This is a genomic window from Microcoleus sp. FACHB-SPT15 (assembly GCF_014849525.1).
In the GTDB taxonomy this organism is placed as follows: Bacteria; Cyanobacteriota; Cyanobacteriia; order Cyanobacteriales; family Coleofasciculaceae; genus Symplocastrum; species Symplocastrum torsivum.
Map to the genome: position 1 here is coordinate 114,918 of NZ_JACJNU010000065.1, position 57,671 is coordinate 172,588.

Sequence of the window (57,671 nt, forward strand, 5' to 3'; positions counted from 1 at the left end):
GTTGAAGCCGTGGCTCGTGGAATTGGCGCGAATCTTAACGGTGGTTATAAGGTAATTGTTAATAAATCAACGGTACCGATTGGCTCTGGTGACTGGGTACGGATGATTGTTTTAGATGGTGTTGCTGAGCGTCAGATGGCTCTGGTTGGCGCGGGTGGCGTTGTTACAGAAGCACCACCAGAAACGACGAGTGAGTTTGAAGTCGTCAGTAATCCAGAGTTTTTGCGTGAAGGCTCAGCGGTTTACGACACGTTTAACCCAGATCGAATTGTGCTGGGAAGCAATAGTGAACGTGCGATCGCAATGATGAAGGAACTCTATGCTCCCATTGTTGAGCGCAAGGTTGCTGAAGATAAGTCATTGCCTCCTGTTCCTGTTGTGGTTACTGATGTCAGCTCAGCCGAGATGGTGAAGTACGCCGCGAATGCCTTCTTAGCAACCAAAATTAGCTTTATCAATGAAGTTGCTAACATTTGCGATCGCGTTGGTGCTGATGTTACCCAAGTTGCGAAAGGAATCGGCTTAGACTCCCGAATTGGCAACAAATTTTTGCAAGCTGGTATTGGCTGGGGTGGTTCCTGCTTCCCCAAAGATGTCTCTGCGTTAATTCATACCGCTGATGACTATGGCTACGACGCTCAACTGATGAAAGCGGCTGTTAATGTCAACCAACGCCAGCGCTTAATTGCGATCGAAAAACTCCAGCAAGCACTCAAAATCCTCAAAGGTAAAACCGTTGGCTTGTTAGGCTTAACCTTTAAGCCAGACACCGACGACCTCCGGGATGCTCCAGCACTCATTCTAATTGAACAGCTAAACCGTCTTGGAACAAAAGTTAAAGCCTACGACCCGATTATTTCTCAAACTGGTATGCGTCATGGTTTAACAGGTGTTTTTGTGGAAACCGATCCAGAGCGGCTAGCCGATGGCTGTGATGCCTTGGTAGTAGTGACAGACTGGGAACAATTCCGGAAGCTGGACTATGTCAAGATGGCGAAGTTAATGAACAACCCTGTCATCATTGATGGTCGCAACTTCTTAGATCGAGAAGAAGTAGAGAAGGCTGGTTTCCGCTTTTTAGGTATTGGGCGATAGCATCCTTGTCCTTCAGAGAAGAGTTACAGAAAGCGGCGGACGAAATTACTCTTCCTCAAGCAGGAAGGGGTTTCCCGCCGCTTTGTTGTCTGTTAAAGAATATAGATAACCAACAACCAACAACTAATAACCAATAACCAATAACCAACAACCTTACGTTGGATGAGTTAAGGTAACTGTAGTTGAGCTTGTGTATTGAAAAATTGGCGGCAAAGTCCTTGAGTCACCAAGACAGTTGTCACGAGGTTGGCAAAGGCAAGCATAAACATAATCAAGATTTGGTAAGAGGCTGCATTTAAGGGGTCAATACCACTCAACAGTTGACCTGTGATAATCCCCGGTAGCGTGACAACACCGACAACCATCATTTGGTTGAGGGTAGGAATGAGTCCGGCGCGGATTGCGTCTTTGCGGTAGGTTGCTACTGCCTGTTGTGGAGTTGCGCCTAGGCTTAAATGAGTTTCGATTTCCAGGCGACTGCTGCTAATTGTGCTGACGAGGCGTTCACCTGCGATCGCAGCCCCATTCATCGCGTTTCCCAGAACAATCCCAGCTAAGGGAATTAAGTACTGTGGCTCATACCAGCTTTCTGGTTGAATAATCAACAGATTTGTATAACTCAACGTGAGGGCTGTACTGAAGAAAATTGCCCCAAACACTACATACAACAGTTGGGGAATCTTTTTGCTGATGCGATTGCGAGCCGTAATTGTAGCAATCGTCAGCATCACCAGTAAGACGGCTAGAACAGCAAAAGGGTCGTTTAGGGCAAAAACCACAAAGAGTATATACCCGACACCTATTAGCTGTATAACGGTGCGTACTGTCGCGATCGCAAGTGACATTTCCAGCCCCAACCCTTGCCAACTGGATAACCCAATTGCGATCGCCATCATGCCCAATGCCCAAACTAAGTCAGTTAAGTCAAGTTCAATTAAAGAATCCACGTTCGGTTACACGTAAGAGGTAAAAGGTGAGAAATCTGCGTTCTTCAGAGTGCCTCCAAGACTAAATGAAGGATAGAGGAAGATGCTTCACTGGAAGCCAAGCAACCCTCCAGAATCTCCAGCCTCTTTTAATTATCTCCGTCACTAGCTAACACATAATGCCATGAGTACTTGAAACAATTTGAGAACTTTATCATTCTGAAGAAACATGAACAGGGAACACCTGGATTCCCTTTTTCGGCAAAATTTGATTTATTTAAGTAAAAATTCTAGGTGTAAGCGAGTGAATAACGTTCCCACTTTTGACCTGACACGGCAATACCAACTGATTGGAGAAGAAGTAAATGCTGCGGTTCAGGACGTTTTGACCTCTGGGTGCTACATCGGTGGTTCAATTGTTAAGGGTTTTGAGCAACAGTTTGCGGATTACACAGGGGTTAAAGACTGCGTAGCTTGTAATTCTGGTACTGATGCTCTCTATCTTGCACTACGCGCTTTGCAAATCGGTTCTGGTGATGAGGTGATTACAACACCCTTCACGTTTATTGCTACGGCTGAAGTAATTACGGTTGTTGGTGCAACGCCTGTTTTTGTTGATATTGACCCGAAAACTTTTAATCTTGATGTCACGCAATTAAAAGCGGCAATCACAAAACGGACAAAAGCCATCCTGCCCGTTCACTTATTTGGACAGTCGGTGGATATGACGGCACTGATGGCGATCGCAAACGAGGCAGGAATAGCTGTAATTGAAGATTGTGCCCAAGCAGTAGGCGCCCAGTGGAAGGGGCAAAAGGTAGGGAGTATTGGGCATATTGGCTGTTTTAGTTTCTATCCCACAAAAAATCTGGGTGCCTGTGGCGATGGCGGCGCGGTAACGACAAATGATCCTGCGATCGCGGATTCCATCCGTAAGCTGCGAGAGCATGGAATGAGTAGTGTTCGCTATCGTCATGACGAAACGGGCATCAACAGTCGCTTGGATGCCATGCAAGCGGCAATCCTCCAAATAAAACTACGCTATCTTGACCGTTGGAATAATGCACGTCGTGAGCTGGCTACCAATTATCACCAGTTGTTGCAGCCAGTACCAGGAGTCGTGATTCCCGAAGAAACTGCCGAAGGGCGTTCTGTCTGGAATCAATACACCATCCGTTTGATTAAAGAAAGTAATACTAACCACTACCGGGACGAGGTACGGAACAAGCTACAGCAAGTTGGTGTCAATACAGCGGTTTATTACCCGTTACCTTTGCACTTGCAGCCAGTCTACAAGGATTTAGGTTGCAAACCCGGTCAGTTGCCGATCGCTGAGCAAGCTTGCCATGAGGTATTGTCGCTGCCAATGTTCCCAGAACTGTCGTTTGAGGAACAGCAGCAAGTAGTCTACAGCTTGAAGGATTGTATTATTTATTAGCCCACTGGCTGCCCATAAGCCTTTGCAGGGGCGCTGCGTCTTGCGCCCCTACAGCAATTGTTTAGGCAATTGATGCTTTTGGAAGTCCTCTATACGCGATCGCGCACAGGGGTAGCAGTTGCCAATGCTTCAACCAGGCTACGGACAGCGGCAACCATGGCGACTTCGTTATCTAATTGATTGATGGCAGAACCGACACCAACACCCGCCGCACCAGCAGCGATCGCCATTGGTACAGTTACATTAGATAAACCAGACGCACACAGTACTGGTACTGATACCGCACGGGAAATCTCATAGGCTGCCGCTAAGGTTGGGGAAGCTTTTTCCACTAACCCTAATGTCCCGGCTGAACGAGGGGTGCTGCTGGTTCCGCCTTCAGTTTGAATGATGTTGGCACCCGCTTGTACCAATTCCTCTGCCAGTTGTACTTGCTGATCGAGAGTCAGGATGTGGGGGACAGTGACAGACAAGGTGATGCCAGGGAGAAGCGATCGCGTTTCTTGGGTTAGTGCTAACACTTCTTCTGCCTCAAACCGCCGTCCCTGAGCATAAAAGCTATCGAAGTTACCAATCTCGATTAGATCGGCACCTGCTTCGGTTGCTTTCACAAACAGGTTGGGTTCTACAGCAGATACACAAACTGGGAGATTAGTCAATCCCTTCACCAGTTTTACTAAATCAGCGTCGGCGGCGATATCGACGAAAGTGGCACCACCCCGATCAGCGGCCTTGACGATTGCTGCCACACGGTTGGCATCAAAATTATTCAAGCCGCTAATTACTTTGAGAACTCGGCTCTGCTCAAACGCTTTTTGTAATCTAGGATGCATAGTCATAGTTGCTCTTCATCGTTACTTTACAACTATCTCATCCTAAATTGTTATATCTTAGTGGCTTGGACGGAAAGGGGGCTTTTTGCCTAGACTAAAAGCATACTAGAGATCCAACATCATCCTGCCATTGAAAATCCATGAATTTTCCGCCTGGAAACCTCTCTACGTTTCATACAGACGTTTTGCAGCAAACACAGTTGGGTCAGCTGTGTGGTCAAGATAAACTATTTCGCGATCGCTATGAAGTGCTGCGGATGATTGGTCGAGGTGGTTTTGGCGTTACCTTTCTGGCAAGAGATGTGTTGTTACCCGGTGAACCCTGGTGTGTTATCAAGCAATTGTGTCCCAAAGTTATTGAGCCTAGTGCCTTGGAAACGGCGCGTAAGCGTTTTGAACGTGAGGCGAAAACTTTAGGGAAGCTGGGTAGCCACTCTCAAATTCCTCTCCTACTTGATTATTTCGTTGCAGATGGGGAGTTTTACTTAGTTCAGGAATACGTGCGTGGAATGACGTTGGCAAGGCTGGTGAGGCGGGTAGGTTGTCTAACGGAAGCTTCAGTCAAGCGCTTTTTACGAGAAATTCTCCCAGCAGTGCAGTATGTCCACAGCCAGCAAGTTATTCATCGCGATATAAAGCCGCAGAATATCATTCGTTGTGAAGACGATGGAAGGCTAGTACTGATTGATTTCGGGGCAGTGAAGGAGCTTATTGCTCAGGCTGGCGATAATACGATGAAAACGCCAACAACCCATTTTATTGGAACAGTAGGATTTGCACCACCGGAACAATTTTCTCTACGACCTGTATTTGGTAGTGATATTTATGCTCTAGGCATTACTTGTCTATATTTATTAACTGGGAAAGCTCCCCTAGATTTTGATACTCATCGCCAAACGGGTGAACTTCTGTGGCAAGATTCCGTGCAAATCAGTGACTCCTTTGCCAAGATTCTCGGCAAAATGCTCAAGATTTCTCTACAAGAACGCTATAAATCAGTTAAAGCGATTCTACGAGCGCTCGATCAAGAATCACCGCATGATAGTTTATCCAAGTGTCTAGTCATGCGCCACCAACCAGACTACACTGTTGCAGCAAGTAAGAATGACAGCACTGGTGATAATCCTCACTCTCCTGCTGCCAAAGCTGCGATCGCAATTCGAGACTGGAAATACCGAATGCAAGTCAGACAGCAGCAGCGCGATAAGGAAAAAATTGATAGTTTACCCAATGAATCTGATTAGTTTTTGGTTGTTTGTTATTGGTTATTTGTATCTTTACCGTTTTAATCCCTGATAGGGATTCATGTTAATTGAAAGGCAATGATGGACAGATTGGCTCAGCCTTTAGCCGTTTCAATCCCTGATAGGGATTCATGTTAATTGAAAGTCGGTTCGCGTTGGTCGCTCATTAACGTCCACCTCGTTTCAATCCCTGATAGGGATTCATGTTAATTGAAAGGTAATTTGGATATTATTTAATGCCTTCTCAAAATACGTTTCAATCCCTGATAGGGATTCATGTTAATTGAAAGAGCGAGTGCCTGAAAGGCTTACAGTATGAAGTTTTCAAGGTTCTTTTGCGCGGTTCAATTGGATTATAGCATTCAAGCTGATAGATCAGGCAAGACCCAGAGTGTCTAACTCGTCGCAAAGCTAGCCATCCCAGTACTTTTGGGAGTTGCGTGAATCTAAAAATGAGGCGAGAGATTTCAAACCCTTGTCTAATCAGGAATACTGTTCTAAATTGCCGTACTCGCTGAAAACACCTACGCACTCGCGCACCCAACTGTGAAGTCGCCAGCAAAAATTGCGATCGCTCATCCCTTGCCATCCGTTAAATTAAAGTTGGCTAACCTCCAACCAAAGAATTATGGCAACTGGAATTCAGAAACTCAAAAATGGTCTACTGGCTCTTTTTCTGAAGTCCAATTGTCCCCTATGCGATCGCCCCGCAGACATCGAAGTGTGTGAATACTGTCAGCGACAATTGCTACGCTGTCAGCTTAAAACACCAAGCGACTTGTGGCAAGGTGAATTACCAGTCTTTGTCTGGGGAAGTTATAGCGGTACCTTGAAACAAGCGATCGCTTCCCTAAAATACGATAACCAACCTCAACTAGCGCGTCCATTAGGTCACTGGCTAGGGCAAGCATGGCTCAAATCACCCGCCGCTACCCAGGTAAAAAAGTTGACAGTAGTTCCAATTCCCCTCCATCCAACCAAGCTACAACAACGCGGCTACAACCAAGCAGAACTGGTTGCCCAAAGCTTTTGCCAATTCACTGGTTACAAAGAGCAACCACAGGGTTTAGAACGAGTTCGTTCCACCGAGGCGCAGTTTGGTTTATCTGTCAAAGAGCGAGAGCAAAACCTTGCGGATGCCTTTGTAATTGATAAACGCTTAGCCCAACATCCACCAAGCGCACCTGTACTATTAGTCGATGATATCTACACGACAGGAGCAACCGTCTGCTCAGCCGCTCAAGCCTTCCGAAAAGCAGAAATACCTGTATATGGAGTAGTTGCGATCGCAACCTCCAAAAAATAATACGTCCTGACCAAGTTAAGCAAAATGGCACTGAGTTAAGGGAGATGAAGGATATAGGGGAGTACTTTCTTCCCCACTCTCCTGAAGTTTCAACAGGCAATTTAGATGTGTGACAGCTTACTCCCCCCTCCCCTCAAACTCTTCCAGCAACGTCTGCAACGCTGTTTTCATCTCATCAATACTTGTTGTTGCTGTACCAAATTGACGTACAACAATACTTGCCGCTAAATTGCCCAAAACTGCTGCTTCCCAAAACGATGCTCCCATACACAAACTCAACGTCAGTGCTGCCACCACAGTATCTCCAGCACCCGTAACATCAAAAACATCAGTACGATTGAACGCTGGGATATGATGCTCAGCACCACTACGGTCAAATAAGCTCATTCCCTCATCGCCACGAGTAATTAAAATTTGTTGAGCCTGCGTCAGTGCTAATAAATCTTGACCCGCTTTTGTAAGAGTTTGAGGATTTTTAATCGCATATCCTACGGCTTGCTCCGCCTCCGGTAGATTTGGCGTAAATACCCCAGCAGTGCGATAACGTCCCAAATTCTTTTGAGCATCGACCACTGTCAGAGGGTGTGACAACGCCGCTTCTATAACTGGTGCGGTGAGGACACCATCCCCATAATCAGAACAAACCACCGCATCGACTGTATCCAACTGCTGTCGAATCTCATCCGCTAGCTGTAACTGCACATCTGAGTCTGGCAAATCATCTGATTTTCGATCTACCCGCACAATCTGCTGAGTTACTGACTGACGTGCATGACCAGCAATTCGAGTTTTAGTTACCGTTGGTCGGTCTGGGTCAATTAAGATTGCCCTAGTATCAATGCCAGCCACTTCAAAAATTTGCCGCAGAACTTCACCTTGGCTATCCTTTCCAACCAATCCGGCAACTTTCACCTTCGCGCCTAGCTTCGCAAGGTTATAGACAGCATTTGCTCCACCCCCAGGCGTTTGTCTAGTGGTTTCATGGCGGATAATTAACACAGGAGCCTCTCTGGAAATGCGCTCGACTTGACCTGTTAGAAATTCATCGAGAGTCAAGTCACCAACGACCAACACCCGTGCTTGGGAAAAGCGATCGAGTAACCCAAATAAACGCTCCGCTGAGGCAACTAGCTGATTTGTGAAAGAAGATTCAGGCATAGACTAAGGATAGACAAGAGCAGCAAAACACCAAGGCTCCATTATCCAATCTTGTGAGCTAGGTGTCTCGCCTACCAATGAGCCAGAGCAGGCTTCTCGACTGACTTCTCTCATTGGTAATTAGAGGTTTTTCAGTTGGAAGTTCCTAATCTCACTCGTCAGGTGTGTTTTCGGGTCTAGGTGAGTTTTGAGGCTCAGGGGAATTCTGTCGCTCATTTGAGTTTTCGGGTCTAGGTGAGTTTTGAGGCTCAGGGGAATTTTGCCGCTCATTTGAGTTTTCGGGCTTAGGTGAGTTTTGAGGCTCAGGGGAATTCTGCCGCTCATTTGAGTTTTCGGGCTTAGGTGAGTTTTGAGGCTCAGGGGAATTCTGCCGCTCATTTGAACGTTCAGTAGACCTCAAAGCTGGGCAAATTTCTTTGCTGTATTCAAAGCTGGTATACACCTGGTAAAGCTTTGGGGCACCCGTTGTATTTCTGAAACTGCGAGAACTAATTTCCTGGCTAGCTTGCTGATTGAAAATCTGGTAACCTGCACTCCGAATTAAGTCTATCTGTGCTGTTTTCCCACTAGCATCTACCAAAACATTATGGACAGCCGTGCCTTCTAGCTGCTTCAAGCAGGCGGCTTTGGGATAAGTCCCCTCGCGACGTTGGATTTCCGGCTCTGCCTGCTGCACTTTTGCCCGTGAAGCAACATCATTTCTCATGGCTTCAGCCGACGTGGTATTACTACTGTCCGGTCTGAGGCTCTGCTGGATCTGCCGAATGTCTTGCACCCGCTGGGCGATTAGTGTTTGCGTCCGTGATGTTCCAGGTGTTTGTGTTGCTGGAGTGTTGGAAGGTGCTGGTGGTGTAGAGCCATTAGCCGCCACAGTTGTTTGCGTTGGCCTAGTGGGTGTTGAAGACGGTTGGGGTATAGGTTGTTGAGATGTGGGCGGTTGAGGTGGTGGTGGCGTGGGTGTAGTCGGCAGGAACACTGGTGGTGTAGCCGTTGTTGTATCAGGAAAACTTGGGAACGGTGGTAGGGGAGCAGCAGGAAGACCACCGGGCAATGAGCGTGGTTGGATAGGAGTTACTGGCAGTGACGTGGCTCGGTTAGTCCTAGTCCATATAGGACTATTACGAACAGGAAACTTTATGCGGCTTGGCTGTCGGCTGAATGACGGTAGCGGTGAAAAAGAAAACCTATTGCTTGTTGATGAGCGGGAGGTTGACCGTGGGGAGGTTGAGGGTAAAGAGCTTAGCGGGAAGTTGTAGAGAGACGAATCTTTAGGAAGAGGTGGTAAGGAAGATAGAGTTGGCGGTAAGGATTCTAGCGGTTGGATTTGAGTAGAAACCGCTGGTGGTAGCGGAGGTGGCGAAAGCTGGGGTAAACGGCTCTGTTCTTGTGGGCTTAATTGCGTCAGTTGAACAGTTCGTCGTGACGGTGACTTTTCACGGGAGAAACTCGGTAAATAAGGAAGTGATAATCCCACTACTACATGAATACCGATAGATGCCATCACAGCAATACTCGTCGGTTGACTCAGTTTTTCAGGGACGCTTTTTATTAGGTTAGGGAAGCTTTTAGTAAAGGAAGCGTAAGACATAGCAAGTACAGTTCACTCCGCTGCATCAAGAGCAGACTATTAGGTTCAGACAGTTTAAAGATGTATCAGCTTGGATCGCCAGTTGATTTTTAATGATAGACGAGAGTTCTTTTAAAACAGGAGAGTTAAGTTGACAGTTTTTGAGTTGGTCGCATAAAGCTTGCAGACTCAGACTGAAGTCTCAGAAGTTCCGTCAAATCACTTGGCTTGATTTAATTTAACGATCGCCTTGGGCAATTTTTACAATAAGCAGGGAAAAATAAGGCAGTTTTAGGGTAGGGCGATCGCGTAAATCTTGATAAATCACTTGCTCTGGTCGTGTAGCTCGCTCCACAACAAACGCAGTTTCCAGCAACCCATGCCGATGTAGCACCTTCCAAACCTCTTCATAGACCGAACTCACCTTCATGAGCACCACAACATCTGCCCAAGCCAAAATTGTTTCCAGTTCCCCCACATTATAGAGAGCCGGAAGCACCACGAGACGTTGGTCACGCACCGTCAAGGGCATTTTTAACGCTGATGCGGCTGCCATCGGAGAACAGACTCCTGGTACTGTCTGGACATTACACTCAGGATATAACTGTTGTAGTGTCTCGGCTAAGTAAGTAAATGTGCTGTAAAAACTGACATCCCCTTCACAGACAAACGCAACATCTTGACCGCGCTGAAGATGTTGCCAAACTTGCTCGGCTGCGACTTGCCATGCTTGAGTCAGTAGGGCAATATCCTGCACATAAGGAAAGCTCAATGCCAACTGCACCTGCTCTTTCCCCAACCATTCCTCCACAATCTGCTGCGCTATACCTGGTTTACCATGAACTCCAGCCGGAAAAGCTACTACAGGTGATTGCTTCAGGAGACGCAGCCCTTTGAGGGTAATCAATTCAGAGTCACCTGGCCCAACACTAATACCGTAGAGGGTGCCAACTTGCGCGATCGTCACTTTATAAATTTGGTTTAATAATTAGCAGCTTCGGACTGTCAATCCAGAATCTAAATCCAAAATGCCATTGCCGACTGTCATTCTACCAGGCTATTTTGCAGGGGCGATTGAGTATCGTCTCTTAGAACAATCTCTACAAAAATTAGGGTTCCCCACTGTTACCGTACCCTTACGGCAGCAGGATTGGTTTCCAACGGTCGGGGGTCGCTCAATGGTACCAATTTTGCGGAAAATTGACCAAACCGTCAAGCAACTGCGTGAGCAATACAACGCTCCTAAGGTCAACCTAATTGGTCACTCGGCAGGTGGCTGGATTGCGCGGATTTACCTAGGAGAAAAGCCCTACGACATCCACAACGATGTTACAGAGTCAGCAGGTTTATGGCACGCTTACCCTTACGTGACAACGCTGGTAACCTTAGGAACACCCCATATTAGCCAAGAGCGTTGGACAAAACGCAATCTAGATTTTGTGAAAATCAATTATCCAGGTGCTTTTTACCCAGATGTTCGCTACGTTTGTGTCGCAGGTAAGGCAATCTATGGTGAACGACGCTTAGGACGTTGGTTAGCTTACAGCAGTTATAAGCTCACTTGCGGAAACGGTAACTGTTGGGGAGATGGGATAACGCCGATTGAAGCCGCTCATTTGGTTGGGGCAAGGAATCTCACCCTGGACGGAGTGATGCATTCACCTAGGAGAACAGGCATTTGGTATGGTTCTCCTGAAGCAATGGAGGCTTGGGTGCCTTATTTAGCATGACGCAGGGGGAGTAGAGGAAGCAGGGATTGCCTGTATTCAGGGTAGACTTCGGCTCAAATACATGAGCCAGAGCTACATCTAGATGGGTTAACTCGGAGCAGGTGGCTGCAACACTTCCTCAATAGCCGTTGCTGAGACAGGCGCAGAAATAGGCACCTCCTCCACTTCCGGTAGCCTCTCTAATGCCAATCGAGATGAAGGACTCGCACCGGATAAGCGCTTTAGGAGTTTTGGTCTAGGATCGTGCAGCAGGTAGATAATTTGGTCTCCCGGTTGCCAATCCTCAGAGGCGGATACAATCTGAAAATTAGCCTCTCGTTCCACCAGTAAGGGCAGAAGTTCTCCAGAGCGAATTAAGGCTTTTAAATGCGCCCGTTGAAAGGCAAATTCTGGTTCTTTGAGTGCCGTTTTGCCTAGCTTCACTTGCCCTTCATTGAGGTACTGGTTCCAGGATTTGATCGGGAGTTGGGGAACAAAAGCCTGATTAACTTTAGTTTTGTTGTTCGTTGGATTTGCTTGGGGGTCACGAGAAAACACGGCTAAAACTCGTGGTGGCTGAAACTCTTCAACTGCTCGTTGAGCTAAAACCAGGTTCACTTCACCATTACTGGTCATTGCCAAGAACGTTCCCATAGAGTCAAGCCCTGCCTCTTCGAGAACGTCAATATCTAAACCACTACTTTGGAACACGCGCAAATTTTCTTGCTCCGCTTTTTCGCACGCTTCCGGGTCAGTGTCGATGAGTACAACAGATTCTCCTCGCTCCTGAAACAGACGACCAATCAGACGACTTAAGGGATTACAACCGATAATAACGGCACCCGTGGCTCCAGAGTTCCGATTAATTTGTAACCAGTTGGCAACCCAGCGAGCGGTTAGTCCTTGCAAAAAAACGGTCAGCATAATGGTCAGGAAAACCAGCGCCTTAATCGAGTCTCCCCCATTAATCCCCCGTTCAGTGAGGAGAATGGCAAACAAGGAAGCAACAGAAGCGCTGACAATTCCTTTAGGGGCAACCCAAGACAAAAACAACTTCTGTCGCCAATTCAGTCCACTGTTCCAGGTACATAAGGCAATACTGATGGGACGCACCACAAACATCAGCACTAAAACTGTGAAAAGGCTACCCCAGCCCAAGGCAAAGATACTGGCAATTGACAAGTCTGCTGAGAGCAGAATGAACAACACTGAGACACCAAGGACTGTTAATTGCCCTTTGAAGCGCCGCAGCAAGCGTTCTTCAGGTAGGGCAGAGGAGCCAACAACAAGCCCCGCAATAACTGTTGCCATCAGTCCAGATTCGCTACGAATCATTTGCGCCAAGCCAAACAAACCCCATAGTCCTGCCAGCACGACCAGGTTTTTGAGTTCTTCTGAAATAAAGTCGGCACGTTTGAGAATCAAGCCCAGTAACCAACCACCAACGGCACCAATTGCCCCACCAATACCAAGGCGGAGAGTTAGACCAATAATGGAATCTGAAAGACTAACATGGCTGTTCACAATCGTATCAAGCACGACAACAGCAAGAATCGCCCCTACTGGGTCAACTAAAACGCCTTCTCCTTCCAAAATCGTTGCCACTTGCCGATCGACTTGTACCTGTTTTAGCAGAGGACCAATGACAGTTGGACCGGTGACAACGACTAACGCTGCATAAAGAAAGGCAATTGGCCAAGGAAATTCACCCAACCAGTGGGCTGCCATCCCACCCCCTAGCAGCGTAATCAGCGTGCCTAGGGTAACCAAGTTCCTGAGACTACCAGAAACTTTCCCTAATTCTCGCAGTTCTAGGTTTAGCCCTCCTTCAAACAAAATAACGGCAACAGAGAGGGCAACAATCACTTCCAGTCCGACTCCCAGTGCCTGGGGGTGCAATAAACCAAAGCCATCGGGTCCCAAGAGTATCCCAAATATTAGCAGGAAGACGATACTGGGAACTTTGAAGTATTCAGCGATTACCTGGGCACTAATCCCGGCGAGGACGGTGATGACCATCTGTAGGGTTAATTCAAATGATCCTTCCATATGCGTAAGTGTCGCAGGTGATCCACTCAGGTCTAGAGGCTTGATGTTCTGTGTTTAGGAACCTGAGGGGGTTGTTAAGCAAGTTGAACGAAGGCAAATAATCTGCTAACTCGAAACGTGTGAGATGCTTCATAGATAGCGTAAATCTTTCAAGACTTCCAGGTATTGATACCACCAGGTGGAGAAACTAGCGTTAGTACATTACTAGTCATGTCTGGTAGGAGTTCAAGCTTAATAAGCCTGAAAGTAACCCTGCATCTGTTAATAAACTAGCTTGGTTCATTGTGATGATCTACAAAAAAAATTTCAAAATTTTATTTTGAATACGAAATTAAATCATGAATCATGCTGGGTATTTTAGCATCTGGGTTTCAACCAGCCCCTCAAAAGAGGTGTTAGCTGGTAGAACTCGCTAAGAACAGGAAAATTGGCTTGTGTGTAATTGATGTAATTGGTAGTTCACAATTTCCAGGAAACACTAAGAAGAATGCGAAAGCTGCATAATTACCCCGTAATCGGGACTCGACCGCACCTTAGTCAATGAATTTCTCATACATAATTGGAAAGTCACCTTTGAAAAGCGTACCGCTGCTGCGAACAACTTTAAAGATGAGTAGCAGATCGGATTAGCGCGCTGTTGTGAACTGGCAACGAGCAACAATCGGAATTGTTGGTAAAGATGGAACGTCAAACTTTTACCTGGGGACTCTCAGGGAGTAAAATTCGCAGAACGGAACGTTGGATTGAGGGGCTGTGGCTGTTGGGATTACTTCTGGCAGCGTTGCTCTTGTTTAGTGTTAATTTAGCTACTGTACCATTGCAAGATTGGCGCGAAGGAACAATTGCGCTGGTTGCTCGTGAAATTGCTACGGTATCGATGGAGTCTTGGCAATGGCTTTATCCAAAGCTTGATGGTAAATCTTATCTAGAAGAGGCACCCTTGCTCCCTTCTTTGATTGCTGGGGCATACAAGCTTGGTGGTTTTAATGAGTGGACGACACGCTTACCTGGGGCGATTCTGAGCGCTTTTTCAGTACCACTCCTGTATAGTATTGGTCGAGAACTCTTCCCCTCGCGTCAGAGCGCAATTTTTTCTGGTTTAATTTATCTCACCTTCTTACCACTGGCTTGTACTGGGCGCTTTGCGATCGCAGATGGAACAGCTTTGTGTCTTGTACTGTTGATGATGTGGTGCATTTTGCGATCGCGTCGTGACTTTCGCACTTCACTCGGCGTGGGTATTGGCTTAAGCTTAATTTGCTTTACCAAAGGAATCTTACTTGGGCTTTTAATCCTTGCGATCGCACTCTTGTTTCTTTGTTGGGATACTCCTAGACTGCTTAAGTCGGGTTATTGGTGGTTGGGCTTGCTCCTTGGCAGTGTACCTGTAGCAGCTTGGTATGCAGGGGGACTGCTGCAATACGGAGAGAGTTTTCTGACGATAGGCATTGACAGCCAATCTCTACAGCGCCATTTGTCACCTATAGAGGGGCAAAGTAGCGCTCCCTGGTACGACTTAGGGGAAACTTTACTATTCTCCGCCCCCTGGTTACTATTCTGGCCTTATGGGTTACGGCTGGCTTGGGAACATCGCAATTGGGGCTGGGCAAAACTGGTGCTGATTTGGACTAGTGTTTATGTTTTTGCGATCGCACTAACGCTGATTAAACTGCCCTGGTATAGTTTACCGATTTACCCGGTCTTAGCCCTAGCTGGTGGCGCTCAACTGGCTGAAGTCTGGAATTGGCCAAGTCGCAAATCATATCCCCGGATATGGAGTATGGGCTTGATGCTCTTGGCTCTTGGTGCGGTCGGAATTAGTATTTACTTTGGGATTCGAGGAAGTAGCGATCGCTCTTTAGCCGTCATTTTTGCCTCACTAGCTTTGACAATGGCAATGGCGGCAGTCTTAGTAGCACGACGTGACCTGCAATTTATATTAATTTTGTTCTGGGGCACGTATATCTCGCTGCTGCTTTTTATGACTTCTCCCTATTGGGTGTGGCAATTAGAAGCTGCCTATCCGGTTAGAGATATTGGGGCAATACTCAGGCTTCGCACACCTGAGAGCCAGCTCATTTATGCATCCTTCCCTTCAGAACGTCCTGCACTCAAATTTTATAGCGAGCGGCAAGTTATTCCTGCCTCCAATTCTGAACTCAAACAGCATTGGGAGCAAGATAAAGACCCCTATTTATTACTGGACAACAATACTTTCAAAGAGTTGGACTTAGAGCCAGGTCAAAAAATTGCCAGTGCGATTGGTTGGCTCTTAATTGCTAGAGATAGCAATTAACAAGAGCCGACGAGAAATCCCTATTAGTCATGAAGGCGGGTTTATCGAAGCGTCGCGAGTTTAGCAACAACGGCACGCTTTGGGGATGATAGTTGGAGAAACCTCCGTCTCCCCAGCTTCCCCCTTGAAGCCAGAAACCGCCTACGCCGTAAGGCACTGGCGGTAGTTCATCCTTCAATCCCCACTAACCATAGTCTCCTGCCCTTACAGCTAGATTGCTAAATCACAGCCGCAGGCGGCAAAATTAACTTCGGGGCTGGGGCAGTCTTCGGCTTGCTACCATTTTTTGCAGCATCTTGAGCGGCATCCTTGAGTAAAGCCTCGCGAATCATCCGCGCAATCACTCGTTGCGCTAAACCACCCGCAATTTTTTGCCCCATCCGCTGAGTTTCTGGCTTCATTAGCAGTTGAGGAATTACGGGTACTAGCTGCATCGGGTCAAAGCCAGGAGTTTCTTTCAAAATCTCCCAAATCCGCTTGATATGCTCCGCACTCTGCGCTTCCTCTACAGTTGTCACGGTTGTACGCTTCTGTGCCAATCCCAAACGTTCACGTAGGGAGTAGGAGACATTATCCAATGTCCGACGTCCGTAGGTATCGATCGCCTTCACAACTTCCTCCACCAACTGCTCTCGGATAAAGGCACCGCGTTCTGAGAAGAGAAACTCTAGCGTCTGATTCAGCACTTGATTGAGGTCGTAATCGGAACTGCTGCCAGCATTCCGTAACAAATTCTCTAGACGGTTCCAGCGGAAACTACCATCTTTAAAGAGCAAGTCCTTCAATGAAGCGCGTAATTGCGGTGAAGGGTCAGTCAACAGGCGTTTAGCCACGTAAGGATAAGCTTTCGAGAGTACCTTGAATTCCGGATCGACATTAATTGCAATCCCTTCTAAGGTGACCAACGAGCGGATAATTAGTGCATAGTAGGCAGGGACTCGGAACGGGTACTCGTACATCAACGCCGACAACTGGTCAGTAATGCTCTTAAAGTTGAGTTCCGCAACACTTGCTCCCAAAGCATCACTAAAGACATTTGCCAGGGCGGGAATGATTGGTGTCAAATCGGTATCTGGTGTTAGAAATTCCAGATTCACGTAGTCGCGTGCCAAGCCTGCAAAGTCACGATTGACCAAATGGACAACTGCTTCAATCAAACCGTAGCGTTGATACGGCTTTACTTCGCTCATCATGCCAAAGTCAAGGTAAGCTAGCTTCCCATCAGGTGTTGCCAGTAAATTGCCAGGATGAGGATCAGCATGGAAGAATCCATGTTCTAGCAACTGTCGCAGAGAACACTGCACCCCCATATTGATTAGATGCCTTGCATCAATCCCTTGCTCCTTAATGGCTACCATATTGGTCAGCTTTACGCCCGTTATCCACTCCATTGTCAGGACACGCCGCCCTGTATATTCCCAGTAGATTCGCGGCACGTATATATCTTCGAGGTGACCGTAAAGCTTGGAAAAACGCTCAGCATTACGTCCTTCTAGGGTGTAGTCCATTTCCTCAAAGATGCGGGTGGCAAATTCATCCATAATTGCCACCAAGTCGCTACGCACCTGCTTGAAGTTCTTTTGTACCCAAATAGCTAGGCTACGCAGGATGTAGACATCTAGGGCGATACGACGAGCAAGTCCTGGTCGTTGCACCTTTACGGCTACTGTTTCACCTGTCTTGAGCTTGCCTTTATAGACTTGTCCAAGCGAAGCGGCAGCTACAGGTTGAGGGGTAAGTTCAGCATAAATCTGATCAGGGTGAGCGCCTAATTCTTCTTCTATAAATTGGTACGCCAGTTCATTGGGAAACGGTGGCAACTGATCTTGTAGCAGTGTCAACTCTTCCAAGAAGACAGTTGGGACTAAGTCCGGTCGTGTTGAGAGTGCCTGACCGACTTTAATGTAAGCGGGCCCCAATTTGGTTAAGATTTTCCGTAGTTGAATCGCGCGCTGTCGCTGATTACGCTTAGTGCGACCTAAAACGCCATCCAGCCATAGATTCAGGGCAAAGCCAATTGATGGTAAGACAATGTTGAGAAAGCGCCCTAAGACTTGGAACGGTGCCTTACGGTACTTCGCCATAATTGCGACAGGGTCATAACGCAGTACTTCTGTCTGCAAGACAGGTACTGTCTCCAGTGACGCTTCGGCTGGCACCGATGTCTGGCTTAACTCATACTCAACGGCGATCGCATCTGGCACAACGCTCCCGTTAACTGGGAGCTTTGCTTCATACGTCATCGATTCTGCTTGCCTTTGCACCTGGCTCGACTCTTCCACCACGGCTCTTGAGTCTATTTCAGGGGAGGCAGGGGAAACTGTTTTAACATTCATATTGGTTAGGGACCGACAGGAGCGACTCTGTAAAGTATTGTAACAATAACTGTTATGGGCACTATAAAACCCGATTTACCTGCGTTGGGACGACTTCCAGTTCCTTGCTTTTACCATTGAGCAGAACGAGTCACTCTGGCGTTCAACATCTTGACACTAAATCTACACTGGTTTTTGGTAGCAACTACAACTCTCATTGGCTCAACTGCCACTAGCATCTGCCACTATTTCCTATAAATATTTACTTAAGTTGATGTCGATCGCCTCTTCCCTCTAGGTGAATTTTGTATCCCGCTCACTCTATTTACTGATTACAAAGATTGGCAAGAGTTGGCTCAAACGGCTATTTGTCAAATTCTAGATTCGTTAGTTCTGACCCGTCCGCCTCACATAAATGTCTAAATTGCCATGCTGCTTTCTTTACGAATTCATAACTTTGCCTTAATCGACAAACTGGAACTAGAATTTGGGGTTGGTCTGAATGTCCTAACTGGCGAAACGGGTGCTGGAAAGTCGATTATTTTGGACGCGATTGATGTCGCTTTGGGTGGCAAAGTCAGCAATCGGCTGATTCGGAGTGGAACAGAACGCGCCTCGGTAGAGGCAACGTTTCGGGCTGATTCGGCGTTGATTGCCTGGTTGAGTGAGCAGGAGATTGACTTGCTGGATGAAGCGGATTTAGTTTGTAGCCGGGAGATTGCCGTTAATCAAGGAAGCCTCCGATCGCGATCGCGAGTCAATGGTGTATTGGTCAACCGCCAGTTGATGGAAAGGCTACGTGAGCGTTTGGTAGAAATCACCGCTCAAGGTCAAACCGTGCAACTCATGGCACCCGCACTCCAACGAGGACTACTTGACCTTTACGGTGGTTCTTCCCTCATCCAACAACGCGATCGCGTTGCCTCAGCCTATATGGCTAGCCAAGAAGCCTCGAAAGCCTTGGAGAAGCGGCGGCAATCTGAGCAACAACGCTTGCAACGACTCGATTGGTTAGAATACCAAACTCAAGAACTGAGTACTGTTCACCTGAATGATCCCGATGAACTGGAACATCTTGAACAAGAACGCCAGCGTTTGAGCCATGTTGTCGAACTTCAGCAGCAGAGTTACTTGGTGTATCAAGCACTCTATCAAAATGACGGGGGAGCGTCGGCGTGTGCTGATTTATTGGCAGAAGCGGAAGCCAATTTGAGTGATATGGTGCGCTACGACAGCCAATTGCAATCAGTGCTAGACATGGTTAGTGCCGCACTAGCGCAGGTAGTAGAAGCCAGTCATGAAATTAATGCTTATGGGGATGGACTGGAAACTGATCCCCAACGTTTACAAGAAGTAGAAGATCGAATTCAGGCACTCAAACAAATTTGCCGTAAATATGGCCCAACCCTTGCCGATGCGATCGCACACTATGAGAAACTCCAGGCGGAACTGGCAGAACTCGGTGGTGAAGGTCAATCGCTAGAAGATCTCGAAGCTACCTATTCTCTATGTCAGGAAAGCTTAACTCATGAATGTACGCAGCTAACGCAGTTACGGCGCACAGCGGCTGAGAAATTGGAAAAACGCTTGGTCGAGGAACTGAGACCACTGGCAATGGAAAAGGTGAAGTTTCAAGTTGCGATCGCACCAATGCCACCTTCAGGTGCGGGTGGTGACCAAGTCACCTTTTACTTCTCTCCTAACCCCGGAGAACCTTTACAACCCCTTTCTGCAACCGCTTCGGGTGGAGAAATGAGCCGCTTTTTGCTAGCGTTAAAGGCTTGTTTTTCAAACACTACGGGAGCATGGGGAACCCTAATTTTTGATGAAATTGATGTGGGAGTTTCCGGTCGCGTCGCACAAGCGATCGCCCAAAAGCTCAACCAACTCAGTCATCAACATCAAGTCCTCTGTGTCACTCACCAACCCTTAATTGCCGCGATGGCAGATCGGCACTTCCGAGTCGATAAACAGGTCATTGACCAACCGCTTGTACTCACCTCAAAAAAACGCGCCTCCAGTAAAGGTAATGGTAACGGCAAAGCCAGTCCTGACCTGGAAGAGCAACTCCCATTAGAACTTCCTGACATTCGTACCGTTGTCCGAGTCAGCCTTCTCGACAATCTCTCCCATCGTCGCGATGAAATTGCTCAACTTGCGGGTGGACAGTCGGCTCAAGAAGCGATGACATTTGCCGAATCTCTCCTGGAAAAAGCACAACATATCAAGTCGGTTTGAGTGCTTCGTAGATAATTTTGCCGCTTTTTGTTCAGTGGCAAAAGATAACGGACAGAGAATAGACCTGTCTTGAAAGTCGGGAACAGGGAATGGGGAACTCCCGTTAATGTCCTAACATTTGTGGCTACTGCTATAGCTTTCAAATAACCAACAACCAACAACGGTCTGCTATGCTACACTCTTCATTTACCCCAATTCACAAAACAGACTACTAGTTGTCAACGCCCAATCCTTAGACTCTCATGAGTTTTCGTTCTCTTATACTACCCAAGAGGATATAGTCTAGAATTGGCTCACAAGGCACAGTAAGTCTTAGTAATAAATCTATAAAATATTATTCTGCGTGTGCCAGAAAAGTTCTCTGAACCCCAAATAGAGATATGAAAGCTGCATCTTCCCGTCCGTCTGGTTTGGATTATCGTGAGACTATTGATATTTCCGTCGAGTCCGAAGACCAGAGTGGGCACGAACAACAGCAATCCTCTGCCAGTGCCTTAACCACAACCAAGGGAACGTTTTCTGCCTTTCTTGCTCCCTTAACTCAGGATACGTTCAGACAAGTCGTCACGGAAGTAGAAGGCAAGCTTGGAGTTGTCAATCAAACTCTGTCCATGCTGGATAGCTTGCTGGATGCACAGGGTTTTGATGCCATCCTTGATGAAATGCTGCGTTCTATCGCCGCAAAAACAGGGGAACTCTTGGGTGCCGATCGCACAACTATTTTTGTAAAGGATGAAGACAGGAATGAGCTTTGGTCGATTGTTGCCAAAGACAAGGGGGGCGGTTCTTTAGAAATTCGTATTCCAGCCGATCACGGTAGTATTGCCGCTGATGTGGCGACCACTAAGCAAGTTATTAATATTCCCTACGATCTTTTTGATGATCCGCGCTCGGCTGGAGCTAAAGAGCAATACGAGAGAACTGGATATCGTACCTATACAATGTTGGCTCTACCTCTGTTAAACGAGCACGGAGATTTAGTTGCCGTTGTCCAACTACTCAATAAATTAAAGCCGACTCTCAACCCGAACGCTCCCCTGGAAGAAAAAATTGAGCGAAATGGTTTCACAACTGAAGATGAAAGGGTTTTTGAGGACTTTGCCCCTTCGATTCAACTGATTATGGAGTCGTCGCGATCGCTGCGACGAGCAACCCAAAGACAACAAGCCGCTCAAGCTCTTATATCGGCAACGAACTCACTCAGCAAAAGTAGCCTGGATCTGCAAGAAACCCTTAACAAGGTTATGGATGAGGCGAAGCAACTGATGAATGCTCATCGCAGTACGCTGTGGCTAATTGACCATGATCGCAATGATCTATGGACAAAAATTCCGATTGAAGGCACTTTAAAAGAACTCCGCCTCCCACTTGATATGAACTCCTTTGCAGGTCAAGTGGCGCTTACAAGAGAGCCAATCAATATTGGCTTTGATTTGTATAATCACCCCAATTCAGAAACCTCCAAGCAAACTGATCCAAAAACGCACTATCGTACTTGCAGTATGTTGTGTATGCCAGTGTTTAATGCTGATACAGAGTTGATTGGTGTGACACAACTAATCAACAAAAAGAAGCAGGGTGAATTTCCAGAATATGACCCTGCTAGCTGGCCGGAAGCCCCAGAGTGCTGGAGAGCAAGCTTCAATCGGACTGATCAAGAGTTCATGGAGGCGTTTAATATTCAAGCAGGTGTCGCCCTGCAAAATGCGAAGTTGTTCGATACGGTGAAACAACAGGAGCAAATGCAGCGTGATATCTTACGCAGTCTCTCTGATGGGGTAATCTCTACAGATAAAGAAGGGAAGATTATTGCGGTAAATGAGAGCGCGAAGGAATTACTAGGCTTAGATGAACGAGTCCGGCTAGAAGGAGAACTGATTAGTGAAATTCTCCGAATTGAGGACAAAGACAAAAAAGATGACAATAAGTTTGTTCAATGGTTCAATAACGCTTTACTTGGAAAAGACCCTAGAACACGTCAGCAATACTATCCTGATCAAACGTTGTTATCGAGAGGAAATGAGCAACAACGGAGTGTTAACTTATCGCTAAACACGATCGCCGATGCCGCTGACAATACTAAAGTCCGAGGGGCTTTGGTAGTCATGGAAGACATCAGTGATGAGAAGCGGCTCAAGAGTACAATGTATCGCTACATGACCCAAGAGCTAGCAGAAGAATTGCTGAGGCTAGATGATGCCAAACTAGGAGGCGATCGCAAAGAAGTTTCAATTTTATTCTCTGATATTCGCAGCTACACCGCTTTAACGGAAAGCCTAGAAGCCGAAGAAGTGGTGGGAATGCTCAACGAGTATTTTGAGTCAATGGTTGAGGCAATTTTTAAATACAAAGGCACCCTTGACAAGTACATTGGTGATGCAATTATGGCGGTTTTTGGCTCACCCCTACCGCTCAAAGACCATGCGTGGAGAGCCGTGCAAACGTCCTTAGAAATGCGCTATCGCCTCCTGGACTTTAATAACCGTCGCCTCGCTGACAACAAGATACCAATCCGAATTGGCATTGGCATTAACTCAGACAGTGTGATTAGCGGCAATATTGGTTCTAGTAAACGGATGGAGTTTACAGCGATTGGTGACGGGGTGAATTTGGGTTCTCGTCTCGAAAGTGCCAGCAAGCAATACGGCTGTGACATCATTATTAGCGAATCTACCTATAAACCCTGTGCTAACCAGATATTGGTGCGCGAACTTGACAAAATTGTGGTGAAGGGCAAAACCCAACCTGTATCGATTTATGAACTAATTGGGCTAAGCTCTGACCCGATCTCTGATCAGAAGCAAATGGTGATTGAACACTATCACAAAGGGCGTGAGCTTTATCTCAATCGCGACTTTGCCTTTGCGATTGGTGAGTTTGCTCAAGTGCTGAAATTTGACCCCAATGATAAACCTGCTGATATGCACCTAGCACGTTGTCAGCACTGGCTCAAAACACCCCCACCGGATAGTTGGGATGGTGCTTGGACTTTGACAGAGAAGTAAGTAAGCTGAGCGGCATTTAAATTTAATATTGAATAAGCGTAACTTTTTGTTAACTGTAGACGCTAACGCCGACGGGGAGCAAGGCAGAATTGAGTGGCTAGCTTCGTTGATATATTGTTTTGCTCTCATTCCCTAGTCGCTTCGCGTCAGGGTGACTTCCCTCTCGTGTCTGTTAAAGCCCGCTTCGGTGGGCTTTTGGGCTAGTAAATTAAACGCGATCGCGATTGCCAGAAACTCAGGCATAAACATGAAGCATGAGATCAATTAATTATCAAAAAGCGCCCCAGATTCGATTGCAGCTTCTATATTGGTATAGATTACTCATTAAAATGCCAGTTTTAGGATTAGCGAGCTTTTGCTAACCAGAGAGAAAAGCTAAGGTATATCTTTTTGAACGTTTGTATTGTCCAGCCACTGTCATCTACTCATGCGAACGTTGGTTAGGAGGCATCTAACCGAAGAGGTGGGTTGGGTTGCAAATCTGAGAAGTCTGGCCATCTACCGAGATTTATCTGTTAACAGCAACGTTTAGTCTGTCCAAGGCGGACGTACCCTAGGGTGAAACCCAAAAATAACTAACGTAGTCTACAGCAGTAAGGAAAAGTCAGGGAGCTATGTGAGCCAGATCATTGCCTGGGGAAGCCGTAACGTATCTAATTGCTGTAGTAACGTGGTACTGAGGACAGTTCTTGCCAATTTTTGTTATTTAGTTGTGAGTGGTCAGATACGTGAAAGTAACGAGTGGGGACTTAACTCAAACCTCAGAACTCAAAGCTCCAGTGAAGCATCAAGGCAACGTTCGGACAAAGCTTTCTACAGCATGGTCGCAGGTAAAGCGCCTTAGTAGTTCTTGGTTGGGTCATCCAGCATTGCTAGCAAGTCTGACCGTTACGGGCTTATTGCTTTTTGCTCGGTACCAAAGCTGGCTAGAGCCTTGGGAACTCAGCGCATATGATCGGCTGCTACAGTTACGACCAGCCTTACCACCAGACCCACGCCTCCTAGTCGTGACGATTACTGAAGCGGATATTCAGTCTCAGGAGAAGTGGCCGTTGACTGATGCCGTAGTGAATCAGCTTCTGACCAAGTTGGAGCAATATGAACCAGCGGTCATTGGCTTGGATATCTATCGAGATTTCCCGCAGCAACCTGGAAATGCCGAGTTATCTGCCAAACTACAAAAGAGCGATCGCATCATCCCTGTCTGTAAAATCAGTGATGCTGAAACTCCAGGTACTCCTCCTCCTCCCTCAGTTCCTGTAGAGCGTGTTGGCTTTGCCGATATTGCGATCGATCCGAATGGCATTGTCCGACGGGGGCTATTATTTCTCGAACCCCCCGATTCCTCTCGCTGTAGTAGTCCATCTTCCTTCAGCTTTCAGCTAGCTCAAAAATACCTAGAGACAAAGGGAATTCAACCCGAACTGACCAAGGACAAGGAGCCGCAGCTAAAGTTTGGCAACATCGTCTTCAAAAAGCTATCACCTACCGATGGTGGCTACCAAAATGCGGATTCTGGTGGCTACCAAATTTTATTAAATTATCGTTCTTCTAATACTAACTCCCTAGCTCAGAGCGTTACTTTAACTGACGTTCTGAACAATCGAATTGATGCTAGCTGGGTGAAAAACCGTATTGTCCTTATCGGAGTGACTGCACCCAGTATTGATGATGCCTTTTTCACGCCATACAGTTCCCAAGAGCGACTCCTACGGAAAATGCCAGGAGTTGTCGTGCATGGACAAATCGTCAGTCAACTTCTGAGTGCCGTACTCGATGGGCGACCTCTATTCTGGTTTTGGTCTGATTGGGTAGAAGGCTTGTGGATTTTTGGCTGGTCACTAGTTGGCGGTGTTCTAGTACTCGTCATCCGTCACCCTGGACGGTTAGTGTTGGTAGAGCTGGGGGCGCTTGGTCTTTTACTGGGAACATCGATACTACTATTTTTTGAATCGGGATGGATACCCGTCGTTGCTCCTATCCTAGGGTTAATTGCATCTGGTACGAGCGTTCTCGCTTACAGTGCTTACCAGCGTCACCAAGAACTCGAAGAGAGTGCAAAGAAAGCTCAGGAACAGAAAGAGAATATCGCACTTTTGGAAGCGCTCTTGAAGGAGAGAGCGCCTACTCTTCCCACAACTGAACCAGATGAGTCGCTGACCGAAACAACAGCACTACCGCCAGATGAAGATACAGGTGACACGGCGGTTTGGACTCAAGGGAATGGAGCGACCGTTGATAAGCCAATAGCACCACGTCCAAGAACTACTCATCTGCTACAAGGACGCTACGAAAAAAGCCGAGTTTTGGCTTCTGGTGGATTTGGTTTGACCTATATTGCTAACGATACCCAGCGACCCGGTAGCCCTCAATGTGTAGTTAAGCAGTTGAGACCAGCTCGTCAAGATGCGCGGTTTCTCGAAGTTGCCAGACGCCTATTTGCAACTGAGGCAGAAATTTTAGAAAAGTTGGGTACTCATCCTCAAATTCCGCAACTGTTGGCTTATTTTGTAGAGAACAACGAGTTCTACTTAGTCCAAGAATATATTGAAGGCGAACCGATTACTGAGGAAATGCCAGTGGACAAGAGACTCCCGGAGCCACATGTTGTGGAATTAGTCAAGGGAGTCTTAAAAATTCTTACTTTTGTCCACGAGCATAGTGTGATTCACCGGGATATCAAACCCGGTAACATTATGCGTCGCAAAACTGACGGTCAACTTGTTTTAATTGACTTTGGGGCGGTGAAGCATATTCAACCGCAACAAGAGGGAGAAACAGTTGCCATTGGTACACGCGGTTACGCGCCACCAGAGCAATATGCTGGGCACCCAAATTTTAGTAGTGATATTTATGCACTAGGCATGATTGGAATTCAAGCTCTTACAGGTATTGCAACTTACCAATTGCCAATTTCCCAGGAAACAGGCGATGTAAGTTGGCGGCATTTAGCAAATGTTAGTGATGAATTTGCCCAGATTTTAGAGAAGATGGTGCGCTACAACTTTGTTGCAAGATACAACTCTGCTACAGCGGTAATAGAGGATTTAAAGACGCTTCGCTATTAGGGTGCTAAATCTTTAAATTAGAAAGTTTGTTATAGCAGTTCTCAGTTAAATGAGGTACAGCCAAAAGCTTTGAAACAGCGCTGGAGTCAGGAAAACAAAAAAGCTGATGGCTGATAGCTAACAGCTTTCTGCTATAACTCGTTTCTGTTGACTGTTGACCTGAAAGCGATCAACAGTCAACAAAGCGTTAGCGACCTATGCCCAGAGTACTAAACCTGGCTCATAGGGGCTGGAGAGATTTTCATGTTTAGGCAACACCCGTAAAGATAGACCTTGTAAACCACTGCTACTGTAGATGACATCGGCTGTATAAATACTCCGTTGATGTTCATCAGTACCTTGATAATTCATCACAGTTGGCAACCCGTTAACAATCTGTCCATCGGCATTGACAGAACCTTGGTAGAGTTCCACTTGGATATCATCAGGGGTTAGTCCGGCTAAATTAATCAAGGTTTTGACAGCGACTGCTTGATTAACCATCAATTCAGGTGGTGCAGTGATGTCAACATCTTCAATCTTGATGTCGTACCAGCGTTCAAATAGCCGTCGCTTCCAACTCGCTAATTCCTTCGCAGGTGTATAGGCATTAGTCGTCATTGTAAAGTAGCGATCGCTTGCTGGGAAATACCCACGCACTGAGTAATCCCTGAGCATCCTTGCTGTGTTGAAGTACGGCGTGTTTAGCTTGATGGCATCTTTCATCTTCGCCACCCAGCCTCTGGGAATCTCTTCACTATCGCGATTATAGAACAAGGGGACAACTTCCTTCTCTAGCAAGTCGTAGAGAGCGTTCGCTTCCACCTCATCCTCATAATCAGGGTCATCATAGGTTTCCCCATGACCGATCGGCCAACCTGTACGGACATAATCCGCCTCATCCCACCAGCCATCTAGAATACTGACATTCGGCAGACCATTCATTGATGCCTTCATGCCAGAGGTTCCCGATGCCTCTCTGGGACGGCGAGGTGTGTTCAACCAGATATCACAACCCGCAACCATGAACCGCGCCAGATAGATATCGTAGTCCGGTACAAAAACCACCTGGTCACCAATTCCTGCTTCTCGGATTTGGTGAATGATTTGACGGATTAAATCTTTCCCCGGCATATCCTTGGGATGGGCTTTGCCAGCAATCACAAACTGTAATTGCCGATCTTTATTGGCCCGCATGATTTTCTTAATCCGTTCTATGTCCCGCATGAACAAGTTCGCCCGCTTGTAAGTGGCAAAGCGACGGGCAAAGCCAATTGTCAAGACACCAGGGTCAAGGACTTCTTGAGCGTGAGCAACTTCGGCTGGACTTGCACCGCGATCGCGTAGGTGCTTCTGTAAGTGTTCCCGCACATACACAACCATCTCTGAGCGACAACGCTCGTGATTGCGCCACAACTCCTCATCAGGAATTGAGGCAACCCGATCCCACAACGGGTCTTCAGCACCTTTCTCTGACCAGCTAGGACCTAAATAGCGGTCATAAAGCTCTTGGTTGGGCTTCGCTACCACGCTACGAGCATGGACTCCATTCGTAATCGCGGTAATCGGCACTTCTACCAAGGGTAGGTTCTCCCACAGCCCTTGGAACATCACCCGCGACACTTCCCCATGTAACTGGCTAACCCCGTTGATAAAGCTAGCGGTCTTGATCGCTAGTGCTGCCATGCTGAAGGGCGATGCCAAGTTACTAATATCTTCTCGCCCCAGTGCTAAGAATTCCTCTCTCGATAAGCCAAAGATGTTGGCGTAGTGTCCAACGTAGTACATCGCCTTATCTGGAGGGAACAGGTCAAACCCTGCCGAGACAGGCGTATGAGTGGTGAAAAGCTGCGTAGCTTGTGCTACCTGTTTAGCTTCTGCAAAGCTCAAACCCTCGTCCTGAATTAGCTTGCGGATGCGCTCTAGAATCAAGAATGCCGAGTGACCTTCATTGAGGTGATAGACCGTCGGTTTGATTCCTAAAGCTTGCAGGGCGCGAACACCCCCAATCCCCAGCATCATTTCCTGATGAATCCGCATATCCAAGTCACCGCCATACAAGTGGTCAGTGATGTCGTGATCATAGGGATTGTTAGGTTCAATATTTGTGTCAAGTAGATACAAGGGAACCGTTCCCACTTGTACACGCCAGATGCGGGCATAAACCGTCCGACCTGGATAATCTACCTCAATCCGTAGCTCTGAACCATCAGGATTGCGCTCCAGATGCAGCGGCATATTGTAGAAGTCATTAATCGGGTAGCGTTCCTGCTGCCAGCCATCAGCATTGAGGTACTGGGCAAAATAGCCTTCTTGGTAGAGCAAGCCAACTGCTACTAGGGGCAAACCCAAGTCAGATGCTGATTTAAGATGGTCACCTGCAAGAACGCCCAAGCCACCGGAGTAGATGGGTAAGCAATCGACTAGACCAAACTCAGCACAGAAATAGGCGAAGCATTCTTGAGGTTTGCCATTGACCTCTTGTGTCTCACCTGAGGCTACCGATTGACTGCTGCCTAACCCACGCTGCTTGCGATACCACGTCCTTTCTTTGAGATACTCGTCTAATTGTCTGGAGGCTCGTTCCATTTGGGCAAGAAAGCCCTCGTCTTCAGCCACTTCCTGGAGCCGTGCTTGGCTAATTGTTCCCAGCATTAACACAGGGTTATGACGGCTGGACTCCCATAGGTCGCGGTCTAGGCGTCGGAATAAATCTTTAGTTTCGACGTTCCAATCCCAATGCAGGTTGTAAGCCAGCTTCCGTAAAGGTTGGAGCTGATCGGGCAAAAAGGGAGAGACGTTGAAGGTACGAATCGGCTGCATAGAGCGACAAAATTCCAAGTCTTACACGGATTATATTGTGTACCTACTTCTGCCGAAAGTGGGATACATTTAATACTGTTTTAGTTAACAATTGCGACAAACCTTAGAATGGTACTGTTGCCGATAGCTATATGTGCCTTGGCTAGGGGTTAAGGAGAGATGAGTTTTAGGAGTGAAACAAGGCGCGATCGCCTTAGTCGGTTTCCTTGAGCAATTACATACATTCCAGGGGTTTGCCAGCGAGAGACTTATCGAAAATTTGTAGGCTAAGAAAGAATTCTCGGTTGCCCCCTCTTACTTTGTCTTTAACACAGGCTGCTAATGGATGGGGTCAAATAGCGACTTTACCTTGATTACAGCCTATAGTTCGTCTGGAACGTCTTGGAACATTGGTACGTCATAGCCAGTATTAGTCTAGTGGATACAGCAACCAGCATTTTTTGAGGTTTTGTTGGTCTTGGCGTACTCTCTAAGCCAAAAAGGCAACCACCTTTCGGTATGATTATGAAAGTTGTTGCATTTTGTAATGCATAAGACATTCAGCTCTTCATAACTTTGGGAGATACCACTATGCTGACCCTCAAAATTGTTGTCTATATCGTTGTTAGTATCTTTGTTGGCTTATTCGTGTTTGGCTTTTTGTCAAACGATCCATCTCGTAACCCTAAGCGACGGGATTTAGAGTAAACTAGCGTTCGCTTCATCCTTTAGTTTATTGAAGGGCGAGGCGTGCCTCGCCCTGAAGAGTTTCAGTGCGGGGAAAAGGGCACGTCTCAGATCTGTCCCTTCGACTCCTTACTGTTGAAAGATGCCTCAACCAGTTCAGCCACCTGAAATACCTGCAATTATTGAATTCGTCACCTTTGAGGATGAAGTACAACTTAATAAGTTCTCCCTTGAACCCTCGGCAACGCTACCAAGCCGAACACTTCCAGCAGGGGTACTCGCTACACCAACCCCCCCAGAAACATTCGCACCAGAGTCGAGTTCATTGAGGGTTGAAAGAAGTGCTAGCTTGCTGGGTTCTCGGATTTCTGCCAATCATTCCTCACTACCTGTAGCCGTTGAGCCAAGTGGACAAGCACAAGTTAGGGAGAGTTCTGTCCCAGCTTCTCAGTTAACCAACCAACTCCTAACTGCCTCACCATCCTTAGAGCATGGCGAAGCGGAAGAAAATTCTTCTATCCTAACGTCGGAGGCTCCTAACGTAGTAACGACGGACTCCAATGCTTCTAACCTAGCTAGTGAGCGTCCGTCTACAACGACTTCCCTGACACCATCAGACACAACGTCTAATACCTACGAAGTTGCCCCAAAGGTTAAGCGTCTGATCACTCAAGAACGTGGTGGATTAGTTAGAGAATTTGAGTTTACTGTGCCTACAGAGACAGAGACTCAACCCTCGCCCAATGAGGACGTTACACCAGCACCAGATGAGGGTGAGGATGAGGTTGAAGATGAGGCACCTCCTCCACTTCCTGCAAGTCCTGATGCGACTACCACGCCAACTACACCCTTTGGCACAGGTGGTGTGATTGAACTGACAGCAGATCAGCAGGAGTATGATGAACAGCGACAAGTCATTACAGCAACGGGTAATGTCATCTTACGGTTTCGGGAAGCCTTACTCGATGCTGATCGTGTTGAAGTCAATCTGCCAAATCGCATTATTGTTGCTGAGGGTAATGTTGCTCTCACAAGAGGAGAGCAGGTACTACGGGGTGAACGGTTTGAGTATTATTTTGTTCAAGATAGTGGTGTCATCCTAAATGCTAGTGGCGAACTGTATACACCGACATCAGGTACCGATTTTGACATTTTTGCCCCGACTGATGGCAGTACTGGTACTGTAGTTAACCGCCCTGTAAGCGATCGCATTACGAGCAACCAACCCCTAGGGGGAATCACCAATCTACAGGGTTACTCCTTCTCAGTTGGCGCAGGCAGTGAAATCAGCAACGTGGCAGCACCACAAACGGGAGGAACCCTAACCCAGTTCCGTTATATTGCCGACCGAGTTGACTTCGAGGGTTCAGAAGCGATCGCCACGAATGTCCGGATTACCAACGACCCCTTCTCACCGCCAGAATTAGAGTTACGGGCAGATACAGCACGATTTAGGCGGGTTGAACCGTTGGTGGATGAAATTGTTGCTTCCCGACCCCGCTTGGTATTTGATCAGGGCTTAGAGCTACCAACATTCCGCAATCGTGTTGTGATTGACCGTCGTGAACGGGAACCCGCTTTATTTAACTTTGGGTTTGATAGCGAAGATCGTGGTGGCTTGTTTGTGGAGCGTACTTTTGAGATTGTCAACACTCCAGCCGTGCGATTTAATGTTACGCCACAGTACTTTCTTCAGAAAGCAGTCTTTGAAGAGGGTGTCATTGACCCTTCTGTCTTTGGTGTGAGAGCGCGAGTTAACGCAACTCTGAGTCCTCGGACAACTGTTGTAGGAACAGGGATTCTGACCAGTTTCGATCTAGGTGAGTTAGAAGATGAACTCCGCGCCAGTGTTCGACTACAACAGGGGATTGACATTATTAATCTCCCTCATACCTTAAGTCTGGAATACAGCTATCGCAATCGCCTCTTCAATGGCACCCTTGGTGAGCAAACTGTTCAAAGTAGCCTAGGTGCCGTCCTCTCTTCGCCTAACATCCCGGTGGGCAACACGGGTGTTAACCTGTCGTATCAGGTAGGCGCTCAGTATATCAATGCTGACACTGACCGACTAGACTTGCTCGAACCAATTCGGGAAAACAACCGAGTCAGCTTGGGACGCTATCAAGGTGTTGTCTCCTTGAGTAAGGGTTTTTTGCTTTGGCAGGGTGAAGGCTTACCCGCTACTCCCACAGAAGGATTAAGATACACCCCAGCACCTGTAGTTCCCTACTTGTCACTGGGTACAGACCTCACAGGTGTGGTTAGTGCCTATAGCAACGGTGAGACGCAGGAATCCCTCAGTGGAACCATTGGACTAGTCGGGCAAATTGGACATTTTTCCAAGCCTTTTCTAGACTACACAGGCTTTAATATCAGCTACTCCCAGGTTGTGCGTAGTGGCTTATCACCATTCCTCTTTGACCGAGATGCTGATACTAGCGTACTTTCCGGAGGCATCAACCAACAGATCTACGGTCCATTCCGAGCAGGTTTTCAGACATCAATCAGCTTAGACAACAATGAACAAATCAGTACAGACTACTTTTTAGAATATAGCCGTCGCACTTACAACGTCCTCCTGCGTTTTAACCCAGTTTTAGGACTTGGTTCCCTTAGCCTACGGATTAACGACTTTAACTGGACAGGTAATCCAGGTTCATTTAGCGGTGCAGACGTTCGCCCTGTTGTACAAGGAGTCACCCGCTAACTTAGGCATCGTATAAAAAATACTCTTGGGCTTTTCCAGTTTCTGACTCGTGTCAGTTGCCAGTAGTCAGTTTTTTTGGATTATTCACCACTGACTACTGACAAACAATCTATAGCAAAAGGCAGAGGGTAGAAGGCAGAAGGCAGAAGGCAGAAGACATGCATATTGACGGGTCAAGGTTTCAGTAGTTGGCGAGAGTCAAGAGTAGCCTTAGCGACGGCTCTAACTCTATCAACGAATTCGTTAAGTAGGGATTCTCTAAAGTTTAGTAATCAACAGGTTCTTGTTCATTAAGATTATCTTTTTTCAAGTCCCTTTTTGATTTAAAATCTTTAGTCCAACAGCGCTCTAATAGCTGAATATAGTCTTGAATCCAACAGTGTTCTAGTAGCTGAATTCTGTAGAGATACCAAAACAGAAATGGATTCAGAACTGTTTTACAAGTGGAACTAAAAAGCGGCTGGTTGAGATATTGCCAGAGAGGAAATCTGACTTTAAAACCACTGTGCTTTGCATTCATTGTTGAGCAATGTATCTGGAATGTGCAGGAGAGTTAGAAGAAACTTTTATCCCTTCGTTGAAGACGAAGCTTATCAAGTTTCTTGCAAAAGTCAATCGCTATTCTCTGTAGTACTATCGCGCTTTTTTGGAGGTTTATGCACCCTTGAACAAATTTCGTCGTCTTTGCGCGATTTGTAGTGCGTTTGAGCAATGCACCAGGCTCCAAGGTGTTAGGAGAGAAAGATGTTCCTTCCTTCGTTATCGGCATTACGCACCGTCTACATAACGTGATGTAGACGGCACTAGAACCTGTAGAGATAGATCAAAAATTCAGTTTGTTGGCACAACAAATACTGGAATTGTTGGTTCTTGAGAAGGTGGAGGGGGTAGGGTTTGAGGGCTAGTGGTAGGCGTATCTCCTGGAACAACTGGCTCAGCTTGTTGTGATGTTGTGGGTACCACGAACACAGGGGTTCCGGAGCCTTGAGCAGGTGCAGGCGGTAGAGGTTGTGGTCTGGTGGCAGGACTACCTACTCCAGGAGGAGTTGTTCCAGCTTGTGGCTTGGTGAAAATTAATTCCCTTACAGGTTCCGATATCGGGTCTGATGGTAGAGGTTGAGGACTGGGGGGTAGCGCTTGAGGGTTGGAAGGGTTGGGATTAGACTCGCGAGTATAGGGAGTGGCTGAATCATTGGTGAGATAGACGTGACCTAAGGTTTTTCCTTGGTAGGTTCTCTTTGTAAACCGCCAACCTGGATTGAGAAAAATTTTCTCAAAGCCATCACCTAGACCCATTGTTCTGCCAATTTCAATCTCTGGAGCTTTACGGTCTGTACGGTGAGTGCCAACCAGCAGCAATTCTCCGTTACGCTCAACAAGCCTAATGAGGTACTGTAAGCCCATATCTTCCCCATTCATGCGGATCGAATAGCCGTTGCTATCTGTTTTGCGATCGCATATGCCAGTGAAGTTAAAATTCAAAAGAAGAGGATCTACACTGACTGGGTTACTGCCGCTTTCACTCCAGCAGGGCTGTTTGTTTGAGATTTGCTCGATGATTAAGAGCTGATTTTTGTTTTCGCCGTAAGGGGCGGCTACAGCAATGAGATTATTTTGGTCGAGTTCTATGTTGTCAAAGGTGGCAGCCGTTGTCGGATTCAATGCCCCTACGCTTAAGAATGAAGCTGTAGTGAGTGCAGCGACTTGGAGCCATCGTAAAGTATTCATGATTCAAGCAATTAGACTAATTCTTGTAGTTTAAGTAGACGCTTAGCGAGCAATTTAGCTCCCTTTTTTTGAGATTTTCCACCTTAGAGTTCTATGTAGAAATCAAAATTTAGGGAGAATCGTTTGGGAGCGCTTTAACCAAAAAAGTAAGAACAGTCTCATCAACACCCTTGAGTTCAAGAGGACTGAACCTAGTGATTGCGTCATCTTCTAGATAATCTGCCACAGCAGCTGAGACAAGAATAGAATTCGGTTTGGCGGCTTCTTGCAGGCGTGAGGCAATATTCACAGAAGGACCAATCGCTGTATAGTCTGACCGTTCTTCGCCTCCGAACATTCCTACGACAGCCGTTCCCTGATGAATCCCACAACGAAATTGCACGGGTGGAGGACCATTTCCACCAACAATTCCTTGTGCTTGCCAGCGTTCGTTGAGCTGATCTAAGGAACGAAGCATTTGCCGCGCTGCTCCAATTGCCCGTCGGACCTGCTCATTGGGAGTTAGTTCCTCTGGGGCACCGAAAATTGCTAAGATTCCATCTCCCATGAACTTATCAACGGTGCCGCCATTATCAAACACGGCATGAGTCATAGATTCTAGGTACTCATTAAGCAACTCAGCGACACGACGCGATCGCAAGGTGTTCGCTAACTTGGTAAAGCCAACAATATCACTAAATAACGTCGTGATTAGGCGAGGTTCCGGACGCAAATCCAGCGATAGTTCACCCCTCGCCGCTTTCTCCACCATTGCAGGTGGTAAGAAGCGTCTTAGCACTGAGTCTGTTAGATAAGTATTCAGTTCAATCACTCGTTGCTCATTTTTCTGAAGTGCTAGCAAATTCCGGACTTCTGCCAACAATTCCCGGTCGTTGAAGGGTTTAGAGAGATAAGCATCCGCTCCCTCTTCTGTACCCTCAATTCGTGTTGCTTCATCAGCTCTCGCGGTGAGTAGGATAATCGGGGTGCCTCTCAACTCCTCTGAGCCACGAATTAGGCGAATTAAATCTAATCCTGATACTACAGGCATCATCAAATCCGTAATTATCAGGCGAGGACGATGCTCCTGGGTCATCCGGAATCCTTCATCCCCATTGTGAGCCAGCCAAACTTGATAACCCGTTTGACGTAGGATGCGAGATACATAGTTCCGTAAATCTGCGTTATCGTCTACTACCAAGATGCTTGCTTGGCGATTCGAGATTGGGGATGAAGAAGATCGGGTGAGTTCTTGTCCAGTTTCCCCCTCCTGACTCAGGCTCTGGTTTCCTTCATCTTGAAAAAGTAATTCAGGTTCTAGATCAGCTAATTCTACAGCAGCGCGACTAGACTGAATTTCTATGGGGACTTCCAGTACTTGCTCCAGTGGCAGGTGGGATGTACCTGTCTGTAACCAAACCGTGAAAGTCGTGCCTTCTGAGTAAACCGATTCTACAGAAATTTGACCTCCGTGAAGTTCCACCAGTTCTTTCACCAAGGCAAGTCCCAAACCACTGCCTTCATGACTTCGATTCAGTGACCCTTCTGCCTGTCGGAAGCGCTCAAACAAGTGAGGAATTTGTTCTTTACGAATACCAATGCCTGTGTCTATAACCTGCATCCGTACATGGTCACCTGCGGGTTCTACCTTAAGAGTGATACTTCCGCCAGCATTGGTAAATTTCATGGCATTTGACAGCAGGTTATAAAGCACCTTGTCAAATTTTTCCATATCTAGATAAACTGACCCACAAGGTGTTAGTTGGGTCGAGATAGATATGTTTTTTCTCTCACAATAGGGTCGAAAGGTTTCAACAATTTGGTTAACAAATTTGACTAAGTTACAGGGACGGAAGCTGGCTTGCATCCGACCTGCATCGAGTCGCTGGATATCAAGTAACTGATTAACTAACCGCAATAAACGTCGAGAATTCCGTAGAGCGATCGCACTTTGTTCGTAGGGTAAATCTTTGTGTTGCTCCACAACGGACTCTAGAGGACCAATCATCAAGGTTAGAGGTGTCCGGAATTCGTGGGAAACATTTTGGAAAAACTCCGTCTTCTGTCGGTCTAATTCCAGCAACCGCTCTGCTTGCTGACGAGTTTTCTGATAGAGTCGTGACTGTTGAACTGCGATCGCGGCTTGAGCAGCAACGGCTTGTGCTAAATCAATTTCTGACGAGAGCCACTGGCGAGGTTTGTAGATTTGGCGCAGCGTAATGCTACCAATAATTTTGCCCAAGCCTCGTCCCGACGTTCCTGGTGTTGATACCACATCATAAGCACTATCGCTAGCACTAATACTATCGCTATCGGAAAGCAACGGTACCACTAATAGTGCCCGTGCTGGCTGCCGCAGGGGTAGGTCAAATCCATTCATTTCTGGAGAGAGTGCCAAGTCATTGATCACCACTGGCTGCTGCGTAGTCACAAGCTGCTGTAATACTGGATTCCCAGCAATGGGAACAATCGACTGAGGCAATTGACCTGAAGGAATGGGATGATCGGGAGAAAAGGGGGCAGAGTGATTATTCTCTCGGCTTTTTTCTGAGGTTAGTGCTGCGTGTACCCAAGGAATACCGTTTTCACTGGTGGGATCATCTGCCCATCTTTGGATTTCTCCATCTGGCTCAGTTCCTAAGACTTGTGCTGATTTTCCGTCATACAAGCCAACACATTGAACAAACTCATCCTCTTCTCGCCATAGAGAAAGGGCACAGCCGTCAACCTGTAGTGCTTGTCCTAATCCTTGAGTAATTGCCGTGAAGATTTTTTGCGGATCTAGTGTTGAGCGAATCGCTGTTGTGATGGTGTTGACAAGTGCCTGTCGAGTTGCCAAAGCGCGAAGTTGCTCATAGGCTCGTGCTTGGGAAAGGGCGAGAGCGGCTTGATCGGCAACCATGACCACTAACTGTATTTCGTCATTTTGCCAAAAATAAGGCTCCCCGCATTGATGCAAGGCTAGCACCGCCACCAACTTCTGTTGACTAATCAGGGGTACCACTAAGCTTGAGCGGATATCTGCTTGCTGATAAGCGATCGCACGTTGTCGAATTTCTGAGTTGTCATCTGCAAAGCGCTCATCGGTGAAGACATCGTTGATCACTTCAACGTCCTGAGTTTCCCATACGGTCTGTTCTAACGATGAGGGGTAAGGAGATTGAAGATTAGGAATTGGCGGTTGGGAGGATGTGGATGAGCTATTTTTCTCTTTTTTGATTCCCTCATCTGTAGTCCCTTGTTCCTTTTCTCCATTCTCAGAATGCAGTGAAACTTGATTTTTCTGGTAAACGAACCATTGATCAACTAATCGCTCATCTTGGAAAGGACGCAGAAGGCAGATATCGACCTCCATGAGATGACCCACTGTTTCAACAATCCGTTGTAGGATTTCCTGTAGAGGAGAGCCACCACTTCCCCCATACTGGGCGTTGCGAATTGTATTAGTAACAGTATTGAGGAGTGATTCTCGGCGAAGCGCTCGACACAGTTCTGCTGTACGAACCTTGAGAACGTTATGGGTATCCATGGCTTGCCGCACCACGGCTCTAAGTTCATCAGCATTCCAAGGTTTAGTGACGTACTTGAATACCTTACCGGAGTTGATGGCTTCTACCAGGTCTTCAACATCGGTGTAGCCAGTCAGGATAATTCGGATAATATCCGGGTATTGAGTCGCGGTAAGACTCAGAAACTCAGTGCCGCTCATTAATGGCATACGCTGATCAGAGATGATTACCGCGACATCTCCTTCGTTTGCCAAAATCTCTAAGGCAGCAGGCCCGTTGTCTGCTCTCAAGACTCTGTACTCTCGATGGAAAGTCCGATAGAGCAAGTCAAGGTTATCTGGTTCGTCATCGACAACCAGAAGTTTGGGCCTAATAGTTTCTTGGGATCTCATGCACCGCTCTCCTGCTGCCAGGGTTTGTCGGATAAAAACAGTCTGCACACTTTTGACAGATTCTCTTCTTTTTAGGATGGCTGACTCGGTGAGCCAGTACGACTAGGGTCAGTAGTCCTTAGAGGCGGTTTATGCCAGACTTTCTGGCTCGTTCCGAGAGACTCCGGATTTGTAGGTTATTGGTTGTGCACCCCAATTAATCTTAATTTTTGTTTTCCAGTATGGTTATATACTTTGGCAAAAGTGATGGGAGAGAGGTAGCAATTGTCATCTGTTGTTTTCTAGCTCAAGGGCGAGGTTTCTTTTGCTGTGATTTAGGCAAACGCTAAACGTGAGGCTTAGTTCCGGCGATCGCACTTTGAGTGAGAGCAACAGTAGATAAACCTTACACCCCTCACCTTCCAACTCGTAAAACTGCACTTGCAGCTATGTTAGTTCTTTACGTTTGCCCACTAGAAAATTGCTTCTAAGGTTTTGGTGTGCTAACCCGTGCTGACTGCTTTGATCACCGTTATAAACCCTGCTCTTCTTACACTAGTAGTGAAATCAGGCTGTTAGAAACATACTTTCATGATCTTCAGCCATCCGGACGATGGGAATTTGATGCTGTGTCTTGGGTATTGGTTATTCGATGCACTTTGTACAATACTATCCTTGTTCCGCTCCGAAAGCATTGAGACGGGAGCTTTGGTGAAAAATGGCACCCTGAAAAACGCACGGTTGTTGTAAAATCGCCTGACAGACTTCTGTTGCCTTCTAAAGATTCATAAGGGTTGGTTATTAGTTCAGGGCATTGCCTGTCGCTTCTATAGCGTGTCTCTACCAGCAGCTAGTGTCTGTAAAACGCTCTGCTGATGGGAGATCCTGCTTTTGATATGAGAGTAAAATTTAGATGCATCGCATGAGTTTTCTGGAAAATCTTAGTCCTAAGACTCCGAGCTAAGTACAAACCAGCAAGCTTGAACTCTCGGCTATTGGCTCACCAGTCTTTTGCCTCTCCAGTTGATTAGAGGCTGAATGCTTATGTTGCTCAAGCGATTTCTTACTGACATTTGTAAATTTTTGATACTTTGTTTGTATTCAACGTTTTCAATTGTTTTATCTAGTCAAATATTTTTGTGGTTGTGAACCTCTGCTTCTCTTTCTTAACGTCCTACCAACCTACTGCTGCGAGTCAGGATACCTCAGCTGCTGATGCATCCCACTTCACAATTCGTACAGCTCAAGTTCAAGATCTAGCTAGTCTGGCAGAAGTGTTGACCGATAGCTTTCACTCTCGGAGCGGGATTATGGGTTGGGCTTACCCGGTGTTGCGATTAGGAATTTACGAAGATTTACGCAATCGACTTCGCTCAACGGCACCTCACTATGTCTGTTTAGTTGCCCTTGCTGTTATGTCTGGTGTCGGTGGTACCCGTGAGGAGCTAGCAGGCACTGTAGAAATTGCGCTTCGCTCTCCTTCTTCCTGGCAACCCCGTCGCTCTCAGTATCCTTACATCTCTAACCTGGCAGTGAGCAAGTCGTGTCGGCGGCGGGGAGTAGCCAAGCAATTGCTCTTGGCTTGTGAGCAAACAGCTGTAGATTGGGGTTTTCCAGATATCTATCTCCATGTGCTGGAAAATAACCATCAGGCAAGGCAACTTTATCTCAAGGCTGGATATCAACTGCACCAGATTGAGCCTAGCTATGGTGCATGGCTCTTAGGGCATCCTAAACGCTTGTTATTACAAAAGCACCTAAGTACTACTCCAAACTCGTGAAAATTTGTTGAATCTGATACAAAATAGGATTGAATCAATGAAGAGAAGAAGAAAAAGGAGCTGAATGAATAAGGAAGATTGCAAGTCTGTGTTTCCACTTGCAGCTTTACAATTGCTTTAAAAACTTCCTCTTTTATAATGTCTTAACAATTGGATAGGCTAATCTTAACAGTAGAATCTACTGAACACAATCTTTCATGCACCTAAGCTACATGCCATAAAATAGAGTAACAAAGCTGACGAGCAATGATACTGAGCTGAGGCAAGTTTGTCGTGATGATTGCAAACAGATGGTAGACTAATTCTCTCTTCTTGTACGTCCTCAAGAACTTACCCCAATTGAGTTCGTCAGTTGTGCTTTCAGTCTGGGTGTTTCCCTACTCGGAGAAATTAAGCAACACGAGTTGAGATGGATAGCGAGAATAAACAGCGTTGCCAGACAGCTCTTTATGAAGAGGAGGTGCTTGCCCGCAGTACAGGTTTCGCCAACTCTCAAGGCTATGGTGGCATGAATCAGGAAAGCCTGAACCCCCGCAAGGATCAGATTCAAGACTCACAGGCATCAAAAATCCTGGCACAGCTGCACGACAAACAGCTGTTGATTGTTAATAGTCGGCGTCGCAACGGCTTAATTCTTTATAAGCGACATCATGCTGAATTTGCAGGACCTGGGGCAGCTGTAGGAGGCGTTTTTGATCTAGATTGCCAGCGAGTGTTGCCAGTTGGGAATCTCTCGTTGATTACCCCTGAATCACCGGATGAGCGACAGCGAGCTTATTTGATTCGGCGGCAGTGGATTAATCTGACTAAAAAGATTACAGAGAAGTCTGTGCCCTTAGAACGTGCTCAGATGATTCTCAATCAGTTTGATAATTACTTTGACTCTGAAACCATTGCCCAATTGCCAGATGAAGCCTTCGCGCTGTTGGTAGGTGTTTTACCCCATACGATTGGGAAGGTGCGTAACACGGCTGACCGTGTGGATGTCATTGAGACTTAGGATCATGGATTGATTGACCTCCAATTCCTGGGGTAGGGACAGGGCAATGTGATGGTTCTACAGGTTTTAAATTTTGTAAATTATTTAACCCCATATTCCCAAGTAAGCGCTTTGTGAGTACAAAAACTGACAGAGCAACAAATGAGGGTTTTGCTTTCTCAAAGACCTCATGCCTACGAAAGAGCGCATTTGTCAAGTCCTAAAACCTGTGGAAATTTTGGTGATGGTCATGGGAGTGCGTCTGCTGGTCTACACTTTGGCGAGAGCAACAGTGTGAGCGCTACATCTAAGGCAGAAAATGACTTACAAAAGTAATGCCAAAACTTAAGTCAAAGAAGAAAGTCAAAAAACCTTTAAATAGCGACTCAACTCTAAGCTTAAAGGAACGTCTAGCCAAAAAGCGGAAGGCACAGATAGCACGTAAGGAACTGATTCAATTCCTAACAATCAATGTCTTCCTTGCGGCGGTTCTTGGTATCGTACTCAGTCTAGTTGTGGGTTTAAAAGCAGGTGTTGCTGCCCTTGCAATCCCATGTCTAGGCTTCGCTTATAAGTATCCCCGTCAAGCACTTTGGTTTTTTCTTTTTTATCTCCCGATTAATGGTACTGTTACCTACTGGTTAGGTGGAGGAAATGCTGTATTTCAACTCGCTAAAGATGCTTTTTATCTTCCTGCCCTCATTGCCTTAATTCAGCAGTGCCAGCGCAAAAAGCAACCAATCCTAATTCCCAAAAAGTTGATGACGACTTTGGGTATTCTCTTAGGGTTATCTCTCCTAACGTTGCTTTTTGTCAATGGGTCTTTACAGTTGTCTGGCAGTGAAGAGGGAAAACCATTTTTTCAGGGCATTTTAGGTCTTAAAGTTTTAATTGGATATGTTCCCTTAATATTCTGTGCTTACTACCTAATTGAGACTAAAAAGCACTTGCTCTTTTGTACTCGACTGCATCTAGTAATGGCAATTGCTTGCTGTGTCCTGGGCTTAATGCAGTACTTTATGCTCGTTACAGGTGTATGTGCTGGCACTGATCATCTTTCTGGAGCTGATTTATTTAAAGCAACTCTAGAGGCTAAATGTTTTGTCGGTGGCGCTTTGGTTTATAGCCCCTCACAAGATATAATCCGCTTGCCAGGAACATTTGTTTCTCCTTGGCACTGGGCTTGGTTCCTCATTGCTAATAGTGCTTTAACATTTGCAAGTGCCTTTAATGACCCTTCCCTTTTCTGGCGAACTGGTGGTTTAGTCGGCATGGCATTAGTCTTTATTAACGCTGTAATTTCGGGTCAGAGAATTGCCCTTGTCTTAGTACCAATTGTCATTGCCATCTTGCTGATTCTTACAGGACAGGTGGCGAATCTTAAACGGTTTTTACCAATTGGGGTAGGACTCGCTCTGGTGCTAGGAATTGCTGCGACAACTAATCCAGCAATTGTTCAGGAGCGATGGGATAGTACAGTCAGCCGTTGGGAAGCTTCACCCCCCCATGCCTTTATCTTGGGGCAATTTGATTGGGCAATTAACGAAAAGCCAGGGTTGTTGGGAAAAGGTTTAGGACGAGCAACGAATTCTACTCGAATCTTTGGTGAAACAAAGCTTGTTGAAACGTTCCACCCAAAACTCCTCTATGAAATCGGTCTTTTGGGTTTGTTGGCATTCCTAGCTTTTGTGACGCACTTAACGATGATTACGTTTAAGGAGTATCGTTCTGTCCGGGACAAAAGCTTAAGGAGCTTTAGTTCAAGTTTTTGGGTGTTTGTCCTGATTATCAGTTACTTTCCCTATTGGTATCCTTTGGATACAGACCCAGTCGCTGTCTATTACTGGTTCTTTGCAGGCGTAATTTTAAAGTTGCCAGAAATAGACCGCCAAGAGATGGAAAAGCTCAGATTGGTAGAGGAGAATGAGCCTCAACCGAAAAAGAAGCGAAAAACCAAGGCATCTAGAAAGCAGACTGTTGCCAAACTATCTTCGTAACAATTACCAACGCAAAACAACTGTGCAGTGCCCTTTAATTTCAGTAATTATCCCTACTTACGGGCGAGAAGAACCGCTGCGGGATACCCTTGAAGACGTGTTAAAGCAAGACTATCCAGCTTTTGAAATTCTGGTAGTTGATCAAACCCCAACGCACCAACCTCAAACTCAAGCCTATTTGGAGCAACTGGCTGACGAAGGTAAAATTTTCTGGTTCCGTGTTGACTGGGCAAGTTTACCTGGTGCAAGAAATTATGGGGTACGGCGGGCATCAGGGGAAATTGTTCTATTTATTGATGATGACGTTCAAATGCCAGCAGGATGTTTAAAAGCTCATGCAGGTAACTACCACTGTGAGGACATTGGGGCAGTTGCAGGGCGAGTATTTGACCGGATGAAGCTGACAGAAAAAGGGGACTGGCAAGTGGGCAAACCTCTTCCTGACTCCCAATCCTCAACCCCTAATCCCGAATTCCAAATTGAGGATTTGCCGCCAGAGGCGATGGATGCTGGAATTGCTTGGTACTACATTGATTTAGTACATACTGTGAAGCCCCAGCACGTCATCTCGGCAAGAGGCTGCAATATGTCCTTTCGCCGTGAAATTTTTACGAAGTATGGGCTGCAATTCGATGAGCGGTTTCGGGGAAGCGCAGTCCGGGAAGAGTCGGATTTTTGTCTACGGTTACGTGGCACAGGATACCAAATTTGGTATGACCCTGATGCCTATTTAGTACATTTGGGAGAGGAGACAGGTGGCTGTCATGATATTAGTACGCGATCGCTTCAGTACCAACTGACTTTCTATCACAATCACTTCCTGATGGGGCTGAAAAACCTTACCGTCCGTGAGCAGCTACGTCTGTATAGTCGTCTATTTGACTGCCACGTTCTAGGGCATCCTCCTTGCTACAAAAGTGGTTCTCCTATCAAAATCATCAGTCGCGCTGGTTTCTATATCTTGGGCTTTCTTAACGCTCAAGCTACTCTCATCCAATCCATTTGGGATACGGGTCAAGTCTACACTCAACAAGATGCTAACTACAGCAAAAGGCAGAGGGCAGAGGGCAGAAGGCTTTTATGAATAAGGATTTTCAGCCATTCCTTGTGAGCGATAGCGCCTGGTGTCTAATCTCCAATTAAGATGAGGCACGAGCGGCTTGAGCAAGGATTTTGACGAGTTGTACTAACTGCGGCTTGTCAAATGCTTGAACAATTGCCTTAGCGGCGGATTTAGGTTCTACAGTAATCGTTATCTGTTTAGGAGTAGTCGCTGGTGGGGTGACGGGTGGTTTCTCTTGTGACTTACTAGAGGTGGCGCTGGCAGGTGTTGCCGCCGTAAGTTTCTGTAAGGCTGGACTCAACGTCAAGGCACTACTGTTTCCTGCTTGTAGTTGATCACTGGCTGTTTTAAGTTCCTTAATCACCACTGGTGCTAACGCTTGAAATGAGTTTTTTGGATTGGCGATCGCTTTATAGGAAACTTGTATTAGCCGCTTCCAATCTTCATTTCCTGTCTCAAGTTGCACTAGGCGCTTGCACAGTGTCTGAAGTTTTTGACGACTGGCTGGACTGTCTTGTTGTTTAAACAACTGCAACATCTGTTTGAGGATTTCCATGACTTGGGAGGCAAAGTTAGGAGAAATCTTCTCTTGAGTTTTCTCTTGCTTGAGTGAAGGTGTTGGACTTGCTGCTGTTGCAGGTTCATCAGCGCCAGTCACCTGCCGATTGAGGTAACTTTGCAACTGGCTAAAGCTGGGTTCTGCGGCTTGCACCGTTTTGTTGGCTTCCTCTTCCCTTAAACCAAACGGGCTTTGTAGCTGTTCAATTAAGTCTTTTAGGGTATCGTATCCCCGCAAAAACAACGTCTCTAGTTGTTGGTCAACATTAATGGGATGTTCTTTGAGAATCTTGAAAGAATCCTCTAGTCGATGAGCTGTCTTTTGAATACTGCCAAAGCCCAGCATTGCAGCACCTCCTTTAACAGAGTGGGCGGCGCGAAACATTTCATTCACTCGCTCCGGTTCTTTTACAACCGAGGGCAAATCTAATAGCCCTTTCTCAAGGGTTTCCAAGTGTTCTTTAGCTTCTTCAATGAAATAGCCTAAAATTCTTTGCTGGTTTCCCGCATCCACGGCAGTTTCCCCTGTCAGATCGTTGTGTGTACTCAGGCTTGCAAGGACTACCCTGGTTGATGTTAGCACTGAACACGATCAAGCAAATGGATTGCCAACTCTACCAGTAAGACTCTTTTTTTTAGAGTAGACACCATACGCGATCGCGCACAACGAAGGAATCAAACTTTTCCTCCTCTGCCTCCCTTATTGCCCCTGCTATTTCAACTTAGCGGAAAAAAGCAACGCGCTTGCTCTCATATCGAACAAAAAACCTCAGCTTTGGGCTGAGGGAAGTCAAGAAGGAGCTATTTTGTCTTCTTCATTCAGCAACCTTCTGGCTACTAGATCAGGCAGAAATAAAGCTTTTTGACAAGGAAAGGTAGATGGCAGAGGGCAGGAGGCAGATGGCAGAAGGGAAGAAAAGATGACCCAGACTATCAGGTGCGGCTAATTACTTTAGATAGTCATTCCTTGCAAATTTTAGTGAGTCATTAAGCTGTTCCATCCCAAAACTACCCAGTGGGTGGAGGCTTTTTAGTTATTTGTTCTCACAAAATACTAGAAGAGAGAATTCAGGAACAGGGGCGTTAATCGATGAAACCAATATCTACAACAATAACTTTAGCGATCGCTTGTGTGATATCTACAGCAGGGCTGTTCGGACAACCAACCTCAGCTTCGGCAAGTTCAGAATCACCTCTAACTCCTGCTCAAGCTCAACGCTTGTCCCGTGACTTGGTTCCATCTAGATCCCAAAATTTTTTCCAAGAAGGACAAGAGAGGCTGGAAAGAGAAATTCTTCTTCTGCGTCAGAGACAACGTTCGGAGCAAGAACCTATTCTCAAGGTTAGAAGCAATAATGACATTGATCAGCTCCCCCAAACAGATATCGAATCTCTTCCTTCTTTGTTAGCGCCCGATCAAGAGTTCTAAGCGGTTATTTAAGTTTTGCCGCTTCCCATTAAGTACAGCAGCGCCATCCGCACCGCAACACCACTCGTTACCTGCTGGGAAATCAAGCTAAATTGAGGATCATCCATTAAATCAGATGTGATTTCTACTCCCCGATTTACGGGGCCTGGATGCAGAACTTTGACATCAGGGTGGCAAAGTTTTAAGCGATCGCGTGTAATCCCATAACGCTGATGATATTCTCGCAAGCTTGGCAACAGATGCGCTGTCATCCGTTCCTTTTGCAAGCGTAAGGTCATCACAAAATCAGCATCTTTTAATGCGGGTTCGACCTCCCAGTGGATAAATAACTCTCCAGGTCTACCAGTAACACTCTGGGCAAACAATTGAGGCACTAGAGTCGGGGGACCCGCTAAATGTACCTTGGCACCTGTAGCTGTAAGGCTCCAAATATTAGAACGAGCGACTCGTGAGTGTAGAATATCCCCAACAATTGCAATTTTCTTACCCACCAGTAGCTCTAAGCGAGGGTGTTCAACATCTATAAGAGAACAGATAGTAAATAAATCCAGCAACCCTTGAGACGGATGTTCGTGTTGACCATCACCTGCATTCAGGACACCAACCCGAACGCCAAGTCGATCCATCTCAAACGCGATCGCCTGCGGTACCCCTGCCTCTCGATGGCGAATCACCATCATATCGGTTCCCATTGCCAGATACGTCTTCGCGGTATCGAGAATCGTTTCACCTTTCGTGAGAGATGATGTTCCTGGCGTAAAGTTAAGAACGTCTGCTGACAAGCGCTTTGCTGCCAGTTCAAAACTGCTACGGGTGCGGGTAGAGGGTTCAAAAAACAAATTAGCAACCATCTGACCTTGCAACGTGGGTACTTTTTTTGTCCGCCGTGAGAGTACCTCTCGAAAACTAGCAGCGGTTTGCAACACTGTGTCGTATTCAGTGGGAGCAAAATCAGCAAGGGAAAGAATATGGCGGCGAGTCCAAGTAGTTGTAGCCATGCACAAGTCAGGAGTCAGGAGTCAGGAGTCAAATTTCAGCGTTGTGTCCTGTCTTGAAAATAGGTGAGAGGAGACAGGTGGTAGGTGGTAGGGCAGAGGGAATTTTCCTCTTTCGTTGTGAGCGATCGCTCATGGTGCCTAGCTTGAAAAACGCTGAATTCTGAATTCTAACCGCTGAAGGATTATCTCGATACTAACTTCAAAGTGACTGAGATCAAACAGACCAAGGTGAACAAGCCTATTGATCTAGTCACAAAATCAGCATAACTACAGCCAGAACAGGAGTTAAGGGAATTACCTTTTGAAAAGGCGCGATCGCATCCATCCTATACAGAGGCTATATCCAGGGGTTACTCTATTGGCTTTTTAGTTCGTAAGAAAGAAAATTTTAAAAAATCTTTATCAATTAGTAGTTTCTTTAATCACTTATCAAATAGTCTGCTCTTCCTTATTCTAGGAGTTCCTACACTTTTCGATGCTCCTAAACTAAGGAATCTCACGATCCGGAATCTGCCTAAAAATCCTTGAAAAATGGGCTACTTACCGGAAACGCATATGAAGCTAAAGACAAAGTTTATTTCAGGTTTTTTGGGTATTGCCTCACTGGTAGCCGTATTGGGTATTATTAATATTCAAACAAAAAAAATTGTTGATGAACAGTTTAATAAAATTACTGAAAGCACAACTCGGCAGCTCATTGCCTTGGATCAGGTCAAAGTTGCTTCTGTAACAATCGCTTCTGAAGTATACGACTATGCAGTAATCAAAAATGAATCAAGCTACATCAATCCTAAAAGCAAAGTTGCAGCAACACTACAAGAAAACAGAAACCAAGAAAAAGAAGCCTTTCAGAAAGCAGTAGAAAATCTAGATCAATCCTTAGAAAATTTGCAAAGTTTTTCTAAAACACCTCAAACACAATATGTTTATAAAAGGCTTTTAGAACTCAGATTACCGCTTACAGAAACGGGGCAAAAAATTATAGATTTAAAGGAAGCAGAACTTAAAGGAGAAAATATTCTCCGTCAAAAACAAGAGTTTGAGCAAGCTGAAGCACAATTTCTAGAGATAGCTGATCAGGCGATCGCACTCAACATGGAAGCTCTTGAGCGTGAGAATCAGACAGCTAACCGTAATTCCACCTATTCTCTAATTATCAATCTAACCTCGTTCACGCTAGGGGTTGCTATAGCAATTATTTTTGGCGTTCTCTTAGCAAATAAAATCACTAAACCCCTCACAAAGCTCAAAGATGCCGCCACTAAAATCGGAGAAGGAGATTTTGATATTCAAGTCGATATAAAAACTAGAGATGAGTTGAAGATTCTAGGGGATGCCTTCAACCATATGACCAAAAAGCTACAAGAAACAACTGTCTCTAAATCTTATCTCGATAATATCATCAGCTCTTTAAGTGATGCCCTAATAGTCCTTACTAAAAATAGCACTATTGAAAGCTTTAACGAAGCGACATTATTTCTGTCAGGCTATGAGCGCAATGAGTTGCGTAATCAGCCATTAACTATCTTTTTTAGAGAAAATAATTTCTTGGCTTATTTAGAAGCCAATGGCTCAGACCAAAGTGGCTTCCTCGGAAGACGAGAAACAATTTTCTATGCCAAAGATGGTCGGGAAATTCCCGTATCTGTAACCGGATCAGTCATGGAAAACGGGGCGGGTAAGATTCAGGGAATCGTCTGTTTAGTACAGGATATATCAGCCCGCAAACAAGCAGAGGAGGCGCTACGCCGACAAGCTCTGATGTTTGAAACCATTTATGATGGCATCATCCTCACCGATTTGGCAGGTCGTATCCTCGACTGGAACCCAGCGGCTGAGCGGATATTCGGGTATGAAAAAGCTGAGATGTTAGGCAAAACCTTTGGAGTTGTCTACCAGCCAGAAGAAGCAACAGTGCTGACTCAGCAGATGATTTATGGCTTGATGAGTGAGGGACGCTGGACTAGGGAGATTCAGTTTACCCATAAAGAAGGTACTGAAGGAGTCTGTGAAACAGTTGTCGTGCCGCTACGGGATGATCAGGGTCAACCCATCGCAGCGATTGGAGTCAACCGCGACATTACCGAGCGCAAGCAGTACGAAAATAAATTGGTCGAAGCACGAGAATCTGCTGTTGAAGCCGCACGGGTAAAAGCTCAATTCTTAGCAAACATGAGTCACGAAATCCGCACTCCAATGAATGGGGTGATGGGTATGAGTGAATTACTCCTAAGCACTGAACTTACGGCTCGACAACTAGACTTTGTAAAGACATTGCAGGTAAGCGGAGAACATTTGTTGAGGGTCATTAACGATATTCTTGACTTCTCCAAACTCGAAGCTGGGGAAATGCGGCTGGATACCGATGAGCTTAACTTAAACCGCTGCTTAGAAGAAGTATTGGATTTGTGTAGTCCCCAGGCTGATGCCAAGGATTTAGAACTGGCGCTTTTGGTCGATACTGAAGTGCCACGACAACTTTTGGGGGATGCAGGCCGTTTGCGGCAGGTTCTCACCAATCTAGTGGGAAATTCGATCAAATTCACTGGCGCGGGAGAAGTTGTGATTCATGTGTCTGTCAACAGTCAGTCGGACGACGAGGAACAGGCGCAATTACGGTTTGCCGTCAAAGATACAGGCATTGGCATTGTTCCAGAAGAGCAAACCAAGCTATTCCAAGCCTTCTCACAAGTCGATGCTTCCACAACTCGCAGATATGGCGGTACCGGATTAGGTTTAGCAATTTGCAAGCAACTTGTGGAGATGATGGGAGGTGAAATTGGTGTAGAAAGTGAACCTGGAGTCGGCTCTACGTTCTGGTTCACGGCTACTTTTACTAAGGTGGCTGTTGACTCTACCAAAGAAGTAACTGAACGGGTTTCTAGCAACGTACAAACGTCTCCTGAAACATTGACAGGGAAGAGGGTGTTGGTCGTGGACGATCGCCCAATCAATCGCCAAATTGTGCAGTATCAATTAAGTGCCAAGGGAATGGAAGTGGATGAAGCGGATAACGGCATTATTGCGCTGAATGCCTTGCAAGCCGCTGCTGAAGCTGGAAAACCCTATGATGTCGCGCTGCTGGACATGAAAATGCCCAAAATCGACGGTTCAACCTTAGGACGACTAATTCTCTCGGAACCGGATTGGGCACAGACGAAATTAGTGTTGATGACTTCTATTCATGCAGGGGATTCGGCTCAACCGCTTCTCAGAAGCGGGTTTTCTGATTATTTAGTTAAGCCAGTGAAAGAATCCCAACTCGTGGAGTCTTTGCTAAAGGTGCTGGCGGCTGAAGAACCGTTGTTAGCCAGCAATACTTTGTCCTCAGGGAATGAAGGGACCAACCCTGTAGGACAAAGCAAAAGTTTGAAAATTCTCTTAGTGGAAGATACTCCGATTAACTTGAAATTAGTACGGCATCAGGTGCAAATATTAGGTCATCAATCAGATGCGGCGGAGAATGGTCAACAAGCTCTTGACAAATTGGCTAAAAACCAATATGACATCGTGCTGATGGATTGCCAGATGCCTGTGATGGATGGCTACACGGCAACACGAGCTTTACGCCAACGAGAAGGGACAGAGCATCATACCATCGTGATTGGGATGACGGCTTATGCGATGCAGGGCGATCGCGAAAAGTGTCTAGAGGCTGGCATGGATGACTACCTCAGTAAACCCGTGATGGTAAAGAACTTGGCACCAGTGCTGGAGCGATGGTCAGCCACACTGAAGAGGGACTCCCACGAAGAAACAAGCGAGTCTGATACTCTCAGCAGTATCGATCTCGATCCTGGCGTAGATATCGTTGATTGGGTTCGTCTCAAGGAAATCTCAGAGGGAGATTCTGCCTTTCAACTGGAACTGGTACAAGGATTTATCAAAGAGGGAGGCAGCTTCATTGCCCAAGCTAAACAAGCCCTAGTCGATGAAGATTGGAACACTCTAGGGAATAAAGCTCACCAAATCAAAGGTGCAAGTGCCTCGGTAGCTGTGCAAGTGATGCCAGAGGTAGCGCGTCAACTCCGTAATGAGGCAGTAGGCAACAATCGGGGAAATGCAGCTAAGTTAATCAGCCAGTTGGAGCAAATCTTAGAGCGGCTCAAAGGGCATATCGAGGTAAATCCAACGTTAGCTAAGGATTCGCGATCGACTAAGGAACTGGCAATTGAGGAAGTATTGCCCGTCCTCAGCAAGACCTTTTTGGCAGAAGAAGGCAACTCCAATCAAACAAAACAGACAAGCCTAAAGATTCTATTAGTAGAAGATACTCCGATTAACCTGAAATTAGTGCAGCATCAGGTACGCCTCTTAGGTCACCAATGGAATTCAGCCGAGAATGGTCAGCAAGCGCTTGAGAAATTAGCCCAGGACGACTACGACATCGTGCTGATGGATTGCCAAATGCCTGTGATGGATGGCTATCAGGCAACACAATTTTTGCGTCGCCGAGAAGGTTCAAGCTGTCATACTGTGGTGATTGGGATGACTGCTTTTGCCATGCCAGGCGATCGCGAAAAGTGTTTGGAGGCTGGCATGGATGACTACCTCAGTAAGCCTGTTTTGGTGAAAGAATTGAGAGAGATGCTGGAGCGCTGGTCGTCTGTGAGGGCAGAATTGCCCCGACTAGGGAGGAAGCCTGAAAGCCATGCAGTTATCGATCCTGCCTTAGACCCAGTGGATTGGGTTCGCCTGAAGGAGATTTCTGCGGGAGAGCCTGCCTTTCAACTGGAACTGGTGCAAGGGTTTATCAAAGAGGGAGCAACCTTCATCAACCAAGCTAAGGAAGCACTAGCGACTAAAGATTGGGTTACTCTAGCTAACAAAGCTCACCAAATCAAAGGTGCAAGTGCCTCGGTTGCGGTGCAATTAATGTCAGAAATAGCAGCTAACCTTTATAGTCAAGCCAAAGCCACTGATTACGAAGGTAGTCTTGAGTTCGTTACCCAGTTAGAGCTAATCCTAGAGCGGCTCAAAAGGCATATAGACATCAATTCGATTTCAGTTGAGGACTTACGAGCGCCTAAGGAGCTGACATCGATAGTGCCGTCGTCAGGCATCAGCAGTCAGTCTTCAATGAAACAATCCTCAAATCCCGATCCAGAACAAAGCACCAGTCTGAATATTCTGTTAGTGGAAGATACTCCGATTAACTTGAAATTAGTGCGGCATCAGGTGCAACTGTTAGGTCATCAATCAGATGCAGCGGAGAATGGTCAACAAGCCCTTGACAAGTTAGCACACAACCACTACGACATCGTGCTGATGGATTGCCAGATGCCCGTGATGGACGGCTATACTGCGACACGAGCTTTACGCCAACGAGAAGGAACAGAGCGTCATACTGTAGTAATTGGGATGACGGCTTATGCAATGCAGGGCGATCGCGAAAAGTGTCTGGAGGCTGGCATGGACGACTACCTCAGTAAACCCGTGATGATTAAAGACTTGAAAGCCATGCTAGAGCGATGGTCATTCGTAGTCAAAAGGGACTCACACAAACAAAAAAGTAAGTCCGACCAAACCAGCATCGCTCCTGCCTCAGATCCAGTAGATTGGACTCACTTACAGGAAATCTCTATGGCAGACCCTGACTTCCAGATAGAACTGGTGAAAGGATTTGTCAAAGATGGGAAAAACTTGCTAGCTGAGGCAAAGCAAGCTCTGGCAGCTAAAGACTGGGTTACCCTAGCGAACAAAGCGCATCAAATCAAAGGTGCAAGTGCCTCGGTCGCCGTGCAAGCAATGTCAGAAGCCGCTGATCACCTACATGATCGAGCAGAAGCTAACAATCCGGAAGGTGTCTTTGAGTTAGTCACCCAGTTAGAGCAAATCCTTGAGCGGATTGAAGTATCTGTAGAGAGAAAAAAGCTCACTATTGGTTGAAAGGAGTTCAGAACCGACTTCGCGTTGTGCTTGCGTAAGTCCTTTTGGTCAAACGCTAACTGATAAGCCACTAATCAGGGGCATCAGCGCCTGGCAGATTTCAATTTGATGGCTGAAGGATTATTTCGATACTAGCTGCAAGGCATCCGACAGTTCAACACGTCCGTCCTGAGTAATCATAAACCCCCCTATCACCCCCGCGCTGGGAGAGAAACTCTCTAAGCGCTCACAAATCTACTACTGCCAGTGGATGGAGTTCGATCCATATAAATCCATAGAAATCCTTACTGATATCCCTCCCGGTCATCAGTAAATCAATAGTAGCCCCTAAAAATTCAATCTTCAACAGAGGTAAGTATTCAGGGCAACTTTGAATTTAAATAAAAGTTTTTCAAACTATGAACCGCCTCAAAAACTATTTCATCCCTCTTATTGGTGGAGTATTCATTCTCAGTCTTAGTAGTTGTACCTCTCCCCCAACTGTTGAAAGTGACAACGCTAACTTACCGACTCCTGCAACGACTAACACACCCTTACCCAATCAGCTTGATTCAACCCCCGCACCAGTTGAGAGTCAAACACCTGTTGCTAGTCAGCCTGATTCAATTCCCGCCACTCCCACTCCAGTTCAGCAACAAAAGCCTGTTACTAGCCAGCCCTTCACAACTGGGGCTAAGACTACTACCGCCCAAGCTCAGAACACAATCAGCCTTAACATCTATCAAGCTGACAGCCAGTGCCAAACTCTAGTACCCGAAAAGATAGCGGTGCCAGCGGGTAGTTCCGTGGATGCTGCTGTCGGAAAAGTTTTGGAAAAAGCGAGTTCTGGTGATTTTGATTTAGCGGGATATCGCGTCAACGTTAATTCTCAAAGTGGTGTCGCCACTGTGGATTTACGCCTCGCACCTAACGCACAGCGACAATTTCTCTCCCTCTCTACCTGTGAACAGTTTGCTCTTTTCGGTAGCTTACGGAAAACCCTAGTTGATAACGCACAACTGAAAATTAAAGATGTCCGCTTCACAGAGCAAGGACAAGACCTTGAGCTTTAGTTAGAGCTTAGAAACCGCTTGGCAGTTGTTCAAATACCATCGCCAAGGTAAATCAGCCCCTTTCGTTAAGCCAATCCGAGTAGTTTGGATGAGGTCAGCTTGAAACTGGGGATGACGATGTTCTAACCACAAGGGTTCACCCAGTTCCAACACTTGACCATTGAGGCTCCGGTCAATTTGCAGGACGCGACAAAGCTTACCGGGTCCCGCGGCAATTCGATAGGGTTTTAGTGGTTCACGCAGCGTTACCCAACTAGGGACAGCGTCTAATTGCAAAGCGCGAATCAAAACAGCACTGGGAACTTCATCCAGATCTGTGACAATGTTTAGGCAGTAGTAAATGCCGTAAATTAAATAGACATAAGTACGCCCCGCTGGCCCAAACATCACCAAATTGCGTTCTGTCCGACTCCGATAAGCATGACAGGCAGGGTCATTAGGGGCATAGGCTTCGGTTTCTACAATTATTCCCCGTAGTCGTGTTCCATCAGGGAGTTGACGCACTAAAGTGCAGCCTATTAGGTCAGGAGCAACCTCAGTAGATGGACGGGCAAGCCAGTTCGGCTCTACAATTTGAGCAGATATGTGAAGATTCATTATTAACTGAAATTTAAGCGTCGGCTGAACAATCGAAAAGGAGGTTCAAAACAGATGGATGTCAAACTAGTTCTAGTGGTCTTAACAGTCGTTTTTACCGTATCTGCCCTAGTTTTTGGTACTAAAAACGGATTTTACGATTCCGACAACTATCACGGTAACGGTTCTGCCCACTAAACCCGCTCACTCTAGCTCAGCCGTCAGCCAATAGCTCTCAGCACACCGCTGTCTGTAGTCGTTAGTCAAAGCTAACTTGATGGTTATCGCAGACGACCACCAAAAGCTGATGGTTAATGGCTGATTGTTGTTCGCTAATTTCTGACAACTCATGACCAATCAACGCCCAGTGGCATCCGATTCCGAGGATGACCGATTAACCTGTTTTCCCTATGGTGTCGGTCATAGCGAGGAAGGAGTTTGTTTGCTAGTGCAGATGGGACCACACCGTCTCCTCCTTGACTGTGGGCTAACAGATATTAATGCTCTACAAGCCGAAGGCAATCCACCAGCCGATTTAGTACTCTGTAGCCACGCTCATGCTGATCATGCTCAGGGGTTACTGGCTCTCCATGAAGCTTTCCCACAGTTGCCAGTCTATGCTAGCGAGGTGACAACTCAGTTGTTGCCACTAAATTGGCAAGAGTTTGCCCCGGAGGAAATCCCGAAATTTTGTCATGCTTTGCCTTGGCGATCGCCTGTTGAATTCCGTGAGGGACTGATTGCGGAATTGTTTCCTGCTGGACATCTGCCTGGAGCAGCGGCGTTGTTACTGACTTATACCACTCCCCGTCGTAGCTATCGCCTACTTTATACGGGTGACTTTTTCCTATCTAATTCACGGCTAGTTGAGGGATTGTCCGTTGAATCTCTTAGAGGCATTCAGCTAGATGTCCTAATTGTTGAAGGCAGTTACGGTACAGCGCGACATCCTCACCGACGGCAGCAGGAAAATCAGTTAGTGGAGCGTATCGGAAAAGCGATCGCACAGCAAAATTCCGTTCTACTACCAGTTCCCACTTTGGGTTTGGGTCAAGAAATTCTCATGCTCCTGCGGAGTCATCACCACTTTACTGGGCGTAACTTAGATATTTGGGTGGATGGCAGCGTTGCCACGGGTTGTGATGCTTATTTGGAACTTTTGCCTCACTTCCCTACCTCAGTTCAAAATTTTGCCCGCCATCAACCCTTGTTTTGGGATGAGCGGGTGCGTCCGCGTGTGCGTCGGCTAGATTCAGAGCAGCGAAATTCTCTGGGTTCGTCTCCCTGTATTATCCTCACAGATGAAATGGCTGATTTGAGTAAATACAGCGCCATAAGTTCTGGTTCACTTGTTATATTAAGACCCGAACAACCCAGATATTCTTTAAAAACTGATGATTCTGAACTAAAAAGTAGTGAAACTTACCTTCTCGCCCAACATGGCGATCGCTTAGGGACTACTCAGCTAATTCATAATCTCCGTCCGCAGCACGTTGTTTTTGTCCACGGTTCTCCAACCTACCTATCTGACTTAACTGGCTTGGAAGAGCTACAAAATCGCTACCAACTCCATTCCCCCTCAGCAGGAACATTAGTAGAACTCCCAATCGGGGAGATGTTTGTCCAACCAGCACCGCCAGCCGATTCCAACTATGAAGGTGAGTTGAACGAACTAGGAACGGTTGTAACGATTACTCTACCAGACGCGATCGCTGCTGACCCTCGTTGGCAAAATTTTGCTGACACTGGCTTAGTGGAAGCTCGATGGCAGGGAGAAGACTTGGTGTTACGGGGATTGTCGCAACGAGAATTGCTCAGCCAGGGTAGCAATGCCAAGGTGCCTATAAATATCGACTGCTGTGGCAACTGCCGCTTTCAACGCGGTCAACGCTGCTGGAACCCCGCTTCTCCCTTGTATGGTTTTAAGGTGACACCAGAGGGTTATTGTCCTGTCTTTGAACAAGCTGAATCCCCACCGGAAAATTAAGCGTGTACCGCAATAGTTACTGTACATACCAGATAGCTATCAGCTAAGTGATCAGTTGTCAGAATTCTTCTCCAACAACTAACCACTAACAACCAACAACAAACTTAACTCAGCTTAGTCTTGATTCAAATCTTGGGAGCGTGGATGAATTTGTTCGGCTTCGGGGCAGTCATCAGACACTAAGGGTTCGGCATGTCCTCTGGGTACAGAAGCGAGTTTCTGAGTCACGGAACCGATACTTTCCAGACGAACCATTTCTTCCCAAGAACTCAGTTCGTCTTCTTCATCAGTTTCATAACGGATTGTCACTAGATCTCCTTCTATATCAACAATGCGGGCGCGTTCAATCCAACGTTGCTGATCCCGCAAGAAAACACACACCTCACGACCATCGCAACAAAGTTGATAAATCTTGCGGTGTAGCATATTTAGGTTCTCCTGAGCAGATAACTCTTCCAATACTTGTGAAACCAGTTGTTCCTTTTCCAAGAACACGGCTTCCTTGTGAACTTGACGTGGGGTTAACTGGGTGTGATTCTTCCGCGTCAAAGGCAAGACACCGCCATGATGTTCCCCTTTAACGCTTAAAAGTTTATCTTGCATCCAGCAGCAATCTTGAGAGTAAATTGACAGTACCTTCAACGGTAGAAAGCAACCTTTTACATCCTCATACAAGTGCGTAGACAGTCAATAAAACTCGGAGCAAGGCAATGGTGGAGAGCAATTTGCCCTGTGAGCAGATGAGGGACTTTGGGTAATCGATGCATCGGCAGAGGGCCGAAGCGGGTGAAGGCATAAATGAATTCCGCCATTGCGACTAGCGCATCTCTTTACCAGGGCGACAATCCTGGTCTACTGGTTAGGATGTGGGTGCCTGAAGTTCCAGACATTGCTATTGTGACATACTCCTTGCTCTAACGGCTGAGGGCAAGGGTAGAGAATATGTAATTTACACTGTCACAGTTTACTACCCTTGAGAACAGGATAGTGTTTATCTTTAGCAAACTTGGTTACTTACGGGCGTATCAATTTTTTTCTCAATGTCACACTTTTTGAAATCCCTGTGATGTCATCAACGCTACGGTTTTCTTTAGACAACCCAGCACGCAAAGTTCAACGGAGGCTTTTGCGCTTACGAAGTGCGAACAAGGGGCGCTACTGAATAGGACTTATCTCTAAAATTTTGTTACGGGTGTCAACGACCACTAGGCATTAATTGGCTTATTGCGCTAGTGTTACGCGCTTCTCGCTCAATCTGACCTGAATTAACAGCCTCATAGAGGACTGTCAGAGCTTCTAAGTCTGATGCTTCATAGCCCTTCATTTCGAGAACCTGGCGAATTAAGCCTTCAG

37 protein-coding genes and 1 CRISPR repeat array (2 of these 38 cut by a window edge) are annotated in these 57,671 nt (G+C 46.5%); of the genes, 20 read left to right on the top strand and 17 right to left on the bottom strand.

All coding sequences use genetic code 11. The features are described 5' to 3' along the window. Positions 1-1,095 carry the 3' portion of a UDP-glucose/GDP-mannose dehydrogenase family protein gene (locus H6F98_RS28740; protein WP_192222155.1) on the top strand. 294 nt of this gene lie to the left of the window's left edge, so the window shows 1,095 of its 1,389 coding nt (coding positions 295-1,389); its start codon lies beyond the left edge, outside the window; its stop codon occupies positions 1,093-1,095. Between the two features lie 167 nt (positions 1,096-1,262). On the opposite strand, the gene H6F98_RS28745 is transcribed toward H6F98_RS28740, so the two are convergent. After that, on the bottom strand, positions 1,263-2,042 hold the full coding sequence (locus H6F98_RS28745; protein ID WP_192222156.1) for an ABC transporter permease: 780 nt from the start codon (positions 2,040-2,042) through the stop codon (positions 1,263-1,265). 283 nt (positions 2,043-2,325) lie between these two features. Here H6F98_RS28745 and H6F98_RS28750 point away from each other — a divergent pair, with 283 nt between their 5' ends. Continuing rightward, on the top strand, positions 2,326-3,459 hold the full coding sequence (locus H6F98_RS28750) for a DegT/DnrJ/EryC1/StrS family aminotransferase (RefSeq protein ID WP_313929962.1): 1,134 nt from the start codon (positions 2,326-2,328) through the stop codon (positions 3,457-3,459). Positions 3,460-3,548: 89 nt separating this feature from the next. Here H6F98_RS28750 and H6F98_RS28755 read toward each other — a convergent pair whose 3' ends face one another. Continuing rightward, positions 3,549-4,298 carry a DUF561 domain-containing protein gene (locus H6F98_RS28755; RefSeq protein ID WP_192222158.1) on the bottom strand — a complete coding sequence of 250 codons (750 nt, stop codon included), beginning with the start codon at positions 4,296-4,298 and terminating at the stop codon, positions 3,549-3,551. 134 nt (positions 4,299-4,432) lie between these two features. Between H6F98_RS28755 and H6F98_RS28760 the strand changes: the two genes are divergently transcribed. Together H6F98_RS28760 and H6F98_RS28765 are read left to right on the top strand one after the other, a co-directional pair. Beyond that, positions 4,433-5,536 (top strand): serine/threonine-protein kinase, encoded by a 1,104-nt coding sequence (locus H6F98_RS28760; protein WP_192222159.1) that lies wholly within the window; start codon positions 4,433-4,435, stop codon positions 5,534-5,536. A 37-nt stretch (positions 5,537-5,573) separates the two neighbouring features. Beyond that, a CRISPR array of direct repeats spans positions 5,574-5,826; the repeat unit is 38 nt; unit sequence CGTTTCAATCCCTGATAGGGATTCATGTTAATTGAAAG. Between the two features lie 338 nt (positions 5,827-6,164). After that, entirely contained in the window at positions 6,165-6,842 is a 678-nt protein-coding gene (locus H6F98_RS28765; protein WP_192222160.1) for a ComF family protein, read from the top strand. Between the two features lie 117 nt (positions 6,843-6,959). Here H6F98_RS28765 and rfaE1 read toward each other — a convergent pair whose 3' ends face one another. The 3 genes from rfaE1 to H6F98_RS28780 all read right to left on the bottom strand — a co-directional run bounded on the left by rfaE1 (position 6,960) and on the right by H6F98_RS28780 (position 10,534). Further along, positions 6,960-8,000, bottom strand: coding sequence for a D-glycero-beta-D-manno-heptose-7-phosphate kinase (rfaE1, locus tag H6F98_RS28770; protein ID WP_192222161.1), 1,041 nt, complete (start codon positions 7,998-8,000; stop codon positions 6,960-6,962). Between the two features lie 151 nt (positions 8,001-8,151). Next, positions 8,152-9,588: an energy transducer TonB gene (locus H6F98_RS28775; protein WP_192222162.1), complete on the bottom strand. Its 1,437-nt coding sequence runs from the start codon at positions 9,586-9,588 to the stop codon at positions 8,152-8,154. Between the two features lie 217 nt (positions 9,589-9,805). Further along, positions 9,806-10,534 carry a precorrin-2 C(20)-methyltransferase gene (locus H6F98_RS28780; RefSeq protein ID WP_396813824.1) on the bottom strand — a complete coding sequence of 243 codons (729 nt, stop codon included), beginning with the start codon at positions 10,532-10,534 and terminating at the stop codon, positions 9,806-9,808. A gap of 61 nt (positions 10,535-10,595) precedes the next feature. On the opposite strand from H6F98_RS28780, the gene H6F98_RS28785 reads away from it, so the two are divergent. Further along, on the top strand, positions 10,596-11,297 hold the full coding sequence (locus H6F98_RS28785) for a triacylglycerol lipase (RefSeq protein WP_192222163.1): 702 nt from the start codon (positions 10,596-10,598) through the stop codon (positions 11,295-11,297). A gap of 87 nt (positions 11,298-11,384) precedes the next feature. Here the strand turns inward: H6F98_RS28785 and H6F98_RS28790 are convergent, their stop codons facing one another. Beyond that, a complete protein-coding gene (locus H6F98_RS28790) occupies positions 11,385-13,325 on the bottom strand; it encodes a sodium:proton antiporter (RefSeq protein WP_192222164.1) in 1,941 nt (646 codons plus the stop codon). Between the two features lie 679 nt (positions 13,326-14,004). On the opposite strand from H6F98_RS28790, the gene H6F98_RS28795 reads away from it, so the two are divergent. Next, positions 14,005-15,621, top strand: coding sequence for a glycosyltransferase family 39 protein (locus H6F98_RS28795; protein WP_192222165.1), 1,617 nt, complete (start codon positions 14,005-14,007; stop codon positions 15,619-15,621). A gap of 218 nt (positions 15,622-15,839) precedes the next feature. On the opposite strand, the gene H6F98_RS28800 is transcribed toward H6F98_RS28795, so the two are convergent. Beyond that, positions 15,840-17,957, bottom strand: a complete 2,118-nt coding sequence (locus H6F98_RS28800) for an AarF/ABC1/UbiB kinase family protein (protein ID WP_192222166.1) — start codon at positions 17,955-17,957, stop codon at positions 15,840-15,842. 408 nt (positions 17,958-18,365) lie between these two features. Between H6F98_RS28800 and recN the strand changes: the two genes are divergently transcribed. The 3 genes from recN to H6F98_RS28815 all read left to right on the top strand — a co-directional run bounded on the left by recN (position 18,366) and on the right by H6F98_RS28815 (position 26,247). Next, positions 18,366-20,174 carry a DNA repair protein RecN gene (recN, locus tag H6F98_RS28805; RefSeq protein WP_192222167.1) on the top strand — a complete coding sequence of 603 codons (1,809 nt, stop codon included), beginning with the start codon at positions 18,366-18,368 and terminating at the stop codon, positions 20,172-20,174. A gap of 380 nt (positions 20,175-20,554) precedes the next feature. Further along, entirely contained in the window at positions 20,555-23,179 is a 2,625-nt protein-coding gene (locus tag H6F98_RS28810) for a GAF domain-containing protein (protein WP_192222168.1), read from the top strand. A gap of 728 nt (positions 23,180-23,907) precedes the next feature. Next, positions 23,908-26,247: a CHASE2 domain-containing protein gene (locus H6F98_RS28815; RefSeq protein WP_192222169.1), complete on the top strand. Its 2,340-nt coding sequence runs from the start codon at positions 23,908-23,910 to the stop codon at positions 26,245-26,247. Positions 26,248-26,442: 195 nt separating this feature from the next. Here the strand turns inward: H6F98_RS28815 and glgP are convergent, their stop codons facing one another. Continuing rightward, complete coding sequence (gene glgP / locus H6F98_RS28820; protein WP_192222170.1) at positions 26,443-29,049, bottom strand: alpha-glucan family phosphorylase; 2,607 nt, start codon at positions 29,047-29,049, stop codon at positions 26,443-26,445. Between the two features lie 570 nt (positions 29,050-29,619). On the opposite strand from glgP, the gene H6F98_RS28825 reads away from it, so the two are divergent. Beyond that, positions 29,620-29,736: a photosystem II reaction center protein I gene (locus H6F98_RS28825; protein ID WP_192222171.1), complete on the top strand. Its 117-nt coding sequence runs from the start codon at positions 29,620-29,622 to the stop codon at positions 29,734-29,736. 121 nt (positions 29,737-29,857) lie between these two features. Further along, positions 29,858-32,422: a DUF3769 domain-containing protein gene (locus H6F98_RS28830; protein WP_192222172.1), complete on the top strand. Its 2,565-nt coding sequence runs from the start codon at positions 29,858-29,860 to the stop codon at positions 32,420-32,422. 831 nt (positions 32,423-33,253) lie between these two features. On the opposite strand, the gene H6F98_RS28835 is transcribed toward H6F98_RS28830, so the two are convergent. Both H6F98_RS28835 and H6F98_RS28840 read right to left on the bottom strand, forming a co-directional pair. After that, the gene (locus tag H6F98_RS28835) at positions 33,254-34,150 is read right to left on the bottom strand and encodes a DUF3747 domain-containing protein (protein WP_192222173.1); all 897 of its coding nucleotides are present in this window, start codon (positions 34,148-34,150) and stop codon (positions 33,254-33,256) included. Positions 34,151-34,259: 109 nt separating this feature from the next. Then, positions 34,260-38,030: a response regulator gene (locus H6F98_RS28840; RefSeq protein WP_192222174.1), complete on the bottom strand. Its 3,771-nt coding sequence runs from the start codon at positions 38,028-38,030 to the stop codon at positions 34,260-34,262. 1,124 nt (positions 38,031-39,154) lie between these two features. Here H6F98_RS28840 and H6F98_RS28845 point away from each other — a divergent pair. The 4 genes from H6F98_RS28845 (at position 39,155) to hpsN (ending at position 43,850) form a co-directional block, all read left to right on the top strand. Further along, positions 39,155-39,790, top strand: coding sequence for a GNAT family N-acetyltransferase (locus H6F98_RS28845; protein ID WP_313929963.1), 636 nt, complete (start codon positions 39,155-39,157; stop codon positions 39,788-39,790). Between the two features lie 409 nt (positions 39,791-40,199). Next, on the top strand, positions 40,200-40,790 hold the full coding sequence (locus H6F98_RS28850; RefSeq protein WP_192222176.1) for a hypothetical protein: 591 nt from the start codon (positions 40,200-40,202) through the stop codon (positions 40,788-40,790). Positions 40,791-41,104: 314 nt separating this feature from the next. Beyond that, entirely contained in the window at positions 41,105-42,766 is a 1,662-nt protein-coding gene (gene hpsL / locus H6F98_RS28855; protein ID WP_192222177.1) for a hormogonium polysaccharide biosynthesis protein HpsL, read from the top strand. Positions 42,767-42,788: 22 nt separating this feature from the next. Next, positions 42,789-43,850 carry a hormogonium polysaccharide biosynthesis glycosyltransferase HpsN gene (gene hpsN / locus H6F98_RS28860; protein ID WP_192222178.1) on the top strand — a complete coding sequence of 354 codons (1,062 nt, stop codon included), beginning with the start codon at positions 42,789-42,791 and terminating at the stop codon, positions 43,848-43,850. A gap of 55 nt (positions 43,851-43,905) precedes the next feature. On the opposite strand, the gene H6F98_RS28865 is transcribed toward hpsN, so the two are convergent. After that, positions 43,906-44,901 carry an Hpt domain-containing protein gene (locus H6F98_RS28865; protein ID WP_192222179.1) on the bottom strand — a complete coding sequence of 332 codons (996 nt, stop codon included), beginning with the start codon at positions 44,899-44,901 and terminating at the stop codon, positions 43,906-43,908. A 576-nt stretch (positions 44,902-45,477) separates the two neighbouring features. Here H6F98_RS28865 and H6F98_RS28870 point away from each other — a divergent pair. Beyond that, positions 45,478-45,816, top strand: coding sequence for a hypothetical protein (locus tag H6F98_RS28870; RefSeq protein WP_192222180.1), 339 nt, complete (start codon positions 45,478-45,480; stop codon positions 45,814-45,816). 8 nt (positions 45,817-45,824) lie between these two features. Here the strand turns inward: H6F98_RS28870 and H6F98_RS28875 are convergent, their stop codons facing one another. Next, positions 45,825-46,814, bottom strand: a complete 990-nt coding sequence (locus H6F98_RS28875; protein ID WP_192222181.1) for an aspartate carbamoyltransferase catalytic subunit — start codon at positions 46,812-46,814, stop codon at positions 45,825-45,827. Between the two features lie 555 nt (positions 46,815-47,369). Between H6F98_RS28875 and H6F98_RS28880 the strand changes: the two genes are divergently transcribed. Beyond that, positions 47,370-52,703 (top strand): response regulator, encoded by a 5,334-nt coding sequence (locus H6F98_RS28880; protein WP_192222182.1) that lies wholly within the window; start codon positions 47,370-47,372, stop codon positions 52,701-52,703. A gap of 398 nt (positions 52,704-53,101) precedes the next feature. After that, entirely contained in the window at positions 53,102-53,755 is a 654-nt protein-coding gene (locus H6F98_RS28885) for a sporulation/spore germination protein (RefSeq protein ID WP_192222183.1), read from the top strand. Here the strand turns inward: H6F98_RS28885 and H6F98_RS28890 are convergent, their stop codons facing one another. Next, positions 53,756-54,352 (bottom strand): DNA-3-methyladenine glycosylase, encoded by a 597-nt coding sequence (locus H6F98_RS28890; protein ID WP_192222184.1) that lies wholly within the window; start codon positions 54,350-54,352, stop codon positions 53,756-53,758. It lies immediately after the preceding gene. A gap of 54 nt (positions 54,353-54,406) precedes the next feature. On the opposite strand from H6F98_RS28890, the gene H6F98_RS34260 reads away from it, so the two are divergent. Next, positions 54,407-54,529, top strand: coding sequence for a hypothetical protein (locus H6F98_RS34260; RefSeq protein WP_277927623.1), 123 nt, complete (start codon positions 54,407-54,409; stop codon positions 54,527-54,529). A gap of 6 nt (positions 54,530-54,535) precedes the next feature. On the opposite strand, the gene H6F98_RS28895 is transcribed toward H6F98_RS34260, so the two are convergent. Beyond that, a complete protein-coding gene (locus H6F98_RS28895) occupies positions 54,536-54,682 on the bottom strand; it encodes a hypothetical protein (RefSeq protein WP_192222185.1) in 147 nt (48 codons plus the stop codon). Between H6F98_RS28895 and H6F98_RS28900 the strand changes: the two genes are divergently transcribed. Further along, positions 54,681-56,318 carry an MBL fold metallo-hydrolase gene (locus H6F98_RS28900; RefSeq protein ID WP_192222186.1) on the top strand — a complete coding sequence of 546 codons (1,638 nt, stop codon included), beginning with the start codon at positions 54,681-54,683 and terminating at the stop codon, positions 56,316-56,318. The genes H6F98_RS28895 and H6F98_RS28900 overlap by 2 nt on opposite strands. A gap of 114 nt (positions 56,319-56,432) precedes the next feature. Here H6F98_RS28900 and H6F98_RS28905 read toward each other — a convergent pair whose 3' ends face one another. The 3 genes from H6F98_RS28905 to H6F98_RS28915 form a co-directional block, all read right to left on the bottom strand. Continuing rightward, a complete protein-coding gene (locus tag H6F98_RS28905) occupies positions 56,433-56,744 on the bottom strand; it encodes a DUF6679 family protein (RefSeq protein WP_192222236.1) in 312 nt (103 codons plus the stop codon). Positions 56,745-56,977: 233 nt separating this feature from the next. Beyond that, the gene (locus tag H6F98_RS28910) at positions 56,978-57,130 is read right to left on the bottom strand and encodes a hypothetical protein (RefSeq protein ID WP_192222187.1); all 153 of its coding nucleotides are present in this window, start codon (positions 57,128-57,130) and stop codon (positions 56,978-56,980) included. A gap of 383 nt (positions 57,131-57,513) precedes the next feature. Continuing rightward, positions 57,514-57,671 carry the 3' portion of a hypothetical protein gene (locus H6F98_RS28915; protein ID WP_242058739.1) on the bottom strand. It continues 127 nt past the right edge of the window, so the window shows 158 of its 285 coding nt (coding positions 128-285); the start codon falls outside the window, past its right edge; its stop codon occupies positions 57,514-57,516.

Bases quoted from the DNA above. Each gene is read 5' to 3' on its own strand.
- hpsL (WP_192222177.1), top strand. From the start codon at position 41,105: ATGCCAAAACTTAAGTCAAAGAAGAAAGTCAAAAAACCTTTAAATAGC.
- H6F98_RS28850 (WP_192222176.1), top strand. From the start codon at position 40,200: ATGGATAGCGAGAATAAACAGCGTTGCCAGACAGCTCTTTATGAAGAG.
- H6F98_RS28810 (WP_192222168.1), top strand. From the start codon at position 20,555: ATGAAAGCTGCATCTTCCCGTCCGTCTGGTTTGGATTATCGTGAGACT.
- H6F98_RS28870 (WP_192222180.1), top strand. From the start codon at position 45,478: ATGAAACCAATATCTACAACAATAACTTTAGCGATCGCTTGTGTGATA.
- H6F98_RS28775 (WP_192222162.1), bottom strand. From the start codon at position 9,588: ATGTCTTACGCTTCCTTTACTAAAAGCTTCCCTAACCTAATAAAAAGC.
- rfaE1 (WP_192222161.1), bottom strand. From the start codon at position 8,000: ATGCCTGAATCTTCTTTCACAAATCAGCTAGTTGCCTCAGCGGAGCGT.
- H6F98_RS28785 (WP_192222163.1), top strand. From the start codon at position 10,596: ATGCCATTGCCGACTGTCATTCTACCAGGCTATTTTGCAGGGGCGATT.
- H6F98_RS28765 (WP_192222160.1), top strand. From the start codon at position 6,165: ATGGCAACTGGAATTCAGAAACTCAAAAATGGTCTACTGGCTCTTTTT.
- H6F98_RS28835 (WP_192222173.1), bottom strand. From the start codon at position 34,150: ATGAATACTTTACGATGGCTCCAAGTCGCTGCACTCACTACAGCTTCA.
- H6F98_RS28760 (WP_192222159.1), top strand. From the start codon at position 4,433: ATGAATTTTCCGCCTGGAAACCTCTCTACGTTTCATACAGACGTTTTG.
- H6F98_RS28895 (WP_192222185.1), bottom strand. From the start codon at position 54,682: ATGAGTTGTCAGAAATTAGCGAACAACAATCAGCCATTAACCATCAGC.
- H6F98_RS28795 (WP_192222165.1), top strand. From the start codon at position 14,005: ATGGAACGTCAAACTTTTACCTGGGGACTCTCAGGGAGTAAAATTCGC.
- H6F98_RS28885 (WP_192222183.1), top strand. From the start codon at position 53,102: ATGAACCGCCTCAAAAACTATTTCATCCCTCTTATTGGTGGAGTATTC.
- H6F98_RS28825 (WP_192222171.1), top strand. From the start codon at position 29,620: ATGCTGACCCTCAAAATTGTTGTCTATATCGTTGTTAGTATCTTTGTT.
- H6F98_RS28910 (WP_192222187.1), bottom strand. From the start codon at position 57,130: ATGGCGGAATTCATTTATGCCTTCACCCGCTTCGGCCCTCTGCCGATG.
- H6F98_RS28890 (WP_192222184.1), bottom strand. From the start codon at position 54,352: ATGAATCTTCACATATCTGCTCAAATTGTAGAGCCGAACTGGCTTGCC.
- H6F98_RS28905 (WP_192222236.1), bottom strand. From the start codon at position 56,744: ATGCTACACCGCAAGATTTATCAACTTTGTTGCGATGGTCGTGAGGTG.
- H6F98_RS28875 (WP_192222181.1), bottom strand. From the start codon at position 46,814: ATGGCTACAACTACTTGGACTCGCCGCCATATTCTTTCCCTTGCTGAT.
- H6F98_RS28830 (WP_192222172.1), top strand. From the start codon at position 29,858: ATGCCTCAACCAGTTCAGCCACCTGAAATACCTGCAATTATTGAATTC.
- H6F98_RS28790 (WP_192222164.1), bottom strand. From the start codon at position 13,325: ATGGAAGGATCATTTGAATTAACCCTACAGATGGTCATCACCGTCCTC.
- glgP (WP_192222170.1), bottom strand. From the start codon at position 29,049: ATGCAGCCGATTCGTACCTTCAACGTCTCTCCCTTTTTGCCCGATCAG.
- H6F98_RS28900 (WP_192222186.1), top strand. From the start codon at position 54,681: ATGACCAATCAACGCCCAGTGGCATCCGATTCCGAGGATGACCGATTA.
- H6F98_RS28840 (WP_192222174.1), bottom strand. From the start codon at position 38,030: ATGAGATCCCAAGAAACTATTAGGCCCAAACTTCTGGTTGTCGATGAC.
- H6F98_RS28880 (WP_192222182.1), top strand. From the start codon at position 47,370: ATGAAGCTAAAGACAAAGTTTATTTCAGGTTTTTTGGGTATTGCCTCA.
- H6F98_RS28800 (WP_192222166.1), bottom strand. From the start codon at position 17,957: ATGAATGTTAAAACAGTTTCCCCTGCCTCCCCTGAAATAGACTCAAGA.
- H6F98_RS34260 (WP_277927623.1), top strand. From the start codon at position 54,407: ATGGATGTCAAACTAGTTCTAGTGGTCTTAACAGTCGTTTTTACCGTA.
- recN (WP_192222167.1), top strand. From the start codon at position 18,366: ATGCTGCTTTCTTTACGAATTCATAACTTTGCCTTAATCGACAAACTG.
- H6F98_RS28755 (WP_192222158.1), bottom strand. From the start codon at position 4,298: ATGACTATGCATCCTAGATTACAAAAAGCGTTTGAGCAGAGCCGAGTT.